At 38.7% G+C, this 56,352-nt stretch carries 63 protein-coding genes and 1 tRNA gene (2 of these 64 only partly in view); 21 read left to right on the forward strand and 43 right to left on the reverse strand.

Annotated elements, in window-relative coordinates:
- Both EHQ70_RS04025 and EHQ70_RS04030 read left to right on the forward strand, forming a co-directional pair.
- Positions 1–720, forward strand: the 3' portion of a protein-coding gene (locus EHQ70_RS04025) for a class I SAM-dependent methyltransferase (protein ID WP_135583719.1). The gene continues 162 nt to the left of window position 1, outside the view; the window shows 720 of its 882 coding nt (coding positions 163–882); its start codon lies beyond the left edge, outside the window; the stop codon is at positions 718–720.
- Positions 721–728: 8 nt separating this feature from the next.
- On the forward strand, positions 729–3,080 hold the full coding sequence (locus tag EHQ70_RS04030; RefSeq protein WP_135583721.1) for a YhjD/YihY/BrkB family envelope integrity protein: 2,352 nt from the start codon (positions 729–731) through the stop codon (positions 3,078–3,080).
- Between the two features lie 75 nt (positions 3,081–3,155).
- Here EHQ70_RS04030 and EHQ70_RS04035 read toward each other — a convergent pair whose 3' ends face one another.
- The 14 genes from EHQ70_RS04035 to rimP form a co-directional block, all read right to left on the reverse strand.
- Positions 3,156–3,638, reverse strand: a complete 483-nt coding sequence (locus EHQ70_RS04035) for a rod-binding protein (RefSeq protein ID WP_135580478.1) — start codon at positions 3,636–3,638, stop codon at positions 3,156–3,158.
- A gap of 35 nt (positions 3,639–3,673) precedes the next feature.
- Positions 3,674–4,819 carry a flagellar basal body P-ring protein FlgI gene (locus EHQ70_RS04040; protein WP_135583723.1) on the reverse strand — a complete coding sequence of 382 codons (1,146 nt, stop codon included), beginning with the start codon at positions 4,817–4,819 and terminating at the stop codon, positions 3,674–3,676.
- A gap of 6 nt (positions 4,820–4,825) precedes the next feature.
- The gene (locus EHQ70_RS04045) at positions 4,826–5,611 is read right to left on the reverse strand and encodes a flagellar basal body L-ring protein FlgH (protein ID WP_135584343.1); all 786 of its coding nucleotides are present in this window, start codon (positions 5,609–5,611) and stop codon (positions 4,826–4,828) included.
- Between the two features lie 13 nt (positions 5,612–5,624).
- A complete protein-coding gene (gene flgA, locus EHQ70_RS04050; protein ID WP_135583725.1) occupies positions 5,625–6,575 on the reverse strand; it encodes a flagellar basal body P-ring formation chaperone FlgA in 951 nt (316 codons plus the stop codon).
- On the reverse strand, positions 6,575–7,372 hold the full coding sequence (gene flgG, locus EHQ70_RS04055) for a flagellar basal-body rod protein FlgG (RefSeq protein WP_004788667.1): 798 nt from the start codon (positions 7,370–7,372) through the stop codon (positions 6,575–6,577). Before flgG ends, flgA begins: the two co-directional genes overlap by 1 nt.
- A 72-nt stretch (positions 7,373–7,444) precedes the next feature.
- On the reverse strand, positions 7,445–7,888 hold the full coding sequence (gene dut / locus EHQ70_RS04060; protein ID WP_135583727.1) for a dUTP diphosphatase: 444 nt from the start codon (positions 7,886–7,888) through the stop codon (positions 7,445–7,447).
- Between the two features lie 114 nt (positions 7,889–8,002).
- Entirely contained in the window at positions 8,003–9,289 is a 1,287-nt protein-coding gene (locus EHQ70_RS04065; RefSeq protein WP_135583729.1) for a M16 family metallopeptidase, read from the reverse strand.
- Positions 9,290–9,326: 37 nt separating this feature from the next.
- Positions 9,327–11,417 carry a polyribonucleotide nucleotidyltransferase gene (gene pnp / locus EHQ70_RS04070; protein ID WP_135583731.1) on the reverse strand — a complete coding sequence of 697 codons (2,091 nt, stop codon included), beginning with the start codon at positions 11,415–11,417 and terminating at the stop codon, positions 9,327–9,329.
- A 5-nt stretch (positions 11,418–11,422) separates the two neighbouring features.
- Entirely contained in the window at positions 11,423–11,689 is a 267-nt protein-coding gene (gene rpsO / locus EHQ70_RS04075) for a 30S ribosomal protein S15 (RefSeq protein WP_100742754.1), read from the reverse strand.
- Positions 11,690–11,715: 26 nt separating this feature from the next.
- Positions 11,716–12,645, reverse strand: a complete 930-nt coding sequence (gene truB / locus EHQ70_RS04080; RefSeq protein WP_135583733.1) for a tRNA pseudouridine(55) synthase TruB — start codon at positions 12,643–12,645, stop codon at positions 11,716–11,718.
- 114 nt (positions 12,646–12,759) lie between these two features.
- Entirely contained in the window at positions 12,760–13,194 is a 435-nt protein-coding gene (gene rbfA, locus EHQ70_RS04085; protein WP_135583735.1) for a 30S ribosome-binding factor RbfA, read from the reverse strand.
- Between the two features lie 10 nt (positions 13,195–13,204).
- Positions 13,205–15,838 carry a translation initiation factor IF-2 gene (infB, locus tag EHQ70_RS04090; protein WP_135583737.1) on the reverse strand — a complete coding sequence of 878 codons (2,634 nt, stop codon included), beginning with the start codon at positions 15,836–15,838 and terminating at the stop codon, positions 13,205–13,207.
- Between the two features lie 15 nt (positions 15,839–15,853).
- Complete coding sequence (gene nusA / locus EHQ70_RS04095; protein ID WP_135583739.1) at positions 15,854–17,251, reverse strand: transcription termination factor NusA; 1,398 nt, start codon at positions 17,249–17,251, stop codon at positions 15,854–15,856.
- A 4-nt stretch (positions 17,252–17,255) separates the two neighbouring features.
- Positions 17,256–17,765: a ribosome maturation factor RimP gene (gene rimP / locus EHQ70_RS04100; RefSeq protein ID WP_135583741.1), complete on the reverse strand. Its 510-nt coding sequence runs from the start codon at positions 17,763–17,765 to the stop codon at positions 17,256–17,258.
- A 111-nt stretch (positions 17,766–17,876) separates the two neighbouring features.
- Between rimP and EHQ70_RS04105 the strand changes: the two genes are divergently transcribed.
- Genes EHQ70_RS04105 through EHQ70_RS04115 form a run of 3 tightly spaced genes read left to right on the forward strand, consistent with a single transcriptional unit; the run spans position 17,877 to position 21,086 of the window.
- Positions 17,877–18,983, forward strand: a complete 1,107-nt coding sequence (locus EHQ70_RS04105; protein WP_135583743.1) for an LIC_12708 family protein — start codon at positions 17,877–17,879, stop codon at positions 18,981–18,983.
- Positions 18,984–20,474, forward strand: coding sequence for an NAD(P)H-hydrate epimerase (locus EHQ70_RS04110; protein WP_135583745.1), 1,491 nt, complete (start codon positions 18,984–18,986; stop codon positions 20,472–20,474). It begins immediately after the preceding gene.
- Positions 20,475–21,086: a hypothetical protein gene (locus EHQ70_RS04115; RefSeq protein ID WP_135583747.1), complete on the forward strand. Its 612-nt coding sequence runs from the start codon at positions 20,475–20,477 to the stop codon at positions 21,084–21,086.
- Positions 21,087–21,095: 9 nt separating this feature from the next.
- On the opposite strand, the gene EHQ70_RS04120 is transcribed toward EHQ70_RS04115, so the two are convergent.
- Positions 21,096–21,515, reverse strand: a complete 420-nt coding sequence (locus EHQ70_RS04120; protein ID WP_135583749.1) for a DUF1398 domain-containing protein — start codon at positions 21,513–21,515, stop codon at positions 21,096–21,098.
- Between the two features lie 10 nt (positions 21,516–21,525).
- On the reverse strand, positions 21,526–21,996 hold the full coding sequence (locus EHQ70_RS04125; RefSeq protein ID WP_135583751.1) for a MarR family winged helix-turn-helix transcriptional regulator: 471 nt from the start codon (positions 21,994–21,996) through the stop codon (positions 21,526–21,528).
- A 138-nt stretch (positions 21,997–22,134) separates the two neighbouring features.
- Here EHQ70_RS04125 and EHQ70_RS04130 point away from each other — a divergent pair, with 138 nt between their 5' ends.
- Positions 22,135–22,569: a hypothetical protein gene (locus tag EHQ70_RS04130; RefSeq protein ID WP_135583753.1), complete on the forward strand. Its 435-nt coding sequence runs from the start codon at positions 22,135–22,137 to the stop codon at positions 22,567–22,569.
- Between the two features lie 562 nt (positions 22,570–23,131).
- On the opposite strand, the gene EHQ70_RS04135 is transcribed toward EHQ70_RS04130, so the two are convergent.
- From EHQ70_RS04135 to EHQ70_RS04150, 4 genes are all read right to left on the reverse strand, one after another.
- Positions 23,132–23,710, reverse strand: coding sequence for an LIC13411 family adhesin (locus tag EHQ70_RS04135; RefSeq protein WP_135736262.1), 579 nt, complete (start codon positions 23,708–23,710; stop codon positions 23,132–23,134).
- A 21-nt stretch (positions 23,711–23,731) separates the two neighbouring features.
- A complete protein-coding gene (locus EHQ70_RS04140) occupies positions 23,732–23,998 on the reverse strand; it encodes a hypothetical protein (RefSeq protein ID WP_135583757.1) in 267 nt (88 codons plus the stop codon).
- A gap of 48 nt (positions 23,999–24,046) precedes the next feature.
- Positions 24,047–24,517, reverse strand: coding sequence for a hypothetical protein (locus EHQ70_RS04145; protein ID WP_135583759.1), 471 nt, complete (start codon positions 24,515–24,517; stop codon positions 24,047–24,049).
- A 630-nt stretch (positions 24,518–25,147) separates the two neighbouring features.
- Entirely contained in the window at positions 25,148–25,612 is a 465-nt protein-coding gene (locus EHQ70_RS04150) for a hypothetical protein (protein WP_135583761.1), read from the reverse strand.
- A 278-nt stretch (positions 25,613–25,890) separates the two neighbouring features.
- Here EHQ70_RS04150 and EHQ70_RS04155 point away from each other — a divergent pair, with 278 nt between their 5' ends.
- Positions 25,891–26,106 (forward strand): hypothetical protein, encoded by a 216-nt coding sequence (locus EHQ70_RS04155; RefSeq protein ID WP_135583763.1) that lies wholly within the window; start codon positions 25,891–25,893, stop codon positions 26,104–26,106.
- Positions 26,107–26,143: 37 nt separating this feature from the next.
- On the opposite strand, the gene EHQ70_RS04160 is transcribed toward EHQ70_RS04155, so the two are convergent.
- From EHQ70_RS04160 to EHQ70_RS04170, 3 genes are read right to left on the reverse strand one after another with little or no spacing between them, the layout of a single operon-like run.
- Positions 26,144–26,884: a UDP-galactose-lipid carrier transferase gene (locus tag EHQ70_RS04160; protein ID WP_135583765.1), complete on the reverse strand. Its 741-nt coding sequence runs from the start codon at positions 26,882–26,884 to the stop codon at positions 26,144–26,146.
- Positions 26,881–27,636 (reverse strand): polyphosphate kinase, encoded by a 756-nt coding sequence (locus tag EHQ70_RS04165; protein WP_135583767.1) that lies wholly within the window; start codon positions 27,634–27,636, stop codon positions 26,881–26,883. The genes EHQ70_RS04160 and EHQ70_RS04165 overlap by 4 nt, the downstream gene beginning before the upstream one ends.
- 60 nt (positions 27,637–27,696) lie before the next feature.
- Complete coding sequence (locus EHQ70_RS04170; protein ID WP_135583769.1) at positions 27,697–28,053, reverse strand: HIT family protein; 357 nt, start codon at positions 28,051–28,053, stop codon at positions 27,697–27,699.
- 32 nt (positions 28,054–28,085) lie between these two features.
- Here EHQ70_RS04170 and EHQ70_RS04175 point away from each other — a divergent pair, with 32 nt between their 5' ends.
- Both EHQ70_RS04175 and EHQ70_RS04180 read left to right on the forward strand, forming a co-directional pair.
- Positions 28,086–28,928: a hypothetical protein gene (locus EHQ70_RS04175; RefSeq protein WP_135583771.1), complete on the forward strand. Its 843-nt coding sequence runs from the start codon at positions 28,086–28,088 to the stop codon at positions 28,926–28,928.
- Positions 28,929–28,946: 18 nt separating this feature from the next.
- Positions 28,947–29,021 (forward strand) — tRNA-Arg (locus EHQ70_RS04180).
- Positions 29,022–29,665: 644 nt separating this feature from the next.
- Here the strand turns inward: EHQ70_RS04180 and EHQ70_RS04185 are convergent.
- From EHQ70_RS04185 to EHQ70_RS04240, 11 genes are all read right to left on the reverse strand, one after another.
- A complete protein-coding gene (locus EHQ70_RS04185; RefSeq protein WP_135583773.1) occupies positions 29,666–29,908 on the reverse strand; it encodes a hypothetical protein in 243 nt (80 codons plus the stop codon).
- A 9-nt stretch (positions 29,909–29,917) separates the two neighbouring features.
- Complete coding sequence (locus EHQ70_RS04190) at positions 29,918–30,184, reverse strand: hypothetical protein (protein WP_135583775.1); 267 nt, start codon at positions 30,182–30,184, stop codon at positions 29,918–29,920.
- 19 nt (positions 30,185–30,203) lie between these two features.
- Positions 30,204–30,467: a hypothetical protein gene (locus EHQ70_RS04195; RefSeq protein ID WP_135583777.1), complete on the reverse strand. Its 264-nt coding sequence runs from the start codon at positions 30,465–30,467 to the stop codon at positions 30,204–30,206.
- Positions 30,468–30,474: 7 nt separating this feature from the next.
- Positions 30,475–30,729 carry a hypothetical protein gene (locus EHQ70_RS04200; RefSeq protein WP_135736263.1) on the reverse strand — a complete coding sequence of 85 codons (255 nt, stop codon included), beginning with the start codon at positions 30,727–30,729 and terminating at the stop codon, positions 30,475–30,477.
- 93 nt (positions 30,730–30,822) lie between these two features.
- Positions 30,823–31,050 carry a hypothetical protein gene (locus EHQ70_RS04205; RefSeq protein WP_135583781.1) on the reverse strand — a complete coding sequence of 76 codons (228 nt, stop codon included), beginning with the start codon at positions 31,048–31,050 and terminating at the stop codon, positions 30,823–30,825.
- Positions 31,051–31,287: 237 nt separating this feature from the next.
- Entirely contained in the window at positions 31,288–31,554 is a 267-nt protein-coding gene (locus EHQ70_RS04210) for a hypothetical protein (protein WP_135583783.1), read from the reverse strand.
- A gap of 174 nt (positions 31,555–31,728) precedes the next feature.
- A complete protein-coding gene (locus EHQ70_RS04215; protein ID WP_135583785.1) occupies positions 31,729–32,115 on the reverse strand; it encodes a hypothetical protein in 387 nt (128 codons plus the stop codon).
- Between the two features lie 116 nt (positions 32,116–32,231).
- The gene (locus EHQ70_RS04220; RefSeq protein WP_135736264.1) at positions 32,232–32,495 is read right to left on the reverse strand and encodes a hypothetical protein; all 264 of its coding nucleotides are present in this window, start codon (positions 32,493–32,495) and stop codon (positions 32,232–32,234) included.
- 470 nt (positions 32,496–32,965) lie between these two features.
- Positions 32,966–33,241 carry a hypothetical protein gene (locus EHQ70_RS04230; RefSeq protein WP_135583791.1) on the reverse strand — a complete coding sequence of 92 codons (276 nt, stop codon included), beginning with the start codon at positions 33,239–33,241 and terminating at the stop codon, positions 32,966–32,968.
- A gap of 102 nt (positions 33,242–33,343) precedes the next feature.
- The gene (locus EHQ70_RS04235) at positions 33,344–33,610 is read right to left on the reverse strand and encodes a hypothetical protein (protein ID WP_135583793.1); all 267 of its coding nucleotides are present in this window, start codon (positions 33,608–33,610) and stop codon (positions 33,344–33,346) included.
- A gap of 363 nt (positions 33,611–33,973) precedes the next feature.
- Entirely contained in the window at positions 33,974–34,624 is a 651-nt protein-coding gene (locus EHQ70_RS04240; protein WP_135583795.1) for a hypothetical protein, read from the reverse strand.
- A gap of 128 nt (positions 34,625–34,752) precedes the next feature.
- Here EHQ70_RS04240 and EHQ70_RS04245 point away from each other — a divergent pair, with 128 nt between their 5' ends.
- Both EHQ70_RS04245 and EHQ70_RS04250 read left to right on the forward strand, forming a co-directional pair.
- Positions 34,753–35,742, forward strand: a complete 990-nt coding sequence (locus EHQ70_RS04245) for a PAS domain S-box protein (protein WP_244288219.1) — start codon at positions 34,753–34,755, stop codon at positions 35,740–35,742.
- 145 nt (positions 35,743–35,887) lie between these two features.
- On the forward strand, positions 35,888–36,700 hold the full coding sequence (locus tag EHQ70_RS04250; RefSeq protein WP_135583797.1) for a PhzF family phenazine biosynthesis protein: 813 nt from the start codon (positions 35,888–35,890) through the stop codon (positions 36,698–36,700).
- 80 nt (positions 36,701–36,780) lie between these two features.
- On the opposite strand, the gene EHQ70_RS04255 is transcribed toward EHQ70_RS04250, so the two are convergent.
- Together EHQ70_RS04255 and EHQ70_RS04260 are read right to left on the reverse strand one after the other, a co-directional pair.
- Positions 36,781–38,949, reverse strand: coding sequence for an adenylate/guanylate cyclase domain-containing protein (locus EHQ70_RS04255; RefSeq protein ID WP_135583799.1), 2,169 nt, complete (start codon positions 38,947–38,949; stop codon positions 36,781–36,783).
- The gene (locus tag EHQ70_RS04260; RefSeq protein WP_135583801.1) at positions 38,946–40,172 is read right to left on the reverse strand and encodes a M48 family metalloprotease; all 1,227 of its coding nucleotides are present in this window, start codon (positions 40,170–40,172) and stop codon (positions 38,946–38,948) included. The genes EHQ70_RS04255 and EHQ70_RS04260 overlap by 4 nt, the downstream gene beginning before the upstream one ends.
- A 99-nt stretch (positions 40,173–40,271) precedes the next feature.
- Here EHQ70_RS04260 and EHQ70_RS04265 point away from each other — a divergent pair, with 99 nt between their 5' ends.
- Complete coding sequence (locus EHQ70_RS04265; protein WP_135583803.1) at positions 40,272–41,837, forward strand: hypothetical protein; 1,566 nt, start codon at positions 40,272–40,274, stop codon at positions 41,835–41,837.
- Between the two features lie 18 nt (positions 41,838–41,855).
- Entirely contained in the window at positions 41,856–43,304 is a 1,449-nt protein-coding gene (locus EHQ70_RS04270; RefSeq protein ID WP_135583805.1) for an OmpP1/FadL family transporter, read from the forward strand.
- Between the two features lie 16 nt (positions 43,305–43,320).
- On the opposite strand, the gene EHQ70_RS04275 is transcribed toward EHQ70_RS04270, so the two are convergent.
- From EHQ70_RS04275 to EHQ70_RS04285, 3 genes are read right to left on the reverse strand one after another with little or no spacing between them, the layout of a single operon-like run.
- Complete coding sequence (locus EHQ70_RS04275) at positions 43,321–44,220, reverse strand: patatin-like phospholipase family protein (RefSeq protein ID WP_135583807.1); 900 nt, start codon at positions 44,218–44,220, stop codon at positions 43,321–43,323.
- Positions 44,221–45,471 (reverse strand): C40 family peptidase, encoded by a 1,251-nt coding sequence (locus EHQ70_RS04280; protein ID WP_208729489.1) that lies wholly within the window; start codon positions 45,469–45,471, stop codon positions 44,221–44,223.
- A gap of 24 nt (positions 45,472–45,495) precedes the next feature.
- Positions 45,496–47,370, reverse strand: coding sequence for a patatin-like phospholipase family protein (locus EHQ70_RS04285; protein WP_167481694.1), 1,875 nt, complete (start codon positions 47,368–47,370; stop codon positions 45,496–45,498).
- Between the two features lie 166 nt (positions 47,371–47,536).
- Between EHQ70_RS04285 and ruvA the strand changes: the two genes are divergently transcribed.
- Positions 47,537–48,136: a Holliday junction branch migration protein RuvA gene (gene ruvA / locus EHQ70_RS04290; RefSeq protein ID WP_135583809.1), complete on the forward strand. Its 600-nt coding sequence runs from the start codon at positions 47,537–47,539 to the stop codon at positions 48,134–48,136.
- A gap of 1 nt (position 48,137) precedes the next feature.
- Here the strand turns inward: ruvA and EHQ70_RS04295 are convergent, their stop codons facing one another.
- Positions 48,138–48,770: a hypothetical protein gene (locus tag EHQ70_RS04295; protein ID WP_135583811.1), complete on the reverse strand. Its 633-nt coding sequence runs from the start codon at positions 48,768–48,770 to the stop codon at positions 48,138–48,140.
- Complete coding sequence (locus tag EHQ70_RS04300) at positions 48,770–50,314, reverse strand: tetratricopeptide repeat protein (RefSeq protein ID WP_135583813.1); 1,545 nt, start codon at positions 50,312–50,314, stop codon at positions 48,770–48,772. Before EHQ70_RS04300 ends, EHQ70_RS04295 begins: the two co-directional genes overlap by 1 nt.
- Here EHQ70_RS04300 and EHQ70_RS04305 point away from each other — a divergent pair.
- From EHQ70_RS04305 to EHQ70_RS04325, 5 genes are read left to right on the forward strand one after another with little or no spacing between them, the layout of a single operon-like run.
- Positions 50,308–50,916, forward strand: a complete 609-nt coding sequence (locus tag EHQ70_RS04305) for an ABC transporter permease (protein ID WP_135583815.1) — start codon at positions 50,308–50,310, stop codon at positions 50,914–50,916. The two genes, EHQ70_RS04300 and EHQ70_RS04305, sit on opposite strands and share 7 nt — an antisense overlap.
- A complete protein-coding gene (locus tag EHQ70_RS04310) occupies positions 50,916–51,587 on the forward strand; it encodes an ABC transporter ATP-binding protein (protein ID WP_135583816.1) in 672 nt (223 codons plus the stop codon). Before EHQ70_RS04305 ends, EHQ70_RS04310 begins: the two co-directional genes overlap by 1 nt.
- A complete protein-coding gene (locus EHQ70_RS04315; protein ID WP_425270010.1) occupies positions 51,584–52,486 on the forward strand; it encodes an ROK family protein in 903 nt (300 codons plus the stop codon). The genes EHQ70_RS04310 and EHQ70_RS04315 overlap by 4 nt, the downstream gene beginning before the upstream one ends.
- A gap of 1 nt (position 52,487) precedes the next feature.
- On the forward strand, positions 52,488–52,832 hold the full coding sequence (locus EHQ70_RS04320) for a histidine triad nucleotide-binding protein (protein ID WP_135583818.1): 345 nt from the start codon (positions 52,488–52,490) through the stop codon (positions 52,830–52,832).
- A gap of 10 nt (positions 52,833–52,842) precedes the next feature.
- Positions 52,843–53,793 carry a lysylphosphatidylglycerol synthase transmembrane domain-containing protein gene (locus tag EHQ70_RS04325; protein ID WP_135583820.1) on the forward strand — a complete coding sequence of 317 codons (951 nt, stop codon included), beginning with the start codon at positions 52,843–52,845 and terminating at the stop codon, positions 53,791–53,793.
- A 153-nt stretch (positions 53,794–53,946) separates the two neighbouring features.
- Here EHQ70_RS04325 and EHQ70_RS04330 read toward each other — a convergent pair whose 3' ends face one another.
- The gene (locus EHQ70_RS04330) at positions 53,947–54,408 is read right to left on the reverse strand and encodes a VOC family protein (RefSeq protein WP_135583822.1); all 462 of its coding nucleotides are present in this window, start codon (positions 54,406–54,408) and stop codon (positions 53,947–53,949) included.
- A gap of 361 nt (positions 54,409–54,769) precedes the next feature.
- Here EHQ70_RS04330 and EHQ70_RS04335 point away from each other — a divergent pair, with 361 nt between their 5' ends.
- Both EHQ70_RS04335 and EHQ70_RS04340 read left to right on the forward strand, forming a co-directional pair.
- Entirely contained in the window at positions 54,770–55,348 is a 579-nt protein-coding gene (locus EHQ70_RS04335; RefSeq protein WP_135583824.1) for a hypothetical protein, read from the forward strand.
- A gap of 94 nt (positions 55,349–55,442) precedes the next feature.
- Positions 55,443–55,763, forward strand: coding sequence for a YkvA family protein (locus EHQ70_RS04340; protein WP_135583826.1), 321 nt, complete (start codon positions 55,443–55,445; stop codon positions 55,761–55,763).
- A 27-nt stretch (positions 55,764–55,790) separates the two neighbouring features.
- Here EHQ70_RS04340 and EHQ70_RS04345 read toward each other — a convergent pair whose 3' ends face one another.
- On the reverse strand, positions 55,791–56,352 hold the 3' portion of the coding sequence (locus EHQ70_RS04345) for a hypothetical protein (protein ID WP_167481686.1). It continues 41 nt past the right edge of the window; 562 of the gene's 603 nt are visible here — the last part of the coding sequence; the start codon falls outside the window, past its right edge; the stop codon is at positions 55,791–55,793.

The following is a 56,352-nucleotide window of genomic DNA, read 5'->3' on the forward strand; positions in this document are numbered from 1 at the left end:
TATACCAAAGACTACTACCAAGGCAAAGCAGACTATACTTACATTGATGAAAGGGATCATAAAAAATTCTTTCAATATGTTTGGAAAGCAAGGATTCGAAATATTAAGAAATTCATTAAAACGGGGAACTTTTTAGACATTGGATCTTCGTTCGGAGGATTTTTAGAATCAGCCAAAGAGGAAGGGTTTTTTGTCCAAGGTGTAGAGATTTCGGAATATGCTTCTCGTTATGCGAATACAATAGGAGTCCCTACATTTAACGGTGATTTGATAGAAGCAAAATTTCCAGACCACCACTTTAACGTGGTCACGATGATAGAAGTGATCGAACATATCGAAAATCCAAATCTTTTTTTTAAAGAACTCGTTCGGATTCTAAAACCAGGTGGCCTACTTCTATTACAAACCGCCAATTTTGATGGATGGCAGGCCAAAACCGAAGGCCCACGTTATCATTACTATATGCCAGGCCATGTCTTTTATTACTCAGACACCATCCTAAAAAAAATATTGACGAACCTTGGATTTAGTCATTTTGTATCGTACTTCGGAGTGGATTTTCCTTTATATGCAAAACTACAAAAATCAAGAGGTTCCTTCCAAAACTGGAAGGACTACTTCCAATGGTTTCGTATTTCGTATTACCATTTTAAATCCAAATGGAAACGAAATGGATTTCCCATCACTTCAAGTTACGTTTTGTACGCTTTTAAAAAATAGGTAACCCAATGACTGATCTCACCAAACCTCCTTTACTTGTCCGACTCACAACGATTCCAGAAGAAAAAGGTTGGAAAAGAAAACTCATTTTAGGTGTTCGGGTATTACTCGTATCTGTCCACCGGTTTATGAAAGATGATTGCCTCATCATTGGATCAAGTTTGGCATATACAACCATTGTCACACTCATCCCCACTCTAACAGTGGCCCTTGCTCTCATTACCGTGGCTTCCGGAATCCAAACAAGACAAGGAGAAATGGTGGATGAGATTAACTCCTATCTCCTCAGAAACAATATCCAATTTGATATCTCTCCATACCTCGAAACTCTTACCGACATTATCTCTACTGCTTCTCAAATTGGAGCTGTAGGATTTGTTGTTTTTATTTTTTCCGCAACGGCAGTATTACGATCTTTAGAAAAAGCATTTCATATCATTTGGAAGATTGACCTTCATCGAAACTTTATCAACAAATTCGTATTTTATTTTTTTCTGATTTCTTTTGGCCCTCTTCTCTTTGTGGTCGGTAAAAATATCACCGATAAAATTTCAGATTCCGTTCGCCCTCCCCATCTTAAGTCCATTGTCTCCACCAAACATGGAGAATTGTGGGTAGCCGGTGAAAAAGGAAATATTGGAAGTATCAAAGAACTTAACAAATCAGTATCCTTCATTCCTAATTCTAGTATTGATTTTGAAAACATGCTTTGTATTGATTTTGATACTGTGGAAACTGGGACTTGTAAAAAACCTGATATCTCAAAAGAAAATTTTTTCCGCATTCGAAGTGTGGGTAACTCTCTATTCACAATTTCTGAAGAAGGAACCTTTCTTTATTCGAATAATTTAGGTAATACATGGAACCTTCATTCTCTCAAAGGGATCGCTGTATCTGACTTTGGAGCCATCGACTATGATACTTTGTTCATCCTCACAAAAGACACTCGCACCCTTCGTTATGAAATTGGAAAAACCTTAAAAGAGATCAAACGTTTCACAGATCCTGCTATCACTCCCATTCGGATTCGATTCTTTTCCGATAAGGATGGTTTTATTTTAGATCGAGAAGGAAGACTTTGGAAAACTAGTGATGGAGGGTTTACATTTTTCCCACAAGAAATATCCCAAAAACCTCTCAATGACATTGCCTTCCTAAATCGTAATGTTGGATTTTTAGTAGGAGATAGTGGTGCCATCTTCAAAACCGTAGATGGCGGTTATACTTGGACAGAGTTAAGTCATAGAAAATATTCTTATGAACGTGTTTGGATTTTTTCTTCTCCGAAAAAACAAGATTATGATGTATTCATTCTCACATCACTCGGCGACATTTTACTTTCCGAAGATGAGGGAGAAAACTGGTCGATTGCATACAAAGGTAAGGCAGGAATGATTTTAGATATGATCCTCCTTTCCAAAACGAACCAGGAACCAGAAGTCCAAGTAGAGGGAGCGGTTCCCCCTACGGAAGAAACTGTGGAAGTAGAAATCCAAGGAGAAAACAATTCCACAAACGAAAGTATGTTAGGTTTGGTAGGTGTTGGTGAATTCAATAAAATCATTCGAGTAGAAGAAGATTCGAAAGGCCAAACCATTTGGAAAAAATATCAAGGAGGAAAACGTTTTTTCTCTCTCTATTCTATTTTCCAAATCCTCCTTCCCCTCCTCGCCCTTTGGCTTTTCTTTTTGTTGATATTTAATATCATCCCCAATACAAAAGTTCCGATCAAAGCGTCCTCCATTGGAGCTGCCATCACAGGAATCATTCTCATCATTTTCTTTTGGGGGTTTATCAATATCTATCTAACTTCCTTTACCGAAAAAACAATGTTAGTGTATAAAGCTCTCGCAGCAATTCCTATTGCCCTACTTGCCATTTACTCCATCTCTCTCATCATTTTGTATGGGGCAGAAGTGACTGCCACCTTACAATTTCCAGACAGATACATTCTCCCAAAAAATCCGTTTGAAGATATAGACAGTACCTTATCTTATGAATTCTACAAAACCATTCAAGTTTTGGCACTTACCTATGACTACCAATCCAAAAAGGGAGAACTCATCAAAAGTTCAGTTTTGCGAAAAACTCTTGTGATGCCAGAAAAGGATTTAAATGATATTTTAGAAAAACTAATCAATGCAAAGTTAGTGGAAGTAACCGAAGACAAACGGATCACACCAGTCAAACTGAAAGAACAAATTGATCTGGTAGCTTTATACGAACAAACTTCTAGTTTTAAAATTGGAGCTCCCAAAGAAACGTCCAATCTTTCCACAAAACTGAATGAAAGTTTAAGCCAGTTGGAAGGAAAGTTTAAAGAGGAACTAAAAAAGATTTCTTTTAAGGATTTGGTTTAGATTTAGAAACTAAGAACGGAAGATTTTTTATCTTTATAGGTAATGACTTATAACCTTTTGTCAAAAGGCTATAATCTAAAAATAAGGATTTTTTTTCACTGGAGGAAGAGAGGCAGACATTTGTTTGTAAATCTCTTCCGCAAGTCCCATCGATTCGTTTTGGGAAATATTTTTAGCATACTCATCATAAAGCATATCTTCAAAAATTTCTTCGGCATATCCGCCATCGATCATTTTCTCTTTGTGGATGGTGTTTTTCATTTCTTTTAACATCATCTTCACAAAAACAGATTCAAATTCCACGGATGCATCATAGAGTTTTTTTCTATAAGGATCTTCTTTAATTTCCTCACGAATGTTTTGTGGAACTCGGAGGGATGAAGAACTCACTTTCCCCATAATTTCTTCATGAGTTTCTAGTAGGTTCTGGAAGTCGGACATACCTTCTTTTTTGGCAGTTTTTGTTTCATCCGAATAGGATTTCATCCGATTCAGGATGGATTCATCCTGGGAACGACTCAGGCGATTCGAATAGTCTTGGATTTTGTGAATGTCCATATTATGTCTACTAAACCTATCGGCAGATTTTCAAATTACTGAATCACAAGTTCTGCTTTTAAGGCCCCTTGTTTTTTTAAGGCCTCCAAAATGGAAATAATGTCCCGTGTGGAAGCTCCGACTTTGTTCAGAGCACCCACCACATCCGAAACTTGTGTGGTTTCTTTTAAAACAAAAACAGATTCACCCTTTCCCTCTTCTTGGATGGGGAAAAAATACCGCGACTTGTCTCGGTTCGCAATTTGGATGGTGAGTCCTTGTTGGGAAATGGCTACTTCATCAATAGCGATACCTGCTCCCATCACTATGGTTCCCGTTCTTTCGTTGATCACCACACGAGCCACAGGTGAAGAATTCACTGTTAGGTTTTCTAACTTAGCAAGGAAAGCCAAATCGAGTTTCGGTTCTCCCGCAGCCATTTCGCTCGCGGGATTTTGGCCTGATGCTTTTAGAGGCAGGGGAACAAGGACTTCAGTAGGAGAAACTACTTCTGGAACCACTGCCAGTTCGGCAGTGATGGCATCTACAATCGCACCCATCGTAGTATAATCTTTTTCGAGAAGTGTGAGTTTGACAGATTTAGTCACAGGGGCATTGGGAACCGATCTTTCTAAAATCGCACCCATAGGAACAAGAGCCGTATTGGATCCTGATTTTTTATCAGCCCCTCCTCGTTTTTTCTCTTTTCCACCAAACGCGAGTACACCGGAAGCAACGGCAATGATTTCTCCATTCCCTGCTTTCAATGGGGATTGTAATAGCACTCCTCCTTCAAGAGAACGTGCGTCACCGAGGGAAGAAACTAACACATCAATTTTATCCCCTTCTTTGAGGTTTACGGGAACATTGGCAGTGATGAGAACAGACGCAGTATTTTTTGCATCTCTTAGGTTCTTTTTGGTATTCACACCAAGACCAGCCAAATAATTCTGTAAGGCTTCTTCGGTGAGTGGATTTTTTGTATCTCCTGTTCCATTCAGACCCACAACAAGACCAAATCCAGTGAGTTGATTTTCGCGAACTGCATCAATTCGCACCAAATCTTTTAGTCTGGTCTCTACAGCAAAACTAGGGAGAGTCGCAAAAAGAAAAATAACAAGTGCTGACAGGGGATTTCCTAAAAAGCGGAAATCTTTTTTTGAGAACTCTAGGTTAGATACATTTTGATTCAAAACAGGCATTGTTACTTACTCACTTTCACCTAAGAGTCGTTTGATATTCTTTAAAATGATTTCTTGTTTTTCTTGTTCCGAAAGTTCTGCTTTTTCGGTTACCGTTCCATCGGGATTGGTAATCCGTTTCATTTGAATATTAGGATTTGTGAGTTCTTTAGGATTTAGAGTTCCTTGGTATTCCACTCTTAGGTTGGCAATCAGATCACTCGAAATAAAACGATTTTTGTCCAAATCTTCTGGAGAAATAGTCCCCGACAAACGAAGGTTAATCCTTTCTTCCGATAAATTGAATACCTTACTCCCTTCCAGTTCCAAGTTTCCTGTTCCAGGATCAATTCCTGTGACAAGGACTGCCATCACCCCCACAACTTTTCCTTGTGATTTGGATTTTCCTACCTTGGATCTCATATACGTGGAATTTGAGTTATAAGCAGGAAGATCAGGTACTAACTTTTTATCGGGAACCGTTTTGATATCATTATCAAAAGTAGCTTTGTATTCAGATTCATATTCCACACGAAGTCCGTTTTTCAAAACAACCTTTACCACAGTTCCTGGTTGGATGGTTTTGGGATAAGAGTAAGGATCTTTGTCTTTCCAAAGAGAATCTGCAAACAAAAGAGAAAAGTTAGAAAAGAAAATAGATACGGCAAATACAAATAGAAAAGGGAGAAAAAACGTAGGAATATTTTTAGCTGTATCTTCCGGCGCACCAAAGGAATTCAAATCCAAAGGCAAACACTCTTCGAGGTTGAAACTGGAACGATCACTTTGTATGGAATTTTGATTCTTCATCATCATTGTATGAACCTTAAATTTCTTCCAGAAGGCAGATCCCTTCGTTTTGAACTCTAGCTTTGATGATTTTTTGAGAAGCTAAGTTGAGGACAGAAATCTCATCTCCACGATTCCCTGATGCCAGTGCTCTTGTTTTAATTTTTAATAAAAGATTTCCGGTAGTATAAACAAGTTGCACTTCTTGTCCCCTTTCAATTGTGTGAAGGGTGCGGACTTGTTTTTTTTCAATGGTCATATCACTCGCGAGAACGCCAAGAGCTGTTTTTCCCACAGGACTTTCTTCCACATACTCACGGTTATGATCTGCTGTGAAAAAAGAGCGGATTTCTACATCTTCCTCAGTTAATACTGTTTTTGCGGGAATTTCTCTTTTGGTAAAATAGGCTTTTTTCTTTTCTTCAATGAGAAAGGGAACCGATTCAGAATGAACCATCTTTCCTTCAAAATAATAATCTAAAGGAAAAAGTCTTTTTCCTCCATGAAGGGTACGGCCCGTATTTCTCCAAACGAGTTTGGTTCCAGAGATAACTTGTAGAGATTCTTTTTCAGAACTGAGTCGAAACAATTCTCCATCTTCACCAATTGCCTGTTCCACGGATTCTTTAAGATTTTGCCAAAGAGACCGTTCTAAATCTTTTTTAGAAACGAGAGTGGTTTTAGGGAGTAAAATTCCCTCTTTTCCCATGACTTCAAAAGAAACTGATTCTCCCGCTTCTGTCATTTCTGACTTGTAACGAGAATTCAAAACATCTACCAATTGTTCGGGAGTCAAAACTTTGGGTGATTGTAAATTTTGAAAAATGACTGGGTTCCAATTTCCTTTCCAGTTGGTAAATTCAGACAGACGGATCTCCCCTGCACCGACAATGGTTTTGGGTTTTAGGTAGAGCCGAAAATCTTTTTCCTTTGCCAAAGCAGGCAAGGAAAGAGCCAAACTAAAAAGGAATAGGAACCAAACTTTCATTAACGTTTCAAACCAATTGCCGTTGAAAGCATGTTATCCGATGTTTGGATGGTTTTGGAATTGGATTCGTAGGCTCTTTGTGCCACAATCATATTCACCATCTCTTCTACGATCTTTACGTTACTCATCTCTAAGAAACCTTGTAAAACACTTCCATATCCTTCTTGTGAAGGCATCCCTGGAATTTCAGGACCGGATGCGACTGTTTCTCGAAACAAGTTTTTACCAACGGCTTGAAGACCGGCTGGGTTCACAAATCGGTAAAGTTCCAATTGACCTATGGTTGTAGGACGGATATCGTTTCCGATTTTTACCGTCACTTCTCCCTCTTCGGAAACCATTAAAGTATTGAGGATGGCATTCTCTGGTAAGATGATGGGTGGTTCGAGTAAGTATCCGTTAGAGGTAACCACTTGTTGGTTGGAATCAATTTTATAGGATCCGTCTCTTGAGTAGGAAAAGGTTCCATCTGGCATTTGGATTTTGAAAAATGCCATCTCGCCAGTAAGGGCAAGGTCTAATTTGTTTCCCGTGGCTTGAAAAGAACCAATTTCGAATAACTTCTGTGTGGCGGCGACTTTCACACCATGACCCACATTCACACCGGTAGGAATTTCGGAAACAGAGGTGGCTGGAGTTCCCGCAAGCACTTGGTGTTGGTATACTAAATCTTCAAAGTCCACACGATTCTTTTTGAAACCAGTGGTGTTTACGTTCGCAAGGTTATTGGCAACCGTATCAATATGGAATTGTTGGGCAATCATCCCGGTAGCACCGGTCCAAAGGGATCGCATCATAAAAAGGCACCTCTACAGCTTTCTATCGGTAGAGTTCAAAAAAAGCTAAGTGTCTTTTTTTCTAATTATGTCTTATTTTCCAGTGCTCCCAAATCCTCCAGCTCCCCTTTCTGTGGCGGAAAGTTCTGTTACCACCTGAACGGGAAGCTGAGCTACTGAATGGAGCACCATTTGAGCCACCCGAGTACCCGGCTCCAAAACAAAGTCCACCCCACTTAAGTTTAGAAGTGGGATGAGAATCTCTCCCCGGTAATCCGAGTCAATAGTACCAGGGGTATTTGGCATGATGATGGAATTCTTTGTGGAAAATCCGCTTCTTGGTCGAATTTGGCCTTCATACCCTTCGGGAATGGCCATCGCAAGACCTGTGGGAACAAATACCACTTTGCCATTCGGCAGGATGAGGTTTTCAGTGAGGCAAGCAGACAAATCCATCCCCGCCGAACCAGAAGTTTTGTATTCTGGAAGAACGGCTCCCTCTCTTAAAATTTGAATGTGTAAATTCGGTTGGTTCATTTTAGTCCTTAAAAACAGATTCTATGCAGCTATGGTATCGTTCGATCCAATGATTTGGATTCTGCAAAATGGGAATTCAGCATCTATAAATTTCAAATGTTTGTATTGGTCTCTTTAAACACCAAACTGGACGGGAATTTTGGAGAATTGACTTTCTGACATATCTCCCACACAAGACAAATGGACTTTCTTTAAATCAAACAACTGTTTTGCGGTTTCATTGATTTCATCCAAGGTCACTGATTTGATGGATTTCATTCTGTCTTCCAAAGAAAAATACTTACCGTAATAGATTTCTTGGAGGCCAATGTTATTCATTCGGTTTTCAGGAAGTTCATATCCAATTGCAATTGAACCCATTTGGTTGGATTTTGCATCAGCTAGTTCCGTTTTAGAAAAACCATTTTTAGAAATACTTTCCAATTCTTTTAGGATGAGTTCCACACAACGTGCTGCCTTTTCTTTGGAGGTGGCAGAGGAGATAGAAAATAGCCCGGTTGTTTTGTAATAGGAAGGGAAACTATAAATGCTATAACACAGTCCTTCTTTTTCTCGAATGTTTTGAAAAAGCCGCGAAGCCATTCCCCCACCAAGAATTGTGGAGATGAGCTGGGTCACAGTCACCGTTCGGTAGTCCCTCCTGTTCCCATTCACACCAAGCATAATATGGAACTGTTCAATTTTACGGCGTTCCAAATGCTTCGAATAACTTTTTTTAGGTGCCGGAATGATGAGTTCTGTTGGATTTTTACCCTTTGGATTTTCAAAGGAAAAGTATTTGTTGGTTAGATCTAAAATTTTTTCCCAAGTGAAATTTCCAGAAACAGAAATCACCATATTTTTTGGGAAATAATGTTTTTCGAAAAAAGTGCGGATGGATTTTTCCGTTACGCCAGTGACAGATTTTTTCGTTCCAATAATATCACGGCCGTAAGGTGACTTACCAAAGATATTACGAAAATAATAGTCGTATACAAAGTCATCGGGGGCATCTTCATAAGAACGCATCTCTTCCATAATGACACCCTTTTCAATTGTGATGTCTTCTTTACGAAAAAGAGGACGAAATAACATATCGGAAAGAATATCAAAAGCAAGTTCCGCTTGGTCTTTGATTGCCACTACATAGTACTGAGTGTATTCTCGCCCAGTAGAACCATTTAAAATCCCACCCACACGTTCAATGGATTCAGCGATTTCTTTACTAGTTCTTGTTACCGTATCTTTAAAGAGCATATGCTCTAAAAAGTGAAAGTATCCGTGTTCAGAATTAGTTTCGGCAAGGCTGCCCTGTTTCAAAAAAACACCCACCCCCATAGAGGATGCGTGTTTCATAGGTTGGAAGAGAACCGTTAACCCATTGGGTAAAACGGTTCGTTTGCATTCGATGACGGATGCCATTGGTTTCACTCCCCCCAAACAGTCGTTTGGGGACTGTTTAGTTGTCTAAAAGAACATCCTTTCTTGAAAGGTCGATTTTTCCCATTTTATCAACGGAAATCACCTTCACTTGGATTTTGTCCCCTTCAGAAACAATATCACGAACCGATTGCACTCGTTTCACATCTAGTTTAGAGATGTGGCAAAGGCCCTCTTTTCCTGGAAGAATTTCAACAAAGGCACCAAAGTCAGCAATTCGTTTGATCACACCGTCGTAGATTTTTCCTACTTCGATTTCTTCAAAAATTCCATCGATCATAGCAATGGCTTTGTCTTTTGCTTCTTCACTTGGAGAAGCAATGGTTACTTTACCAGTATCATCTACGGAAATTTCAGAACCAGATTGTTCGATGATCGCACGAATCATTTTACCACCAGGGCCAATGAGTTCACCAATTCGATCTTTTGGAATTTGTTTGAGAGTGATGCGTGGCGCATTGTTACTCAAATTTCCTTTTACGGAAGAAATGGATTTGTTCATTTCGCCAAGGATGTGGTCACGACCCACTTCTGCTTGTTCAATGGCTTTTTGTAAAACTTCCAAACCAAGTCCGTTGACTTTTAGATCCATTTGGAAAGCAGTGATCCCTTTTTTAGTTCCTGCGAGTTTGAAATCCATATCACCAAAATGGTCTTCGATTCCAGCAATGTCAGAAAGAACTGCAAAACGACCCTTTTCATCACTGAAAAGACCCATAGCAATTCCTGAAACGGGACCAGAAATCGGAACTCCGCCGGCCATAAGAGCCAAGGTTCCCGAACAAACGGAAGCCATAGAGGAAGATCCATTGGATTCTAAAATTTCAGATACAATTCGAATCACATAAGGAAAGTCAGTTTGTGATGGAAGGACTTTTTTGATCGCACGTTCCGCTAAGTTTCCGTGACCAATTTCACGTCTTCCAGGGCCAGAGTTACGACGCACTTCCCCAACAGAGAATGCAGGGAAATTGTAGTGCAACATAAAGTTCTTTTCTTTGGAACCTTCCAAAGTTTCGTATCTTTGGTTGTCGGAAGTAGTTCCTAAAGTCACAACACCAAGTGATTGGGTTTGTCCACGAGTGAAAACTGCCGATCCATGAGGACCAGGAAGAACATCCACTTCGCAAGAAATTTGACGAATTTCATTGGTTTTACGACCGTCAAAACGAATTCCTTCGCCGAGCACAAGTTCGCGGACCACTTCATATTCTAATTCATGTAGGAAATGTTTGATATCTTTTGATTTGTCTTCTGGAGCCAGTAGAGTTTTAAAATGTTCTACTGTTTCTTTGTTAATGGCTTTGATGTCATCATTACGTTTTGCTTTGTCTGCATTTTTGTTCGCAGCAGTCAAACGGTCGAACGCGAACTCACGGATTTTTGCGTGAAGTTCTTTGTCAGGAGCTTTTAAAACTACTTCCTTTTTTACGGTTCCGTTTTTCTTAGCTAATTCTTCTTGCATCGCCACAGCAACTTTCAATTGCTCCTGTGCAAAACGAAGGGCTGCCATCATATCTTCTTTGGAGATTTCATTTGCTTCCCCTTCGATCATGACGATAGCATCTTTGGTTCCCGCAACTACCAAATCTAAATCAGATTTTGTAATTTCTTCGTTTGTAGGGTTTAGAACAAATTCTCCACCGATACGACCGATACGAGCACCAGCGATAGGGCCAGCGAAAGGAATGGAAGAAACGGAAAGTGCCGCCGAAGCTGCGTTAATCGCATGGCCTTGGACAGATACTTGTTTGTCTGCTGATAAAACTTGAACGAGAAGTTGTACTTCAGAGAAGTATCCTTCTGGGAACATAGGGCGAATCGGACGATCCAGAATTCTGGAAAGTAACACTTCGTGTTCTGCTGGTTTTGCTTCGCGTTTGAAGTAACCACCAGGAAAACGACCTACCGAGTAGGCTTTCTCTGTGTATTCGCAAGTAAGTGGGAAAAAATCTTGTCCTTCTTTTGGTTCGTCAGCAGCACAAACTGTGGCGAGAAGAACCAAATTTCCGGTTTTGTATACAACCGACCCGTGCGCTTGTTTTGCCCACTTGCCGGTCTCAATGGTGATAGAGTCTCTACCCCAAGAACCAGTGAACTCTGTAGCCATAGGAATTACTTCCTAAGGCCGAGTTTTTCAATCAGCTTTTTATAACTTTCTACGTTGGACTTTTTAAGGTATTCCAACAAACTCTTTCTCTGGTTCACCATTGCGATAAGACCGCGGCGAGAGTGAAAGTCCTTCTTGTTCGCTTTGAAATGCTCAGTAAGGTCTTTGATTCGAGAGTCGAGAAGAGCGATTTGTACTTCTGCAGAACCTGTGTCGTTTGGTTTGCTACCGAATGTAGCAATGATCTGCTGTTTTTGTTCTTTTGTGATCATACTAGTGTCCAGATTTTAAGAAGGACTCATTTAGAAAACATAATTTTTGCAGAAGGGTCAAAAAATACTTTTCTGTACCGGTAGGGAATGTGCTCCGGTTTCCCTTCGTAATCGCACCAGGCAAGGATGGTGGTTTCGTCCGCGTCCACGATATAAAACCCGTTTTCTACAGGCGTCGGGAGTTTGTCCCAAATGTATCCCCCGTGGATGACTGCCTTTTTTTCTTGGGCGTCCACGATCCGGACAGGAAGTGGGAAAACTTCTTTCCAATTTCGTAAATCTTTCGGAGAAATTTGGTCTAGGGTTTTCACTCCGTCCAAATGGAATTCACCAATGGATTCCCGCACGAGCCTGCCAAGGGAAAGTGGAATCCCCCATTTTTCAGAAAGATCTAAAACGATTTTGCGAATGTACGTTCCCGAACTCACATGGATCCGAAACGAAAATCCAAGTTCTGTCTGCAAAACATCTTCTACTTTGTAGATCGAAATGGGTCTTTCCTTTTCCTCTACGACCAATCCCTCTCGAACCAGATCCGACTGGCGTTTCCCACCAACTTTTAGAGCCGAAATTTTGGGTGCTTTCTGGGACGTGAGTGTCGTGAGTTGTGTAAGTTCCGCAAGCAATCGTTCTCTTGGAAATTCGGAGACAAAGCGGGGAAGGAAGTTTTCCCTATCGTCTACTTCCACTAGCCCATCAGGATCACCAGAATCGGTTTTGAATCCGACAACCACTTCCGCAAAGTAAGACTTGTCTTTTCCAAGAAATACTTGGGAAAAAGCAGTATAATCCCCACAGGGCAAAATGAGTAAGCCTTCCGCAAACCGGTCAAGAGTTCCGGTATGGCCCACTGACTTTTGACCTAAGATCCGTTTGGTTTTTAGAACCAAATCGGAACTTGTGATCCCTGGTGGTTTGTAGACAAATAAAAATCCAGAATGGTAGGGTTTAGACATAGGATAGTGTCACCTAATCAAAGCAAGTTGTAGTCAGTGAAAGATCACTCGAAGGCAAATTTCCCTTCGTTTATTTGATTACTCTTCGTTCTAATCACAACCATCCATTTCTCTTTAGGGTGGTGATTTTGGATCCGAATCGGAATCATCATCCTCTGCTTCTTCGGTTTCGGATTCTTCTGGATGGAGTTCTTCGAATAAAGTTTTTGGTTTGGATTCATCAATCAAACGATTCACTTCCAAACTTTTGATGTAGTTATTGTCCCAGACAAATGTAAATCTTGGATTGGTATGAAGGTGGAGATTTTTTCCCACAAAAGAGGAAAGAAAACCGGCACAAGAAACAAGTCCTTGTGTGAGTTTTTTTCTTTCATTGTTATTACAAAGAGCCGTGAAATAAACCTTTGCATATTGAAGGTCTTCACTGATCTCAATCCGATGGAAACTTGGTAAAAAGACCCGGGGGTCTTTTACCTTGCCTTCCAAAATCGCAGTGGAGATTTGGCGAATGATCTCCGATTCGAGTTTTTTCATTCGAATGGGATTCATTTAAGCCGCCTTACAGTTTACGAGCAATCTCGCGAATCTCATATGCTTCGATTTCATCACCCACAACAAAGTCGTTAAAACCATCGAGTAAGATACCGCACTCGAATCCAGTGAGAACATCTGCCACATCGTCTTTCATACGTTTGAGGTTTTTGATCTTACCTTCCCAAGTGATTTCACCAGACTCGCTCGAGATGACTCGAACATAAGCTTGTTTAGTGACCTTACCGGATTTCACCATACAACCTGCAATGTTACCAACTTTAGAAATTTTGAATACGTCTCGGATTTCTACCTTACCGATTACGTTTTCTACTTTTTCAGGTTCGAGCATTCCTTCCATGGAAGCTTTCACTTCATTGACCACATCGTAGATGATACTATAGTATTTGATTTCTACTTTTTCTTTCTCTGCAAGAGAGACTGTTTTTGGGTTCGCACGTGTGTGGAAACCAATCACAATTGCATTAGATGCCGATGCCAAAATGATATCGGAATCTACAATGGCTCCCGTTCCTGCATGGATTACGTTGAGGCGAACATCGGCAGTAGAGAGTTTTTCTAATGCTTCTTTTACCGCTTCTGTAGATCCGCGAACGTCCGCTTTAATGATGACTTTGAGTTCTTTGAGAGCACCTTGTTTGATGATCTCACTCATGTTGTCGAGAGTGACACGAGTGGCCGCATTTTTCGATTGGCCAAGTCTTTCATAATCTTGACGGCTATGAGAGATAGAACGTGCTTCTTTGTCATCGATCACCACATCAAATGGTGCTCCTGCATCTGGAACTCCATCAAGTCCTGTCACAAGGGCAGGGAAAGATGGACCAGCTTCACGGATGGAATGACCAAGATCATCATACATGGCTCGCACACGACCAGCGTGAACTCCCGCAACAAAAGCATCTCCGACACGAAGAGTTCCGTTTTGGATGAGAACCGTTGCCACAGCACCACGACCTGGATCGAGTTTTGCTTCCACAATGGTTCCTTTTGCTTTACGTTTTGGATTGGCTTTGTGATCCAGAAGTTCTGCTTGGATGAGAAGCATCTCGAGAAGTTTATCAATACCAATATTATTTTTAGCAGAGATTTCACAGAAGATGGTAGTTCCACCCCACTCTTCTGGTTGTAATCCGTAGTTGGAAAGTTCTTGTCTCACCTTTTCCGGATTAGCTGCTGGTAAATCAATTTTGTTTACAGCAACAATGATCGGTACTTCTGCTTCTTTTGCGTGGTTGATGGCTTCGATCGTTTGAGGCATCACCCCATCGTCTGCAGCAACAACAAGCACAACAATATCAGTTACCGAGGCACCACGTGCTCTCATGGAAGTAAAGGCTTCGTGACCAGGAGTATCAAGGAAGGCAATTTTTCCACGGTTGGTTTCTACTTGGTAGGCACCAATGTGCTGAGTGATTCCACCCGATTCCCCTTCTGCCACTCGCGAAGAACGAATGGTATCAAGAAGTTTTGTTTTACCATGGTCAACGTGACCCATAATGGTAACCACTGGAGGACGAGTGATATAGTCTTCCGGAGCATCCTTCTCTTCTTCGATGACAGTTTCATCGTAAAGAGAAACAATCTTCACCTTACAGCCGTAATCGTCTGCGAGGATGGACGCTGTTTCTGCATCGATCACATTATTGATGGTAACCATCATACCCATTTTCATGAGTTTACTGATGACTTCACCAGGTTTTAAATTCAGTTTTTTGGCAATCTCTCCCACTTGGATATTTTCCAAAATGGAGATTTCTTTAGGAACAGCAGCAAGAGCTGCAGCCTGTGCTTTTTGTTTGCGGAAAGATTGTTTGAAAAACTTGGTGTTCTCGTTTTCTACGCGACCACCCTTTTCTTTATCGAATACTTTCTTTTTTGCTCCGCCGGGTCCACCTGCTCCAGGTCCGCCCGCTCCAGGAATTCCACCAGGATTACCGAATGGAGAATCTCCCATTGGTCGACCAGTTCCAGGACCACCTTGACCAATCGGTCTAGCACCACGATTCCCTTGGTATCCACCAGGACCACCTTGTCCAGGTCCGCGATTCCCTTGGTATCCACCGCCACCTTGTCCAGGTCCGCGATTTCCTTGGTATCCGCCACCACCTTGTCCAGGTCCGCGATTTCCTTGGTATCCGCCACCTTGACCTTCTGGTCTTGGAGGACGAGGAGTTGTGGGTCTCGAAACAATCGGGTTACGATCTTCTTTTCTAAAATAACCTTGGTTTCCTCCTCCTTGTTGGCCGCCTTGGCCACCACCACCGGAACGGTAGTTAGGAGAAGAAGTATCACCAGAAAGGATGGATTCGGGTTTACGATCCATCGGAGGTCTCTCTCGTTCTGGTTGTGGCTCTGGTTTTCTATCCGGACGAGACACAATTGGTGATGCTTGGGAAGGAGCTTGTGGACCGGAACCGAGTCCCTGTCTTTTGGCTTCCTCACGAATGAGTTCATTCAAATCCTTTTTTTTGTCCGAAGCAGGAGAAGTTGTTTTCGCTTCTGCGCTTTGAGGACTTGCACCGGATTCTTTTTTCTCATCTGCAGGTGCCGCTTTTTTCTTGATGACAAGTTTTTTCTTGGTTTTGTCACCACTGGCTCCCTGCTGGAGGGTTTCTTTAATCGATTTTTGCTCTTCCATAGTATGCCTTAAAACTTAACCCTCTTCTACCCATTCGATAGATTCACGAAGCAGACGCAAAATTTGTTCTGCTGTTGTTTTCCCGATTCCGGAAATTTTCGAAAGTTCCTCTTGGCTGAACTCGAGAAGGGTTTCCACGTTTTTGATCCCGCCGGCTTCGAGAAGACCAACGATCCTTGGAGTGAGTCCAGGAACTTCGGATAACGGAGTGTATCCGGAATCCTCTTCTTCCTCGTCTGCACTTTCACCATATTGGTCATCTGACTCTTCCATTGCTTCTTGTTGTGCATTGAAGAGCCGATCCAGTTTTTCACGAGCTTCTGGAGAAGCGAGTTCTTGGTTGTATTGGGATACAGTTTTGATATCGATTTTGAAACCGGAAAGTTGAGATACCAATTTTACATTGGATCCGTTGATTCCGATGGCAAGAGAAAGAGATTCATCTGGAACGATGACAAGAGCATCTCCTCTTTTTCTATCCACATGCACTTCCACTGGTTTAGCAGGAGAAATGGCATTGGCAATGAATACACTTGGTTCATCTGAGTGAAGGACAATATCGATCCTTTCGTTTCCAAGTTCGCGAACGATGGCTTGGATTCGAACCCCTTTCATTCCCACACAAGCTCCCACAGGATCTACATCAGACTTACTAGTGGTAACAACCACCTTAGTTCTGTAAGATGGAATGCGGGCTACATCTCGGATTTCAACGATGCCATCATACACTTCGGGAATTTCCATCTCGAAGAGTTTTTTGACAAAGTCACCAGAAGCACGAGAGAGTGTGATGACAGGCATTGGTTCGCGAGGGCGAAGTTCAACCCTTGAAATGATTGCTTTGAGACGATCCCCTTGGCGGTATTTTTCGCCTGGGTTCTGGTCTTTTTTCAACATGATCCCTTCTACCTTACCGAGGTCGATGGACATGATGTCTTTTTTCCAACGTTGGAAATAACCGTGTGTGAGTTCGCCTTCTTTGGATTTATACTCTTGGTAGAGTAATTCTTTTTCCATATCACGAAGACGTTGGAAAACCATTTGTTTGGCTTGGCTAGAAAGAACCCGAGATAAGTCTTGAGGTTTTTCAAACACACGCATTTGGGTTCCCACTTGTGCAGAAGGATCCAATTTGATAGCCTCTTCTAGAGAAACCTCTAGAGGGTTTGTTGTTTTATCTTCTACCACGTCACGAAGGACGGAGATGATGATTTCGTTTTTATTGTCGGAACCGAAGTCTACTTGGCAACGGTCATCTGTCTCCGCTTCCAAACCGACTTTTTTGCGATAGGCGGCGAGAAGTGAGTCTCGGATGACACCGAGTACGAGTTCTCTATCAAGAGATTTATCCTGACAGAATTGTTGGATGGCTTCGAATAGCCCAGTTTCTTTCGTTGCTTGTTTTGTCGCCATAGTCTTAAATTTCTAAATACAAATTTCCCTTTCGTATTTCTGCGATGGGCATAGATACCGATTTTTGGTTCTTTTTGTGTCGAGTTTTACGATCGTAAAGCGTAAGCTCAACTGAATCCCCAGAAACCGGTCCCAAACGATACAATCGTTTGTCCCATTTCCCTGCTTCCAGCGGCACTTCTAGTTTTACTAAAAGTCCTTGGAAACGACTTAAATCCTCCGGCAGACGCAAAACACGTTCTGCTCCCGCGGAGGAGACTTGGAGAGTGAAATCAAATTCCTCTCCCCATAAATCCAGCTCCTCTTTGAGTCTCCTAGACACAGTCTCACAGTCTTCTAAACTAGCGGAGCCAGTTTTGTCTGAGAGATGATCCAGTTCAATCTCAATGAGGGCGTGGTTTTTCCGATTCTGTACTTGGAGCGAAAAAAGCGCTAGAGGTGGAGCGAGAACACGTAAAATAAGTTCTCTGATGTTTTCCTCGGTATATACCAAACCATTTCCAAAAGATTCCAAAAGGAATCCGTATAAGAGACCCAGCTCATGCTAAAATTTAACATGTCTACTGTCAAGCTAGGAAAAGCGAGTTGTCCTGTAAATAAAAAATTAGGGAATGGATGTTGCACCATGCGAACCCTTTATCTTTTCCTCACCCTCATCTTTTCCGTATCCTGCCTTCGTTTCCGAGTGGAAAACTTAAAAGAAGAAATCCTATTCCGCATCCCATTGGGACAAACAAATGAGAGTTTTGAGGGTGTTGTGGTGAACCAAGTACTCACCAACGTTCCATTGACCATCCCCAACTCCTCCAATATTAGCGCAATGGCGGATAATAAACAAGCCGTAATCAAACTTTTTGACAGAAATGGAAGGCTTGATGCCACACTAGGAAACCCTGATTTTAAACCCAATTCAGGAATTCCTCATTATCCATTTCGATTTGGCGGGATTGGAATCGTAGCCATGAACGAAGATGGAGACTTAATCGTACAAAATCGGATTTCATCTAAGGGAATGGAACTTCCCCAAGGCCAAGAAAACCTATACAAAACGTATAGTGGTGCCTTTTCTACTCAAGGAACGACAGTTCTTCCATCATTCCTTGTACAAATTTCACAAAAAGGTGTCGTGAAATTTATGTTAGGGGCTTCTGGAAAAAATTCAGAACCCTTTCGTTATATTGAATTCATCCTCCCCGGGGAAGGCGAAAAATTATTTGTCTACCACCGCATTGCAGAAGAAATGCGACTTTCTTATTTTGAAGAAGGAGAACTCAAAGGGAACTTAAAAGAATCAGGGCTTGATGTATTTGCAAGTAACGATTCCAAAGAATATGACATCACTCTAGACAAACTCCTCCCACATCCAGAAGGTGAGTATGTTCTCGGATCGTTTAGTTATTATTCCAAAAAAGACAAACGGTTTAAGTTCAGAAGGATATTTCGTTTTGTTTTTGATTCCAAAAGTTCTGAATTTTTAAAAGAAATCCAAGACCCATCAGAGATTTTATTTTCCATTCGTAACAACGGTGAATTTTATATTTGGGAAACGGAAGACGGTGGGAATGCAGCAAGGCTCCAAGTCCACGATAAAGAAGGAAACCATATCAATAACAAAAGGATTCCTTTTTCAAGTCCCCGTGGCCAATGGCGAGAAACCTATACAGATGCTTTCGATAATATTTATTCAGTTCGAATTCGTGCAGGTGCCCTCGAAGTGTATCGTTGGATCTAAATGAAACAAAAACCCTTATTCACCAACCAAGAATCTAAGGCAATTGATTCTCTTACCACAAAAGAATTAGGGTTTAGTGAAGGGACTCTGATGGGAATGGCTGCCCTTTCTGTTTTTCATGCCAATGAAGATTTATGGAAAACAGCCGAATCCATTTGGATTCTTTGCGGAACAGGAGGCAATGGTGGAGATGGGTATGCCCTCGCTCACACTCTTTTCCAAGAAGGATATTCTGTTCGATGTTTTGCCACTTCACCAAACAAATCAGAGGCGGGGAAGTTCTATGAAACCTTGGTTTCTAAAACTCTGGGTGTCATTGGGAACTTAGATGATTTTTATAAGGAATGGGAAGAGGCAAAAGAAGACTCTGTTTTACTTGTAGATGCCCTTCTAGGAACAGGATTCCAAAACGAACTTTCGGAAGAACTCACAGAACTGATAGAAACCATCAATGATTCCGATGTCTTTTTTTACCGGTTGTCACTCGACAGTCCCAGTGGCTGGAATCCTTACGCTATTGGAAAATCCGAAGAACCAAACACCTTTGTTTATGCCGATTCCATTGAAGAACTGGGAACAAGGAAATGGGAAAACGTAGGGTTTATATATGAAAAAGATGCTATCATTCCTAGATACTATGAATCAATCGGATTTCCCATCCGCACCCACCTAAGTAAGGTTACCTTTTCCAATCGTTATTATTTAGAAGCGGATCCGGAATCTGCCATCCAGATCCTTAAAAGAAAAAACAAAGACCATAAATACAGTGCCGGTTCTGCTTTATTTTATGGAGGTTCTGATGGAATGGAAGGAGCCATCCTCCTTTCGGAACAGGCCTTCTCTAGACTCGGTGGAGGGATTAGTAAAATATTCTCTCCATCTTTAAAAATCAGTTCCTTTGTTTTAAAAGAAGATCTTTCCAAAATGACAAAAACGAGTTCTCTCGCAGAAACTTTAGAAGATCCGTTTTTAAAAAAAACAAAGACCATTGTTGTGGGTCCAGGCCTTACCCAATACCCAAACGATCTAGGTGGATGGAAAGTTCCCGAGGAACTTCGTTTGATTTTAGATGCAGGTGCCATTCCAACAAAAGGCAGTTCCCTTCCGAAGGGAGATCAAATCCTACTCACACCCCATGTCGGAGAACTAAACCGAATGACGGGAAAAACTCATAACTCTGTACAGGCCGCCTACGATACATTAATCGAATACTGCCCACAAAACAATGTTTATGTGCTGCTCAAATCCTTTGTGAGTTTACTCGTTTGTCCTGATGGTTCTTCTTATGTTTGGGAATCACCCAATCCAAAACTAGCCACAATGGGAACTGGAGATTTATTATCAGGAATTTTGGCACGTTACTTAAGTTTGGATTTAACGATCCCAGAATCAGTTCAGTTAGCCTTATCATTACTCGACCATTCTAAACAATTGGAAGAACCATACCCTTCTGCTCACCAAATCCTCAAATCTCTTTTGGAGTTACTTTAGATGCGAAAAGGATACCACTCGCGTTCACCAGAAGAATTCCGTGATTACCTAAAACAGATTGGTGATAAAAACAAAAAAACAAGATGGAGGCAAATTGTCCTCCTCATCGATTTGGTTTTGGTTGTTTTGATTTTTTACATTGGGTTTCGAGCTTTAAATCCCGGAAGTTTTCAAAACAGAACTCAATCCGACAAACAGATCGTAGACGGATATCCTACTTATTTAAGTTTATCCAGAGAGGAAGATGAAAAGTTCCAAGGTTATTTTTTATTTATAGAAAATAATACAAAAAATCCACTTCAAGTTCCAAATCCTAACTGGAAATCCGAATTTCGTATCAAAACAAGGCAAGGGGTTTTGTGTTTCCAGGAAGAAATTTTTTGGGAAAGTAGAAACATTCCACCAAATGCAAATGGATTTTTATACCATTCTGTTTCCAAAGAAAAATGGAAGTCCTTGGTCGCAGATTGCCGGAAGGAAATTTTTGACGAAGAAGCCTCTATCTTTCGTTCCAAGTTTCGGTCTTTGGATTTAGGTTTTTATTCACAAGTGCTCATCCATTCCGAGGACAGAACGTACACTTTTCAAATCAAACAAAAACCCTATAAATGATAATGATTATTATCTTTCGACAGTCACCGCAGGATATTCTTCTAAATAACTTTCACCATTCACGCCGTAATAAATTACTTTTCTATTAGTAAAATCGGCATCGTATCCTACTACACCCGCTTCCCAAGTTGCCTTTAAAAATTCAGGGAATGTACTTTTTCCTTCTTGGTCAGTCCGGATTGCCTTAATTAAATCTTCTCTGTGAAACTTCGGAATTTCATGGACTCCTAACACAAGTGGATTTCCTTGTTGGACAACTGAGCCTTCTTTCATTATGTAGATGGCTTGGCAAGAAGGAAGATACCATCGATTCATAAGAACGCCGGCTTCTCTTAGAACTTCCGCTAAGATTGGGAACCCGCCTACTTTCGGACGAATGGACATCGCAAATTTTTGTGCTTCAGTTAGTTTTGTTGTTAGGTTGGTCATTGTGTTATCCTCATTCAATTGGGTTTAAGTTTAGTTTGTTTAATTTCGTTAGTTTGATAAGAGTCTTTCGGAGTTGGTCTTTCTCTTGTTCCGAGAGATGGGAAAAAAAAATAAAATCGTTTTCATCTGCGATCTCTGAGAGTTTGGGAACCAGTTTTGTTCCTTTATTGGTTAATTTGATATCTTGGTAACGACGATCTTCACTTGCTTCTTCGCGACTTACAAGTCCTTTGTTGAGTAGTCTGTCGATGAGTTTGGATACAGCTCCCCGACTGAGTCCTGTGATTTCAGCCACAACACTAGGTGAAGTGTTGGTTTCATAAGAATACATTTCCCGAAGGATCACCCATTCGGCCACAGTCACATCCAAAGCAGCAAGTTTCCCCGCAAAAGAATGCGAAACAGCATTGGAGACAACCCGTAAATGGTAGCCCAGATGGGATTTCAGGTGGCTTGGTTCTAGATTTTGTTTTTTGGGCATAATCAATATATAGTTTCCATGGAAACTGTTGTCAAGGAAATTAAATAGGGAAATAATAGTTTGCAGAAGTTTTTTAGACTTTAGATTTGAGTAGGCTACCAAATACTGTGGTTAGAAAATATATTTAGAGAGAAAGAAATGAACCATCCATTTACCAAAAAACAAACAGTTATTTTTTCCATTTCCCTTGTGATCTCTATGATCGGATTCAAACTATTATTTGCGAATTTTTGGAATAAAAATTCCTCTTTTGAAGATTTACTTCGATCGACGGCCAATGATATCAATCGAAATTGCCCGCAAACAATAGACAAGGATACTAGACTGGATAACGTCGCGGTTTTTTCAAACAAACGTTTCCAATACAACTATAGCATCATTGCCTATTCTGCTTCCGAAATTGACATTCAGATTTTAGAAAAAAATTTATATCCAGTCATTCTAAATACAATCAAATCAAGTCCAGATATGAAACTCTTTCGTGAGAATGAAGTGACACTTGTATATTCCTATCGAGATCGAATGGGAAATTATATTTTTTCTATGGAATTCAAACCAAGCGATTATAAATAATTTCAGAATATTTCTCTTTGGGTTTAACAGTAAGATACTGGAAACTAAAGTTTGTTTGGGCGAGTCCCGAAGATTAAACTTTTCTTACAGCTTATCTACCGTTTGGCGACCAATTTTCTCTTGTTTGTCGGGAACAGGATGCTCCGGGGTGCGCGTTCGCTCCCGTCTGACATTCGTCAGACCAAGCCCGACGCATCCTTCTCGCGGGGGATTGGGTTTTTGTAGAAGAATTTATGCAGTTTTACTAGCACATCTGAATTCATTTCACACTTAGCAAAGAAATCTCGATTACGTCAGATATCCTACTCAAACAGAAAAATAAAAACTACATATTCGAATCCAATTCAGTATTAGGTGACCATTCTTTACTAAAATGGGAAAACACTTTAACTTGATTTACAAATCAATGAATCGAGGATTTATTCAAAAAAACTTTGTTCTGAAATAGAATTCAAAGACTATAATATTACGTGGGGCTAAAAACGCTCAGCTACAAGCAAATAAAATCCAACTTAACGAACGATCCATTCATCTTATGGTTTTTGGAATATGATGAATAGAATTATTTATTTATATCATCTTCTTGAATGTCAATTGTCGTAACTCCAACCAAAAAATCAAAAGCTTCTGAAAAATTAAAACCAACCCGAATTCCATAATATATCCCGAAGGACATCTCTACTGATATCGGAGAATCACACCATTTTCCGATAATTTCTCCAGTAGAAGATTGAGTAGCTCCCAATGGAAAAATGATATTGGTATTGAATTTAGAAAACGCTTTTTTTTTAGTTCTGGGTTCATCAACTTTTGGAAGATGCGAATTCGAATTCAATACAACAAACGAATTTCCTTGGTTGAGAGATAAATCAGAATTTTCATAGGTAGAAACATATATACGGCTCCCCCTTCCCCCAGTTTTATAATATCCAATTACGCCGCTCCTGATACCAACACCCAACCCGTTCTTTCCATACTGCATACCACCCCCAAAGCACCAAGCCCATGCCGATACACCGAAAACATTTTCCTCAATTCCTATCACAGGAATATCCGCAAGGTCATCTTTTCGATTTTGAAAATAATTACCGAATGAAGCACAATTAAAAATCGAAAAAAGCACTATGATTATAAGTCTCATCTTACGGAAATCCAATTTCCATTAATTTACAATCGAGTATAAATCAACGTTTCCCTTCTTTTTGCGACATTGAGTTAATTTATATGTGTGTTGCATACATGATAATATAACTAAATCGTAACTTGAATTATCCGTATCAATAATTGGATTAGTGATCAAACCACGAAAACAAGAATCTCTTAATGCAATTTTCGCATCATCTTTACATTTTTCTTCACTATTGTTTCCGCAGCCAACCATTGCAACTAACAGTAAAAATAATTTCAATTTCGCTTTGTTTTTATTCATTTCTATACCATCAAAATTTTCTTAATATAAAACTTAGAACATTCCCCATCATCTAAATTCACAAAGATTAATTTCCCCACCCCATGATGAGTTTTCAAACATAATGATCTTTTTTAAATCACAAACGGAATCAAGGTAGTAGCGGAATTCAACACTCAATTCTAATGAATTTTTCGATCTAAACGGATTTAGAGCCAAATTAGATAAGCATCTTCTAAAATCACTTTTATCATAATATATATCCCTTTTGCATCCAACGCCATTTGAAAGATTCAATTCAGTTACAATTGTCGTGTCTGGAAAATACTCTAGTTGTTTTGCAATAAATAAAATACTAAGATCTTTTTCAGCATCTTTAAGTGTGATTAAGCGATTGTCATAAATTCCCGAGTTGTAATTACAAGAAATTAGCAATAGGAAAGAAAATGTATATAGAATTCGAAATTTATTTCTCATATGGATTACAAATTGTATTTTGTTGGCAAGTCCTAATACATTCGGTTCGGATTGTGTTTTCATATTCGTCACCACCCCAATGCCCTTGAAATACCTTCATATCCACACATTTTTTTACACATTCCTTTCTTTCTTTACAATCAATAATCCAGGCCGTCGGACGACGAGGATTCTCTTCTTTCTTTTTTTGTCAGCAGCAACACTAGAAAAATAAGTAAAACATAAAATTAGTAATAGTATTTTTTTTATCATCAACTTACCGAAAACCTATTCAAATCCGCGAACGATTTAAAAAGAAACTTTTAATGTTCATCTATACAGATACTGACATAAGGCAAGATATTGTGCAGGAGTAACAGTCACTGAATCAGAAGTGATAGGCACCGAATTCAATTCGGAGTCCACGGCAATTAAGCCACATAAGGCTAGTTTTCTCTTTGGATCGCCTTGGTCTGTTTTAGCTCGACAGCAAAGAAAACAAGATATGATCAATAGGAAGACTAAATTTTTGTATAACATGTATTTTCCTCCAGAGTGCCTATCCAAAAACTCTATGTTTCATCATTCAGTGCTCTAGATAATTCGCTTTGAAATTGCAAAAATGTTTCCAAATAATCTTCTCGAAAATCACCGTTTACGAAATTGATCCCAAAAAAAAGCAAAAGTGAAATCTCAAACTCATAGATTTCATTCCTAATACACCAAAATTGTGCCTTTCGCTTCATTGATGCATAAATTTTTCGCGTTTGTTATACCCATGTATGCAGGTAAAATAAACTCATTCACATAAATGATACTTGAAGATACACATTTAAAATCCATAGGATCATTTAAGATACATTTAGCCGGGTTTTTAGTTAAAGATTGCCATTCCGTGATGATTTTATTTGGATCTAATCCGACTAAAGTATATACATTCACACAATAGTTACTCAAACTTAAGGTTTTGTTTTGGGTATCAATTACCGAATAACGGAAAAACATGTTGTTCACAGGTAATCCGGAAATATAATTTCCCAAATATTCGGTTGTAATCAGAAGTGAAACAGTGGCCTGTTTTAGACTTTTATTTTCCCACTTTTGACCATTGAGATTTCCTAAGTTGATACAATGAATTAGAAGTGATATTTGAATGATTAACAAAACCAGTTTTTTCATTTATTTATAAATTATATTTTCATCGGATAACTTAAGATATACTAAAGATAAAAACAACTGCCACAACTAGCAACTAACTTTTTATTCACTACCCACTCGCTCGATGCCATCTGGTTCAGTAAAATCACATCCTCTCGACTACACTCGACAACCATATCCCCTTCCGCTCCCGATATAAAGAAAATTTGCATCGCCAAACGAACATCAGTTTTTATTTTTTGTATTAGTTCGGAACTCGCCCAAATATTAATAAAATGTAGCTCTTAAAAAGATACTTTATGAAAAATCGATCGTTTATTTTATTCATTTCATTCATATTCTCTCTGAATTGTGATCCAAAGCAAAACCAAGGGGATCCAAAAGAAAATCTAAAACTTTGTATCTTAACGGCCATCGAATTGGAAAACAATCCACCAAAGCAAGATGATCTTTCTATAAAACAGGTATCGGCAGCTGCGTATTTAGCTTTATGTTATCATGATTACAAAAGATGAATTGACCATTGCAGAAACTTTAAAGTTTTCGATTTCTTTAGTCCAATTCTTCTTCTAATCTTCTAACAACTGTTTCTAAAACCATCACACGGGCGAAGTATTTATCATTGGCTGGAACAAGAATCCAAGGTGCTTTTGGGGCATCGGTTTTGGCAAACATTTGGTTTGCTGCTTCTTCGTAGAGTGCCCATTTGTCGCGATTCCGCCAATCTTCCTCAGTGAGTTTCCAACGTTTGAGAGGATCGTTTTTCCTAGATTCAAAACGTAATAATTGTTCATCGGAGTCGATATGGAGCCAAAATTTAACAATGATGGTTCCAAAACTAACCAGTTGTTCTTCGAATAGTAAAATTTCTTCGTAAGCACGCGACCATTCGGATTCGGAGGCAAATCCTTCCACTCTTTCCACAAGGACACGACCATAGTGAGAGCGATCAAAAATTCCGATATGTCCTCTCTGTGGAATTCGGTTCCAAAATCTCCAGAGGTAATGGTGTTGGATTTCTTCCGAATTTGGGGCAGAAATATTATGAACTTCAAAAAGTCTTGGATCAATCTCTTGTGTTAGGCGGCGAATCGCTCCACCTTTTCCAGCAGCATCCCAACCTTCGAAAACAAACAGAACGGACCTTCCCTTGGCTTTGGCGAGAAATGTTAGATCACGAATTTTATTTTTCAGAACCTTCATCTTCGCCTGGTATTCGTCAGGTGGTAAAACCTGGTTTTTATCCAGTTGGTTTAAATTAAGGATTCTAGATTGTAATGGATAGTATTTCATGGGATAAGCTCCGTTCCATGGTTAATCGAGTGGAGGGCGGCTTGCGAATCAAACTGTAAAATTCTTTCTAAACGTTCGATGATGGCTTCAAAAACCAAAAGTTTTGTTTCTTCTTTTTTGGAATTATAGATGATCTGCCAAGGTGAGTCGATGGTACGGGATGCACTCAAAATAGAATCAAAAATTTCAAAGTATCGGTTGTAATGTTCCCCTTGGTCTTTGTCAAAATGGGAAAGTTCCCATTCTTTCTTTTTCTTTTTAGAATCTTCTAGGCGTTTCTTCTGATCTTTTTTGGATATATGCAAAAAGAATTTATGAACGATGACTTTGTCTTTGGAAAGAATTCTTTCTGTACCTAGGATAGAAAGTAACCTTTGGTCATATTCGGCGAGGTTTATCTTTTTTTCAGAGCGAAGGTAGGCTAATCGACTGTAATAAGTATTTAGATAAAATAGTAACTCACCATAACGAGGAACCACTCGCCAAAAATTCCAAAGAAAGGGGTAACCCCTCTCCTCTGACTGGTCTACATAAGGTGAATAGACCTTAAACTTTCTTGGATCGAGCCTGATGGTTAACGATTGTAAAATGGACCCTTTGCCGGTTGATGCAAACCCTTCTATAAGAAAAATATGAGCAATCTTTTGGTTAACACTTTCTCTTTGTAAAAGAAAAAATCGTTCTTGTAAGTCCGTTAGATCACTGGCCGCATACCTTGGAACTTGGTCTGTTGGATGTCTTTCTAAAATCACAAGAAAAAATACTAGAACCCATTTAAAAAAAACCTAGCCTTTTTTTATGAATCTTATGAATTACATTGGCTTTGGAAAACCAGGTCCTGTGGCTTTTGCGATATGATCAATTCCTTTCTCTTGGTTTTCATACCTAGGGATCAAATGTACATGTAAGTGGGGAACTCGCTCGGCAATCGCAGCAATGTACATTTTTTCTGGATGGAATGATTTTAAAATTTCAGTCGCTTTGTGAAACGCTCGTCCATAATTTTCAAACTCACTTAGATTGAGAGAAAACCAAGATTCGACATGCCCTTTGTGTTCCATGTACAAATACCCATTTAGGTTTTGGTCTGCCTTTCTTAGGATCCAGTTTTCGTTTTGAAATACAATTTCTGATTCATTTTTATGGGCTTCGCAGATAGGACAGTTCATCATTCTTCCCAATTTAGCCGATAGGTAAAGAGATGAGAATCTATTTTTTGTTACCCCTATTCTTGTTCGGTTTTGGCATGGAACGGGTTTTTGCTCAAACGAAAGTTGATTCTTCCGATCCTTTTACTGAATTCATTTATGCCATTTCCGAAGTCGTATTTGCCAATCCCTTCCGCAAGGAAGAAACCGAAATTCGCAAACGGATCCTTGAATCCAATGTCGCAGAAGTCCGTGACCTTCGCATTCAATTAAAAAATGCTCTCCGTTCATTATCTCTTGCTAGATCAGATGTAAAATCCAGAAATCAAAAGTTACTTTCTTTTGAATCGCAATTGGAAACGATTCCAAGCCTTGGGGGTTTCCTTTGGAAAGACGAATCAGGAACCATTTACCAATGGGGAGATTGGTCCGATTTTTACGAAGATGGATTTAGCAAAGAAAAACTACGACTCGAAGGACAAATTCCCTCTTTTTCTTATGAAGGCGGATCCTTATATTTTTTCTTAAGAAACCCTCCTGGTGCTTTGCCTGTTGAGTTTAGTTTCCTAGGTTGGGAGTCTCACTTTTATGCCTTTGGTGACGAAGGTTCCTTACGTTATACCAATGACTTCCGTTTGGATCCCTCCGAACGACTCGCTGACTTTCGCAAAGTTTTCGATACAATTCGTAAAAAAATTCCAGGTTCTCAAATCATCACAGCAAACGATCTAACCATCTTTATGGTGCCAGGCCTACCCAAACCCATTTATTATATTTTCTTATTTCTTCGTTTTTTTCTGATTGGTTGGACCATCCTCCTTTCCCTCTATATCATCCGCACAAGCCTCACCTATCCAAAAAATCATTTGCCCGAAGACAAGCTCCCCCTATCCTGACATTACATCTATCTCTATGCCCTGGTAGTTCAACGGATAGAACATCGGTCTTCGGAACCGACAGTGGGGGTTCGATTCCCTCCTGGGGCACCAGAAATTTTCCATCTCCAAAAATAAAATCCATATAACATAACTAAGTTGGGAATCGAACAGTTTTGTGAGCCAAATCATTGCGACCCATAGGGAGCAATTATTTGGACAAGCCGACCCGGATGGGAGGCGACGAACAAAACCGTGCCTCGGAGCGTTGGTGAGACATGAAGGCGAACCAGCAGAGAGGGCGATTCCCTCCTGGGGCACCAGAAATTTTCCATCACCAAAAATAAAATCCATATAACATAACTAAGTTGGGAATCGAACAGTTTTGTGATCAGAAATGAGAACGACCCATAGGGAGCAATTATTTGGACAAGCCGACCCGGATGGGAGGCGACGAACAAAACCGCGCCTCGGAGCGTTGGTGAGCCATGACGGCGAACCAGCAGAGAGGGCGATTCCCGAAACGCTTCCTTCCCAATGATCTATTCATTATTTATTAGCATTTCTTCCTAATTTTGGGAACGGGCTACTCTGGGGTGCGCGTTCGCTCCCGTCTGACATTCGTCAGACCAAGCCCGTCGTATCCCTATCGCGGACACTTATTTGGTAATTCATAATATTCAATTTATTTAAAAAAACTAAAAGATTCATCCGAAACTAGACTAGCCAGGTTACATAAGTTTCTTTCTAATAAAATCCTAATTTTCCAAAAACATAAAGGAACGTATCCCGGCTGTTGTTGTATTCCGATTAGCAACAAATGTTTGGTATTGACTTTCCGTAATTTTCCCAGCTTCCAAATCTCTTTTGTCACGTTCGTTTAAAGAATTGATACTAACCACCGTGAGAAGACAAACTTCTTTCGAGTTCGGTTTGTCCTCAGTGCAATGGGTTAAAGACAGCATACAAACTAAATAGAATATAAGTACTATGGACTTCATAGATTTGGTTTAAAAATTTCCATTTTGCTCACGTTTTACAAAAGAAGTCAAACATATAGTAGTCGTCCCATTTTCTCTCAGCCTAATTTTTTCATCATACACAGCTTGAGTAATTCTTCCTTCATTCAAATCTTGCAAGTCTTTGGCTAAGTTTTGCTGAAGTTGAGCGAGCGCAATTACACAAAGACCCGATGAATTTGCGTATTCATTCTTACAATTCAATTGGAAAGATATTAAAAAGATCACTATTGCCGTATTAAATTTATAGTTCAACATATCTATAAATACCTCTATGCTAAAAATTTCTATTTTGCTTTCTTTTGATTAAAGAAACAAGACAAATGCCTAAGGCGCCCTCTTCTCTCATTCTCTGAAGTTCTAAATATTTCTGTTCTGTAATTTTTCCTGAATTAAAATCAGCTAGATCTTTTGCATTTAGGGATTGTATGTCTGCCTGAATTAACAAACAAGCCTCCGGAGAATTTATATATTCAGGCTGGCAATTTATAAAATAAACACCACTAACATATAGAAATATTATGAAACTATAGTTTTTCATCTTATTATTAAAAATTTCCATCCACATTGGTTTTACGGAGAGAAAGCGCACAAATAAGTAATACTGCATTTGGAGATCTACGAATTCTGCTTTGGTATTCATCTTCGGTGATCAAACCTTGTTCCAACCTACGTTTATCTTCTAAATCTATCGAATTCAATAGAACCGCTCCAAACAAACAACCTTCTGGAGTTGTGATTGTCTTTGGTTTGCAAGAGAGCAATAAAAATAGTAGGAATAAATAATAAATTAAGTGAACCAAGTAAAACCCCAACAAATAAGAGCCTATATTTACAAAGAAAACTATTCCGCCTAACAAAAAATACAATTATTTTTTATGGTCAGTTTTCTCTTTTTAAAAATTCTGGTTTTCTTTCGTCTTTAAAATTGACAATGCGCAAATAGTTAATGTTGAATTTTCCCTTAATCTAACTAAACGCTCATACTCTTCGCTTGCGATTAGTCCAGCATTCAATTTAGCCAAATCTTCCGCTTTTAAAGATTCTCCATCTGCAATCATAAGAGCACAAAAATCTGGATTACTCAGATATCTCTGTTCACATCCAAATGATAAAAAAAACATTAATAAACTGCAAAACCTTGACTTTGACAATAAACCAGACATTATCAATAACAATAGAATCCTTAATTAAAAATAGTATTCCTTTCTACGGGAACTAACGAGAGAAGACATACTTCTTTAGAGTTCGGCTTGTCTTCTATACAGTGGGTAAAGGAAAATATTAGAATTATATTCAAAATTTCTTAATAATTCATTTTTCGGTAATTCGATTTTTTTAAAAACGCACAGACTTTAAAACTAAAAATTTTTGTTTTCTTCCCGATCCACAAAAGAAGCCAAACACAAAGTATACGCACCATTCTCTCTTAGTTTGACCCCCGCATTGTATTCTGCTTGAGTTATTTTTCCTTCATTCAACTCTTGCATGTCTTTAGCTAAGTTCTGATGAAGTTCAGCCAACGCGATGGCGCAAAGTGGCGCTGAATTAACGTATTCTTTTTTACATTCCGTCTGGAGCATCAAACTAAAAGTAAGCACGGTTAATAAAATAGCATTCTTTTTCATTTTTCCCTTATTTTATATTTATTATCAGAATAAACCATACTTGTTAGTTCCGATAATAAATTTCACTTTATAATATTTTTTTTAGACAGCATCTAGAAATAAGTATGCTTTATCTTGAACTGATTCATTTTAAACCTTCCACTTCTCACAAAGAATGCTGTTTTGAAATTTTTATCAGCCATAAATGCACAGCCAATACCTGTCGGACCCATATCCAATTTTTCCAACAAAGGCAGCAGCATCGCCGATTTTCCATTTATTTGCACGACTTAAATCATAGCCCATACCCCTAAGATTGCCATAGAAAGAGTACAAAGGAACCCCTATAGCAAATGTTAAAACATCTCCCATGGTCAATTTACTTTGTCGACTAATTGCTTTAAAACTATCCTTCACAAATTCATTTGCTCCTCTAACATGGCAGCGGTCGTCACCAGGGCCTTTGAATTCTAACAAACCAGTAGAAGCCGAATCATCATGTTTTTGTGACACTTTATCCATTGGGCTCTTTGGAATAGTCCGCATTAGTCTAGCAATACATAAATCTAAAACAGTAGGCATATTAATGAATTCTACAAATAATCACTCATTTTAAAATTGATATGCACCAATAACAAAAAGAAAAAACAAAATTAAGTAAGACGAACATACCTTTTTTCTAAAAAAAAGTTATAAACTTAATTAATCTTTAGCTTTCCATCTACATTAGTTTTTCGTAGACCTAAAGCACATCCAGCTAAAACACCTGATTGTCTTTGACCAAATCGTCTCTGGTAATCAGCTTCAGAGATTTCCCCTGATTCCAACTTTCTCTTGTCTTCCAGATTTGCAGAATTCGTTACAAGGAGTGAGAATAAACAAATTTCCGGTGAGGTAACAGCCTTTGGTTCACAAGTTAACATTGTCAAAATTGCTAAAAATACTATTACGAATTTCATCATTTTAAATTTACCACTTCTGACAAAAAATCTGGTTTATTTTTTTTCTGTAAGCATTGAATTTCCTCCAATCCCCGTCTGACATTCGTGAGACCAAGCCAGACGTATCCCTCTTACAAAGATTTGTTAGGCGTTTCCTAACCTTATATTCATTTAAAAAACGAAACGATTCGCCAGAAACCAAACTATTACGGTTATATAGGTTTATCATTCTAATAAAAAACACTAATCCTCCAAAAACATAAAGGAACAAATCATCGGTATAGTTGTATTCCGGTTCGCCACAAATGTTTGGTATTGGCTTTCTGTAATCCTTCCAGCTTCTAAGTCTCTTTTGTCACGTTCGTTTAAAGAATTGATACTAACTGCCGTGAGAAGGCAAACCTCTTTGGCGTTCGGCTTGTCTGAGGTGCAATTGCTGAACAATAGGAAAATAAGTGTAAAAATGATAAGATTATATTTCATATAATTAATTAAAAATTAGAATTTTCCTTAGTTTTGATTAATGCGATTAGACAAATACCTAGTGAACCATTTTCCCTATTCCTTTTCCTAAGCTCAAACTGTTCTTGCGTAATATCTCCCCTATTTAAGGAATCCAGATCCTTCTGCAGGAGCGATTGATCATCAGCAACTAATAATGCACAAATTTCTGGCGCATTTGTATATTCCGTATGGCAATTCCATAGTGTCATCAACACCACAAAAGAAAGAATCGTTAAAATTAAATTCCTACTAGTTTGATTCATCTTCACTTCCATTTGTGACTCTTAAAAAAAATCAGAATTATATTCAATATTCTTTAATTAGCGAATTATTTCCTTATACGGTTTTTCCATAAAACACAAATCTTAGAAATTGCCATTTTGCTCTCTTTTTATGAATGACATTAGACACAGTCCATATGCACCAGATTCTCTAAGTCTCACTCCCTCATTGTATTCAGCCTGTGAAATTTTTCCGTCGTTTAAATCTTGTAAATCTTTCGCTAAATTTTGTTGAAGTCTTGCAAGTGCAACAACACAAAGTGGTGCTGAATTTTCATACTCATTCTTACAGCTCCATTGGAAAGATATTGAAATGATCACCATTGCTGCATAAAATTTATAGTTCAACATATCTATAATTATCACTATGCTAAAAGTTTCTACTTTTCTTTCTCTTTAATAAAGAGACAAGGCCAATTTATCGTCTAACAAATTGAAATGGTCAACAAAAAAAGCATTCTATAGCTTTTAATTTGTCAAAAACAGAAAACCGATTCTATAATGCTAGTGGATTCCTTGTTTGGTGGGTAAAATTTGCAGAATTTTTATCAATTCTAAAAATTTGAGTTTTCTTATATTTTGAAAACTAATAAAACACATGCTGTTAATTTCGAATTTTCTCTCAATTTAACCAATGTTGATTTCAAAAAAAATGTTTCCATAAAAACTAAGTTACAAAAGAAAATTAGAATGTTTATTGATATCCCAATCTACCTATTCATACCGTTTCACTTTCACATCGATAAAATCAATAGAATCGAAAACTAAACCACAATAAGTTAATCCAAATATAAGTCCAAAAGCATAGGGCCCTTCAAATAAATGCCGAATCGAAATATTGTTATTTCGAATTTGACCCTTGCTCAGTTCAAACTCAAGAATTCCTTTTTTCGTGATATCCATTCGCGGACAAACAAGGGAATTTTCAGAAATCACCTCACATTGGTCTTTATCATAAAATTCCAATGGTTTAAAGGGGTCAAAAGGAGATTTAAATTGAAACCCATGATATATTTTTAATTCACTTACTTTACAGTCATAAAACTGAGTTTCAATATAATGAATCCTAGAAATTGCATAGTAAGAACCAATCGTCAGTTCAAGCGGAAAATTAGGATTTTTTCCATTGATGGCTCCTGATTCAACCCAAAAGGATTTTGGCGAACAATCATAATCGCTATAACAGCCAACAGTGTCTTGGAAAATCTTGGAACGGATGGATACATTCCCATCAAAAAGAGATGTTTTGAATTTAAAATATCCGTAATCAGAATTGATAAGATTGTATCCTTCTTGATTTACTTTAGAATTTCCAACACAATTAATTAGGAAAACAAAAGTTATAGGCCAAAGGATTCGAAACATAAAAAATATTTTTTCTATTTCTACCCAAATTCCAACCAAAATAATAATGAAAATTAGGATCTTCCTTCCTAAAAAATCCGTCTTATATTCTGATTTCCTGCGATCATATAGAAGACAGTTTAGACAAAATGGACACAAACGTATCCCCTGATTATGCACAAATGGTTTTGGATAATTCCACAGATGCCATTGTACTCATCGGTCTAGATTATTCCGTTTTAGCATTTAACCAAAGTTTACTAGACACACTCAAAGCCTATTCTGGAAGGATTATAAAAAATGGCGAGGACTACAGAAGTTTTGTCACAGACCAAGACAAAGAAGTTTTCCATATTTTATTCCAGAAAGCAATCCACGGAGAAACAACCCTACTAGAAAGGCATTCAGACCACAAAGATATTTCCCTTTGGTTTGAATACAGGATGAGTCCCACTTATGATCACGAAAAAAATCTTTTAGGTGTTTGCCTTCGTGCAAAAAATATTGATACAAGAAAAAAAATGGAAATTGCATTAGTCGAAAGTGAACAAAAATTCAGGAACCTAATCGAATCAGCACCTAACGCAATATTAATCATTGATACTTTTGGAAAAATAGTCCATTGCAATTTAGAAACAGAAAATACATTTGGATTTAAAAAAGAAGAACTCATCAATCAATCTGTAGAACGCCTAGTTCCCTTTCGTTTTCGATCGGGGCATGATTTATTAGTTGGAGGATACATATCCAATCCCATACCAATGCGTATTGGAAAAGACCAAGTTACATCGGCTGTCAAAAAAGATGGAACAGAAATCCTTGTGGAAATTAGTCTTAATGGATTTGAAGTCAATCAAACGAATTATGTTTCTGCAATCATCGTAGACATTACAGAAAAAATTCAAATCGAAACTAGAATCAAAGAACAACTTCGCGAGTTGAAAGAAATCGCAAGAATTCAATCTCACGAAATCAGAAGACCTCTTGCCAATATATTGGGGTTATTAGAACTCTTAGAATCCGAAATATCGGAAGAAAAAACCAAAGAAATTCATTCTTATTTGCGTAAGTCTGCCAATGATTTGGATTTACTAGTTTGCGATATTGTAAAACGAACTAATATCGCAAACATCCTTTAACGAAAAAAGATTTCCCCAAAAAGATCTACGACAAAAGATAACTTTTGTATCCAATAATACAAATTATCAATTCATCACAACTGTATACTTTTTATTTTTCAAACTGTATACTTACAATTCAATCCAAATCTATTAGAATGAATTTATGTTCGAAACAATTTATATAATAGATGCTTTTACAAATAAATTATTTTCAGGGAATCCAGCTGCAGTGCTCGTCCTAACCCACTGGCCAAAAGAGGAATGGATGCAAAAAATTGCTATGGAAAATAATCTTTCAGAAACAGCTTTTGTTGTCAAAGAAGGAAATAGATATAGAATTCGCTGGTTCACTCCGACTGTGGAAGTGGATCTCTGTGGTCATGCCACTCTTGCATCTGCATTTGTTCTAAAAAACTATTACGGCGAATCTAGAACAACATTCGAATTCATCTCAAAGTCTGGAGTTTTACCAATATCGATAGAAGGAAATACGATTTACTTAAACTTTCCCACCTATCCGGAATTCAGCCAAAACAAAGGTGTCCCTCCAAACATGATGATTCCCATCTTAGGTAGAGAACCAAAGGAAATCTGGAAAGGAAAGGATACAATCTTTTTATATTCATCTCTATCTGACTTGGAGACATTAACTCCTGATTTTCAGAAACTAAGTGAGATACCAACAAATCGAGGTTATATTGCTTTATGGATCAATCACTTTGGGAATGGAAACGCGGATTATGAATTTCGATTTTTTGGACCAGGGATGGGAATTCCAGAAGATCCAGCCACAGGATCTGCTCATTGTAGTCTGGCTCCATTTGTTTCCGAAAGATTAAAAAAACAAAATTTCAAAAGCATTCAAAAATCCCAAAGAGGTGCTGAATTTTATATCGAATGCCAAGGAGACCGAGTTTCGATAGGAGGGAGTTCTGTATTGTATCTACGCGGAGAAGTGGCAAAGGCACCCAGTTAAATCGAGTCTTCTCCTTGTGTCATATGTTTTTAACTTTTAGAATATTTTAAAAATGATAAAAAAGATTCTAAATTTTTCTGTTATTTTGTAGTTCTTGTGAAAACTCCATCCCAACCTTCTGCAGGAGGATTTTTGAACAATGCTTGGCATCTTTTGATAAGAAGATGACTTGCGACATCTTTATATCCGTAAATTTTTGATACATTTTCAAAACAACTAATAGCCTTTTCCCATTCTCTATTAGAATAAAATCGAAATCCTTCTTCATATTTTTGTTCTGCTTCTAAAACTTCTGGTCTGAGTTCTGAAACATAAGAAACCAAACTATAAATTTTGACAGGAGCTTCTTTTCCTTTCACACGAATCCAATCTAAAAATCGAAAATGAAATTCATCTTTACAAACTGATTCAATACTTTCAGAGACAAGGATGGAGGTTCCATAATCTTTTGCAGCAGCTTCCAAACGTGCTGCCAAATTGACTGTATCCCCCATCATCGTATAAGATGCCAAACTATCTGTTCCCATAAATCCAACCTTAGCTGGTCCACAGTTTAGTCCGATACGAAAAATCATTTCTCGAGCCGTTTTAGTATAATCCATTTTTTCATTCCAGACCGATCGTAATACTTCAAGTTCGTTTACCATCTCGAGAGCCGTTTTACAAGCAAGCCTTGGATGTTCTTTGTTTTGAATGGGAGCTCCAAAAATTCCGACAATAGCATCTCCAATGTATTTATCCAAAGTTCCAGAGTTTACTTTTAAAATTTTAGTCATGGCAGAAAGGTATTCATTCAGCAACCTTGCTAAATCGCTGGCACTGAGTTCTTCACTGATACTAGAAAATCCAGCAACATCAGAAAAAAAGGCAGTGATTTCCCATTCCCCTCCCTTTTTCAGAGATTCCATATTTTCGAGAGCTTCACTCACAACACCCGGATCCACTAAATTTCGTAAAACATTGTTAAACTTTCTTTTTTCTTTTCCTTCTGTATAGGTTAGATAAGCAAATCCCATCAAATAGGAAAGAGGAAAGGCAATGATAAAAGGAGAACTAGCCAAAACTAAATCCATTCGATATAAAAAATAGAATAAACCAACAAACATAGATATGGCGAGGATTGGATAAATGTTTCTTAAAAAATGCCATTGGTTGACAAAAAGAATCAAAACACCTATCAATAGTATAAACAAAGTAAAACCAATTCCCCAAATTTCAGGGAGTTCTTTCAACATATGCCCTTCGATTAAGTTCGAAGCAAATACCGCCTGTCCAATCACACCAGGAAAAAGTCCGTAGGGAGTGACCACATCATCATGAGTAGAAGCTGCAGAGGTTCCAATCAAAACGATTTTGTCTTCAAAAAGTGTTGGGGGAACTAAAAGTTTTTCTGGGTCGTCCACTTCGCTAGAATTCAATTGATTTAAAGATTCTATAATTCCAGCAGCAGAGTAACGAGGGATGTTTCTAATTTCTTCTTCGGTATAAAAATAGGCACGAACAAGGCCATCTTTTCCTAAGGGAACTTCCCTTTTGATTCCATCTTTCTGGATTGTAAAAACTCCATTTTCCCATTCTGTTTCGTATGGTTTCCCAGAAACAAATGCCTGCAAGGCGAGCGTTGGGAAATGGTTATTTTTCCAACGAATGAAAGGAGTAAACCTTCGAAGGATTCCATCACTATCAGGAATCACATTCACCACATGTAACATTGGGGCGGTAATTCCAACTTCACCAATTGGAAACGATGCATTTTCATAACTCGGAAATGGAGAATTTTCCGGTAAGGGAACATTGAATCTTTCAGAGAGAATCTCGTCTCCCTTTCTCGGAATCACAATCCCTCCATCTCGAAAATTAGCGGCATGGGAAATCTCGCCTAAACTTAAGTTTGCGGCAACCAATGCTTCATCATAGTCTGATCTTTCCGTAAACATAATGTCAATGATGGTGATTTTCGGCGGAGTGATGAGTTTGGTATAACCAATGATTGTTGGATATATATTTCTTTTCCAAGGCCACTGCCCCAGTTCAGGATGATCGGCATACTTTGCAATACTTTGTTCATCAATATCAATGATAACAATGTCTTTTGTAAACTTATGATGAGATGGAAGTAAATGAAATAAAGAATCCGATAATTTTCGATTTAAAGTATTAGAAAAACCGAATAAAGAAATAAGCCCAAGAATGGTTCCCGGAACTAGAACCATTAGAAAAAAGGGGAATAGATATTTTTTTTGTTTCATGGTTTAAGTTTAGATTTGAATTCGCTCCAACGGTCTTTAACAAAAGGCGTATTTTCTGCGGATGATGTTGATTCGAAATACACTAATTTGGCGATGCGAATGGTTGTATCAGGATGTGTTTTTTTTAAAGATTCAGTGCCTTCTGATTTTGAAATTGTGTTTAAAAAACTGGAAAGTCCAATGGGCGAATATCCCACTTGGCTCGTTAGACCAACAGCGGCTTCATCCGCTTCCAATTCCAATTTCATATCTCTTCCTGTTTCAAAAAGTTGTTTTTCCATTTCATCTAGTAGAGTGGAAGTAGCCGCATTCACTACTTCTCCACCTGGCGGCGACAATAGCCCGGACAGAATGTCCAAAAATAAATTTGATTGTTTGAACTCTCCATTATGAAACAAAACAATATGCCCCATTTCATGACCAATCACTCCTGCAAGTTCTGACTCCGTTTGGATTTTTTTTAATGTTCCCGTTGTTAAAAATACAAAACCACCGGGGCAAGCGAAGGCGTTAACCTCTGGAGATTCAATCACACCAACACGAAAACTTAAATCTTTTCGGGAAGATACAGAAGCCAAACGAGAAGTTATAGTGTTTAAATAACCGGTCAGTTCAGCGTCTTTCACTAATGGGTATTTTTTTAACAAACGAGCCGCGAGCGATCGGCCTACTTTTACTTCTGCTTTGGTTTCTCGAAGAACCTCTAAATTTTCATTCGAATACGCGACTTCCTTAATATTTAAACTTTCATCTTTGGAAGAAGTTTTCACCGTTTGAGTTTCTGCACTTACAAAAGAAACAGACTCCATCCAACGTAAAGATTCAAAATCGTAAAGATCTCCCTCTCCTCGAACTCTCATCTTTTGCGTTTCCGAAAGGCCTCGAGCCGCTGCCGTTTTTGTAAAGTCAGAGGCTCTTTGTCTTGCGACCACTGCCTCAGAAGAATTGGAAGTTACACCTAATTTGATTTGGTTTCCCGGCGGAAGAGGTGAAACAAACAGTTTGGACACCCAACCCGATCGATTCTCAGCTCTTACCTGAACAAAAAGTCCTTGTTCACTGACAGGTGATAGAACGTCTCCCAGTTGCAATGGATACCCATCGGCACTGAGTTTTGGTTGGGAAAGTAGTTTCGCCTTTGTGCTTTGTACGTATACATTGCCCTTGGCTATCAGTGTTTGTGCTAATAAAAGAAACAAAAAGGTGTGAGATAGTGCTCTCATGCAATAAATTATGTTTTCCACTCACAACTTGAATACTCTTTTTTTATATAAAGACTTTAGAATTGACATTTCCTTTCGCATTCTTGAAATGAACGCGTGATGCATCACCTTCTTCTAATATTTGTTTTATGTTTCTTTACCTTTACCAGCTGTAAAAAAGAAAAAGATGAAAGTAATTCACTCTCTGCATTGGTGACTCGTTTTCTTGTCAGAAATCTATTCAATTCTAATATCAATTCGGAACTCCCTTCCAATCTAAGTGTTGCGGTTCCTCGTTCCATTCGCAAACCTTCTTCGGGTCTTGGATCCTCCTTCGGTAAATCCTTTCAAAAAGAATCCAAAACCAAAAAAAGCCATTCGGTTTCCAAAGGAATTGCCCAGGACACATTTGATTATGGGTTCACAGGACAAGCTTTCCTAACAGAAGGAACTTCCATTGTTTCTGAAATTCTTCGAGATTCTAAAAGAGATTTAGTTCTCATCAGCGGTGCTTATGGAATTGCTAAAGCAAGTCCAGGTGTTTGTATTCCCGGTGGAAACTCGACAGTTCGAATCACACAATCTATGGAGGACGAGTTTCTTCAAGGAATAGAACGACTAGGACTCAGTGCAAATGAAGCGAGAGGAGAACTTGTTAGCTTACAAAATGAAGGAATCTTGCCCACTATTGGACAATCTGTACCAACCCCAGCCATGGTGTACAAAACACTTTCTAATAACGAATATGACGCAGAAATTTCCTATTCGTTTGCAGAATCCATAGGAACTCCTCAACCCTGCCCCGCTAATAACAAATTTCAAAAAAGTTTAAAATTTAAAACGGATAAATCAAAAATTTTCAGCTCCATCACTCGTTCCTTAAAGGTGTTTGGGATCTCTCTTAGTGTAGAAGCATCTATCACTTACATCACCCAAGCAGGTAAAAAAGACAAAGCCATTCTCAATATCAAACAAGTCACAACGGCTTCTGGCAGCACAGACAAATCCACAACAAGGTTTACCTTTGAAGAATGTGATAATGATACAAATGCCAACACAAACAATTGTGTAACTCTAAGTTATAGTAATGTTTACGATAGTTCTGGCGATAAGGTGACAACCTCAGTCAAAGGAAAAACCAATGATTTTGGTGGATATGTAACCACAGAATACATAGACAACAACATAGGATACGAATATTACTTAGAAGAAACCTATGATGAAAATGGAGACACTGGATATTTTGCAGTAGATTATTATGATTTGAATGATAACTCGAATGATGAATACGAGGAACTCGGTTACTTTGATTATGATATCTATGGCGAGTTTTATGAAACAGGAGCCAATGCCTACAAATTCGAATGGGATGTATTCGTAGATTTTACGACTTCGCCTTTACCTTCTGGTGGTGGTGGGATTGGAGTTGCCATCGGATTTACTGAATACGATGCTTATGTGATTATGCCAGCTGGAGTGGATCCAAATGATTTTCCTGACGAATATATCGGATGGGGGGAGTTTTTTAATAATGTCAATAGTGGTGGCCCTGTATATTACGTAGATTTTTACGGAGATGCAGACCAAGTAGCCACATCTGTTATTTGGCGTTATACAATCAATGCTAGCGGCAATGAAGTCTACATACTAATACCATCTGGAACCAATACCATTTACCAACTTTAATCATAATAAAAATACCAAATGAAAACATACAAAATACTACTTACCTCATTACTCCTGACTCCAAGTTTCCTTTTTTCTTCGGAACCTTTTCATAACATCCAAGGATTTTATGGAGAAAGAGCCGCAGGTCTCGGTGGTGCCTTTACCGCCATCGCCGATGACCCGTCAGGTGCTTATTACAATCCGGCAGGTCTTGGTTTTACTTATAATGATGGAATTTCTATTTCTGCGAGCAATTTCAAAGATATTAAGCGAAGTTATATCAATATTGATACACCAGGCCAAGTGTATAACCAAACCCACCAAGGTTTTGACCCAAACTTCATTGGATTGTTAAAGAATTTTGATCGTTGGAAATTTGCGTTTTCCATTGTCAATACTTACAATTATTCTTACAATCGAGTGGACCAAGTCAACTACCCACTGGTTTCTCCTTCGATCAATTCCACAAGAAACTATACAAAAGAAAGATACAACCAACTGCTAGTCGGTCCGAGTGCTGCATATCTTCTTTCCGATAAACTTTCCGTAGGTGCAACACTTTACTATATAAATGATACAAAAGAAGTATCAAGGACTCAGTTCCAACAATTTTCAGATCTTAGTTATGTAATGCGTTCCTATGTGGACAACCGTAGAACATCTGGGATTATGCCAGTGATCGGAATCCAATACCAACCCATCCAAAAAGTATCTCTTGGAATGAGTTACCGTCGAACCTTCGTTACTGGAGGGAGCAGGTTGTACAATGAAGTATATGCTGATTCTACTAGAAGGCCAGGATCCTCAGCCATTGATTTTATTGAAGGAACAGGCGATGGGGCTTCCTCCATCGAAGCGGGAGTCCTCACACAAAAACCAAAACTCACAACCTCAATCCCACAAACCTCAGAATTACGATTGGGAATCGCTTTTTTTCCTACCTCACGTTTTCTCGCATCTTTTGACATGATCCATACGACTGGATACAAATCCAGAAAGAACCAGGATGAAATTAGCACCTTTGGTAGAAGGGTAACTTATACCATCAACGATACAGAAATCCGTGAACTGACAAGAGTATCAACTACCAACTTTGCGGCGGGTATGGAATATTATTTAGCAGACACATTCTCCGTGTTAGCTGGTATTTACACAAATGAACCGAATACAAAACCAATTTCCTGGACAGAGTCTGCTGTTGATTTGTACTTACAAAATGCACATGGAAATCAAGTGCAGGTAAATTCTGGTGACAACAGTTTGATTTACAAAGCTGCCAGATCGGGAACCAATCCCAGAAACGAATACTCGCGAAACAAAGGACTTAGTTTAGGATTTTCCTGGGTGACTTCCAAATCTTCTGTTTCTGTTACGTATATCCGTGAACTCGGATATGGAAATTCTAGGATCGATCCAAACTCTCTTTCTCAATCCTTTGAATACAGTGCCCATTCCGTTTACATCATGGTGAGTTCCAGAAACTAACCATGATAGTAGTATTTTACTTTGAACTTTGATTCGAAGTAAAATGCTCTTTAGCATCTTCGTAACCATGCCGAAGAAGGATTTCCGCTTGTTCCTTTTTAAAATTAAGAATGCTCACGAGACCTAACATTCGTTTGGGAGCAATGACAGAAACCTTTGCATTTTTAAATTGTGTGCGTAGTCCCAGTAAAAAATTTTCAATTGGTGTGAGGCCTTGCATCACAGCCTTTCGGTATTCAAATCCTTGTTCGACACTTCTGTAAGAACCTAGTAAATACAATTCAAATAACCTTTCTAAGGCTTCGTCTTTAGTTTCTGGTGTCTCCATCATTTGCACTCCTCCCACAGGAGAAAGAAGAACCACAACAATTTCAGAAGCTTCATGCGTAAGCGCAGGTAAGATGGGAGTATTGGCCATCACTCCTCCATCCCAATACGGTTCCCCATCAATCATTTGCCAAGGAAAGATCATAGGAATGGCAGACGACGCTAAAATATGTTCGATTCTCAAACCAGGATTTTCAAAAAACTTTAATTCAGAAGTGAGGATATTCACCGCTGAAATGATGACTTTGGTTTTGGATTCATTGAGAGCTGTAAAATCCATATGTTCATGGATGAACTTTTTTAAAGGGTAAGTCTCAACAAGGGGATAGTATTTTCTTCGAAATAAACCCTTTAACATATTCCAGACCGAATAACGCATAATATTTTTTTGATTTAATTTCAGCCATAATTCAGAGAGGCGGCTGGAATTCATTCCTGAACCAATGGCACAAGCATTGATAGCACCAACCGATGTCCCACAAATGATATCTGGTTTCCAATGGATCTCTTCCAAATACTTTAGAACACCTGCTTGGTAGGCACCTCTCGCTCCACCACCTGACAATACCAAGGCTCTTTTTTTAGCCATCTATTTAGCTCCTGTAAAAACGTCTCGACCTGTGATATATCTTTCCTTCCACCACTTTTCGTTTAAGGATTGGATGACCACACCACGACTCGTAGATGCATGGATAAAATTTCCATTTTCTAATACCATTCCGACATGAGTGATTTTACTTGTGTTTGGTGATGCAGAGAAAAATACTAAATTTCCAATTTGTTGTTTGTCGCGTGAAACTGACTTACCGATTTGAGCTTGGTCTCTGGCGGATCTGGGAATTGACTTTTCATTCATTCCAATTTTTGAATCGGTTAATATCGATTTGGTAAGTCCAGAACAATCCACTCCTCTTTTGGAATACCCACCGTACAAATAAGGAGTTCCGATCCAATTTCGACCGATAGGATCCACTAACTTACGTTTATCCTTTTCATTGTTAGTTGTTTGGACAGTTGGGGTATTTTGTTCTTCTAAAAATAGAATGTTTGGATCAAGTCTTGGACGTTCTTTCGTGACCCACTCTCCTTGTTCATTCCAAACAATTTCTGTGCGTCTTTCTGATTTTTGAAAATGATCTTTGGAAGAATTTGCACTGAGAACTTGGATGGTATCGGTTTTTACAATTTCCCAATCCTTAGGTTCTATATTTTGTCCTTCCTTCTGAAACCAATCATTTAGAAATTTTGTTTTTTTCTCATCGCTGAGTGTTTGGATTTGTTTGGGAAGGACGGACTCCAAACTTTTGATGGTGAGGTTTGTATTTTCTCGTTTTTTACGAGACAAAACCACCAAACGACCAGCCACAAAAACAGATGCCCCACTCCATTGTTTGGCTCTCGCGGCGCGTAGAATTTCAAGAACAGTTTCTTCGGGAAGTTTGGATATAGTAGTTTCTTTAAAAAATTTTCCAAGATAAGGGATGTCTTTTTTGTTAGGTTTCGTTGTGATAAAATAAGGAATCAACTCTTCTGTTTCTTCCCATGTGTATCCATAGTCTTTTAAGATAACAAACCTTTCGACCCCTTCGGCAAATTCAGGAGCGGGCATAGATTCAAAAGCTGCCCAAACCCGTAATGATTGGACAATTTCTTTTACGGAAGGATCGTTTGCTCGGTTCCCCAATCGTTTTCTAATTTCATTACGGATGAGTAAGGTCTCTTGTTTATTATAAACAGATGCAACTAACGAATCTAAGTTTTGAGAGGAAAGTGAACTTATCCCGAAAAAAAGAAAAATAAACCCAACCAAAATCACACGATAATTTGAAATCACAAACATACTTTGTATGATAAGGTTTAGAATTTATTGTAAAGAAGGATTTAGAAATTTCTCTTTACTCCTTTTGATTTTATCGATGGAAGAAACATATCCAAGTTCCATCAAACGTTCATAGGCAAACCAATCCAAAAGTCCAAAATTGTTCGTAGGAATTTGTAAGAATAAATCGGAGATTTTTTCTGTTTGTCGGATCCGATCCCGACTCGAAGCCAAAATCGAACGAATGATGATATCTCCAATGGGAGGAAACTTTGGTCTTAAAATTTCATTGAAGTTGATAAGGTTTGTAATTTGAACCAGAGGATTTGTCATCACCCCTGGATTTGTTTTATCAAAATAAGTGCAGAGTTCTTTGTCTTGGTCCGGATAAATGTCCCCGAACACATCGACCGAAATGATTTTTCCCGCACCGCGTTCTTTCAGAGTGATCCCAGGAACATTATCCAAAACCCCTCCATCCACATACACCACTCCATCATCAATGAAGGGAGGAACCACTCCGGGAATGGATGTACTCGCACGAATGGCTTTCCATAAATCTCCTCTATCGTGAACATGAATTTCCGAATGGGAAAGATCAGTGGAGATGGCATAATAAGGAATCCACAAATCTTCGATTTGAATGGATCCAAAAAATTGACGAATGGCCTCAGTGTATTTTTTTCCTGTTGTGAGAGATAAAACAGGAACCGTATATTCGTTTAACAGGTCTTTGGAGATCCAAAATGCTTTTGCTTTTTCTTTACTACCAGCGCTTGTTTCTCCCATAGCAATGAGGGCTGCAAAAATAGATCCAGCACTGGTTCCTGAAACCATATCGATAGGAATTTGGTGTTCCTCAATGGCAGAAAGAACTCCCAAATGAGCAAAACCTTTGGCACCCCCACCACCCAGAGAAAGCCCAATGGATTTTCCAAGGAGTCCCCGACCCAACCGTTCCCAAGTGTCGAGTCTATCCAAATGCACATGATAATGATGGTTAAACTTTCTTTTGTGTAAATGTCTAATGGTTCCTGGAATCACTACCACTGGGTCAGGTTGGAGGAGAATTAAAACATGATTGATCTCTTTGAATTGTTTGGGATCTAAAATAGATTCTAAATGGATACAATCTGGATTAGAGTTTGCATCCTTAATGTATAAAATGGTATCGGATTGGCGAAGGGCTCTCCTCATCCAAGCGGAAACATCTTTTTTATCTTCTAATAAATAGAAAACATAATCAAACTCCGCCTCCAGTTGGGAAAAAAAACGAATGATCCATGGTTCGCGGTCTTTTTCCTCTAACGTCTGTAACTCGCTCGTTCGTTCCAGAAAAAATGTTTCATCCACCACACAAAACGATCCATACCGCAAAAACACGAGGCCCAATTTATGAATGATTTCATCCAAACTATCTTTGGTTAAGGCCGAAAGAACTGAAAACGTTCGAGAAATAGGAACAAATCCTTTGTTTTCTGTTTTGGCATGTGCCAGCCGTTCGGCGATGATTTTGGTAATTTGTAAAAGGCTTTCTGGGTATTTGAGAAGGATGGAAAGAGCAATGTCCCTAGGAACACGAATGAGTTCCGAATCGCGGATGGCTTTGACGGTTGCGGAACGTTTTTCCCCAGTGATGAGACTTAGTTCCCCAATGATATCAAGGCGTTTGAATTCTCCCACATCACGAACAGAACCATCTGACCTGCGTTTTTCATAACGTAGTTTTCCAGCAGCTAGAATGTACAAATCATTTCCATCGGAATTTTCCTCAAATAATACTTCCCCACCCACTAAAAATTCCCTAACTGTATTTTCCTTCAGTTCACGAAGGACCGTATGCGGTAAATTTTTAAAGAGATCTGCCAGAGTTAGATACTGAGCCAGATGAGGATGTTTTGAGATCCGAATTCGTTTCACCACAAAGGTTTTACTAAATTTTTTTAAAAAACTCAACCTCCTTTTCTTTTTTTAAGATCAGAGTTTCAAAGTTTCGAATGAACGGATTTACGCATTGTGATCCGAGGATAAAAAGATTGGTGGTCAAACCGGTGGGATTTTAGATTCTGGAAGTGGAACCAAAGGGATGATTGCAAGTTTACGCGGAAAATTAATTCAACTGGAAATGGACCATCTTGTCCTGGATGTGGCTGGTGTTGGGTATGAAGTTCATATTCCTTTTCCTTTGCATTTAGAATGCAAAGACAAAATGAAAGAAGAAATCTTTTTACATATCTTTCATTCCATCACCGATCGCGGGGAACGTCTGTTTGGATTTTCCACAAGGAAAGACCGAGAACTTTTCCAACTCATCAAATCACTTCACGGAATTGGTGAACTCACCGCACTCAAAATTTTATCTTTTTTTCATGCCGATGATTTGTATAAAATTGCGAAAGAAGATGATCGAAAAACTTTGGAAAAAATTCCAAAAGTCAAAGGCAAAACCTCAGAAAAAATTCTTTTTGAAATCAAACAAAATTTAAAAAAGTTAGAAACCTTTTTAAATGATGAATCCACAAAAACAGAATCGGAAGATAGGGAAACAGATTTAGCAACCCTTGCACTAATTCAACTTGGGTTTGATGAAAAAACTGCTACCAAACAAGTTGCAGATGCAAAAAAACTAAATCCACTTGCTACCGCTTCGGAAATCGTCAAACAAGTAATCACAGGAACTAGATAAATTAAAACATACGGAGGAGATACCATTTCCCCTCCGCTTTGACAAAACTAGGATTGATCAAATACCTTTCTAGTTTTGGGTTTTCTAAAAATCGAAACTTCACTTCCACTTCTTCACTGGAACCTACATAAAAATCAACTGACACTTGTTTTGCTGCTAAAAACACATCGCGGACAGTTAAATTTCCAGAACTTCCTTTTTTGATATCCAATTTCTCTAAATCAAAATAATAAACCTGGAAATAACCATTGGGATCTTTCAAATCCGCTTTTACTTCCTCCACCGTCCAGTAACCTTTGGCATCCACATACAAACCTTTCACGGGATGGACAAGGGTCAGGAGATGGACAAACTCACCCAAACAAAGATCCGCTAGTAAAATTTTAAGTTCCGATAGAATGACAGTTTGGTCAAATTTAGAAATGGAGGTTCCATAAACCTTTCCTAAGGTCAAGGGGATGGGGCAATGAAATTCTTTGGAATCTCGGGCCTTCGAGAGAGTTCCTTCCTTAGTTTCCAATTGTGTTGTTACTTTAGAATCCCTCGATCCGGAACCAGGTGTTTGGATTTGGCAATGATACGAAAAGCTAAAAACCAGGAGAAAAAAACAAATTTGTTTTAAGTATGATTTCATTACATTGTTTTGTTGAGAAGGTCTTCAAACAAATCCCCACTATACATCTCAAGAGCGCCGTTACTAGCTGCGATGATTTTTTTACCTGCTTCGGTGACATCAAAGTTTCCAATCACATAACCTTTGGAGGCACCTAACTCTTCCATTTGGTTTGTCATTTCGCGTAAGAATACATCAGATACTTTTGCATCCTTCCATTTACGAACTCGGAAGAGTGCTCTTTTATTTACATCTTCCTTGGAAGAAGCAAGTAAATTCACCCCGTCGGCTTCTGGATTAGACATTTCTTTTGTAACACGATAACCCATACTCATCACCATACGAGTGGCTTGGTTTTTGAAATTAGTTCCAGGAAGGCTAATAAACTTTTCAAATTTATCAAGACCCAACATATCCAATTTGGATGTTAGTTTTTTTCCCGCATCATCCACCATTCCTTTGATATTAAATGGTTTGGAAGAACGCATCCCACTCAGTTCAAAGTATCTTGAGTTAGGAAATAAGTTCACTGAAAGTAAATTGAGTTCCCGTGATAGATCATACTCATGTGTGAGTGACTCGACAGTCCCTGTCCCTCGTTCCAATCTATATTTTAAATTTGCAAGAGCCACCACATCAGGATCATCCAATCTTTCCGCTTCCGCTTCGATCAAATATTCAGAAGCATCATCAAGCCTACCCATATACACAGTAATCATTGCAAAGTGGATGCTTGTTTCAATGATTTCACTCGGCCAGGCATTGAGCCTTGCCATTTCCATACACAACCTTCCATACTTCAAGGCTTCTGGAAAATTTTGCATAAGGATGGCTTCTGTCATTAAAAACTGAAACAAAGTAAAACGAACAAACTCGTCTTCTATCTGTTCGCTGATGGCCACCGCGGTTTTCACAGCATCCTTGTGTTTGTTTTCACGGGAAAGAGAAAGCGCATATAAAAATCCAGAGACGGGAGACTTTTCTAGTTTGTATGCCTTTTCAAAATATTCTCTTTCCTTTCCCCCACCGGTCACTCCAGAGATCACACCGCGAGCAATGAAGTAAGAAGAAAGGTTGATTTTTTCTTCTGGAACACGTGAGAAAAAATGTTCCGCTATTTTAAATTCTTTTTGGCCAAGGGCCATAAATCCCAGACGAAGGCAAGCAATGGGATTGGAACGATCGGCTTGGAGGGTGTCCAAATAATGAAAGAAGGCTTCCTCAAAAAAATCTTTGTTATAATAGATATCAGCAATGCGGTTGGAAACCGTTACAGAATCGATTTCTTTCGTATACCGGTTGTTCTTTTTAATGATTTCGAGGTGTTTGGCTTCGTTTAAGGGGTCATTCTCCATGGCATAAATCTTTGCCATCACATAGTGACCATAGGGGTTTTGGTGGTCTTCTTCGAGTTTTTCCCGAACAAGGGCCCTTGCATCCAGAAAATTCCCGAGAGTGGCGAGACTCAAAGCCTTGGCATAACTATCCCTTCTTTGCCCCACGATGAAGGTCAAAAGAAACCCGAGCATAATCACTGCTGCTCCCACAAAGATAAAAAATGCCAAATTCGATTACTTCCTATTTTCCTATTTTAGTTGGTAAAAAAGAGTCTTACGTCAATTCTGTCCTGGAAGTGATACAACTCACCTACATTTCGTTTGCTCTTCGCCTTCTCTTCCGAGATCGACTCTATTCGATGGCCTATGGCCTCGCCGGAGCCCTGGTTTTTACATTCTTTTTACTCGCTATCAGGATTCACTTCCATTTGTACGGAGGTGTGTCCCTTACTAGTATCGTTTCCTTTGACCAATCTCCGCAGATTCTTTTTTATTCTACAAGTTTTGCTCTGATGACTTTATTTTTCTTCCATTGCCTTCATGGTCTGGGTGACATTGGAGTGATGATGGCCATTGGTGGGAACCGACTCGGTTGTATTTGGCTACACTCCTTGTCCTTATTTTTCCTATTTCTTCCCAGTTTCCTACTGGCAATCATCATCAATCTAGGGGTTTTGAATCCACCACCCGACTTCGGAATCTTTAGTGAACTCAAATCCGTTTTTTCTTGTTTGGTTCTCTTTATCGCACTTGGTTTTTTAGTTTCTGTTCCCACAATTGGAATCAGTTCTTATATTGATCCTTATAAATCCATTCGGAGACAAAAATAATGTTACTCCGTGTCCACAGCCTAACCAAACGATTTGGCAAAGACGAAGCAGTCAGTTCCGTAAGTTTCGATGTGAACCAAGGTGACTATGTTGCCATCATTGGGCCATCTGGATCTGGCAAAACCACTTTACTTTCTATGCTGACAGGAATGCTCTCACCCTCTGAAGGAGACATTCTTTATGACCAAATCAAACTTTCCCAAATTTCCAAACAAGAACTAGCAGAAATTCGAGCCCGCGACCTAGGACTCGTTTTCCAATTTTCAGAACTTGTGGGAAATCTAACCATCAAAGAAAACATTCTCTTACCTGCTCTTTTTACCCGTAAGTTCTCAAATGATGACTACATTCGTAAATGCGATTATTTGATCGAACATTTAAAGTTAGGTGATATACAAAATTCCCTTCCTCGCACATTATCCGGTGGGCAAATTCAAAAAGCTGCCATTGCACGTTCCCTTATCAATGATCCAGCCATTTTATTTGCAGATGAACCATCTGGAGACTTAGATCCGGAAAATAGTTATTTAGTCCAACTCCTCCTAAATGAATACAACAAACGAAACCATTCCATCATTCTTGTAACTCATGATATGAAACTTGCCTTCGATGCCCAAACCGTTTATGAAATGAAAAACGGGAAATTCGACCAGGTCATTAAGGGAGAATGAGTTTGGGTTTGGCCATCGGAGTGGATATCGGCGGAGGAAGCATTCGAGCTAACCTTTTCGATGAATCGGGAAAGGAATTAAAATCCATAGTTTCCCCCACTCCTGAAAATCTAAACAATGAAAGTTTTTTAAAAATCTTAAAAGATACCATCCGTCCATTGGTTCCAAACGCAAATGGGATTGGGGTTGGATCTCCAGGTCCCTTGGACAATGAAAAAGGAATTCTGATTTCTAGTGCCAATATGAAAGGCCTAAAAAACCTCTCACTCAAAGAAGAATTAAAAACTGAATTTTCCCTTCCCGTTTGGTATGAAAATGATGCCAACTGTGCTGCGCTTGGTGAAGCCTACTTCGGATCTTATAAAAATACAGAATCGCAACTCATCATTACCTTAGGAACCGGAGTTGGTGGTGGATTTGTCGACAAAGGAATTCTATATTCCGGTTATCTTGGCAATGGAATCGAAATTGGCCATACCACTGCGGTCATTGGTGGAGCGCTTTGTGGTTGTGGAGTCCGTGGTTGTGTAGAAAGTTATTTTTCGACAAAAGGATTTATCAATCGTTATGCGGAAAAAACAAAAATCAAATTGAATAGTGGTAAAGATTTTTTCCAATTGATCCAAAACAAAGATCCAATTGCCGAAGAAGTTTTACATTTTGGAACCTTGGCCTTAGCGCATTCAGTTAGGAATGCAATCCAATTACTAAATCCGGAAGCCGTTGTATTCGTAGGTGGAATCACAAAATCCTATGGTTTATTTGGAAAAACCTTAGAGGCGGAAATTCGATCTACAATCTTTCCCGTGTTAAATGAGAGATTAAAAATCGGACCGGGCGGAAGTTTATCCGGAGCCTTAGGTGCTGCATCACTTGTATTTTCTAAGGAGAAAGTTTAATATGGAAAATTGTCTTTTCTGTAAAATTGTCAGCGGAGAAATTCCAAGTAAAAAGGAATATGAATCAGAAAACATTTTAGTGTTTCATGATATTACTCCTCAAGCCCCTTTTCACGTCCTCGTCATTCCCAAAGTCCATATTTCGAATATGAACGAAATTGGAGATTTGGATCCAGAAATCTTAAAAGAAATCTTTCATATCATTCCTAAAGTGGCGAAACAAAATGGAATCGCTGAAAAGGGATATCGACTGGTCAATAACTGTGGAAATTTTGGCGGACAAACCGTACACCACATCCACTTTCATCTGCTAGGTGGTCGCCATATGAACTGGCCACCAGGTTAAAAAGGAAAACATGAGAAAATTGATATTTGGAATTTTAGTTTCAGGGATTGCTGTTTATTTTCTTTCGAAAAACTTTGATCTTGCTGAATTTGAACGTTTAGAAGGAAAAATCAATTGGTGGATTTTCCCATTACTTTTTCTTTCCAACTTATGGGCTTTTATTCCTTTTTCAATTCGATGGTATCATCTTTTAGAAAAGAAAATTAGTTTTTCGGGGAGTTTCACAACTTCTATCATTGGAGTTGGTCTCAATATGGTTCTTCCTGCCAGAGGTGGGGACCTTGTTCGCCTCATTATGAACAAACGAGACACAGAGCTCCCACTCACCCATCTCTTCAGTCGTATTTTTTTAGAAAAGGTGATGGATCTTGGTTCCGTTGTAATCATTGGTGCTGCTGCCCTATTTTATATGGGACTAGGACAATCCAAAAACTTAAATCTACTTCTCCTCTCAACCCTTGTCATTTTTGGAATGATTGTAGGTTTGATTCTAGTTCGTTATTATTTAGATCCCTTACGTGGGCTTGCAAAAAAGTTATTTGGATTTATCGGCAAACTTGGGTTATATGAAGATAAATTAGACCACCATCTGGTAGAATTTTCTTCCTTTCTCAAAGGTGACAAACTAGCTAAACCAGTCCTCTATTCCATACCCACCTGGGTTTTCGGATATGCGATTTCTTATTATCTTGCAGGTTTACTGATTGGAATGCCTATTCAGTTTCCGGAAGCTTTACTCTTTATGTTTCTTGGTGGGATGGGAGTGGCCATTCCTTCAGCGCCGTCCGGAATTGGTGTGTTTCATGCAGCAATCATTTCTGGATTTATCATTGTAGGACGTGATCCTGGCGAAGGACTTGTGTATGCCACGGTTGTCCACCTAACACAATTCATCATCACTACCAGTTTGGCTTTAGTCGCTTATTTATACTGGCGATGGACTCACGGGAATAAAAACTAACAAAATGATTAAGACAGAAGGTTAAAAGAGATAAAAATCTAAGGTAACTAGCTGTTTGTTTGGAAAGCCCGAGTTTGCCTCGAAAAAGTTTTACTTTGTTTGGCGAAGGCAACCTACGGCAATCAACCGACCAGTTGCCTTTCTTTATGTTACTTAACCTAAAGCTTTAATTACATCTTCTGGTGCTTGGACTAACTCCACTAGCACTCCTTCACTACAAAGAGGAAATTCCTCATTTCCTTTTGGATGAATGAAACAAACGTTATATCCGGCTGCTCCTTTTCTGATCCCACCAGGAGTGAATCTGACTCCTTGCTTTGTCAAATACTCCACGCACTCTTCCAATTTATCAATCCAAAGACCAATATGGTTTAATTTTGGGTCGTGAACTTTTGGGCTTTTGTTTGGATCAATAGGTTGCATTAGATCGATCTCAACCTTAAAAGGTCCATTCCCCATGGACAAAATGTCCTCATCCACGTTTTCTTTTTCACTTTTATAATCAGAAACTTTAGTAAGCCCCATAACATCTACCCAAAACTTGGATAATTTTTCTTTCGACTCACCACCAATTGCAACTTGTTGGATTCCTAATACTTTGAAGGGACGGGACATGATCTACCTCGTTTGCTGTAATTTGCAAAAATAATTTCTACCTCACCACATTCTTTGAATGACCTTCTCGCGAAAATTATTTTTCTCATTCGTTTTTCTGATTTCTTCACAAGTTCCCAAAATTCCGTTCCGAACCAAATTAAATTTTTTCGTTGATCTTTAGATTTCGCCATCAGAGGAAAACTTATGCAGGGGTACAAATATACACCCATCTGCTCAAGAAAAATTAACCAGAGAGTATACCTTCGAAAAATAATTTCATTTTAATCCTTTCCATAAATCGATTATCAATATTAAGATTCGAATTTGATTTGACGACCACCTACTATAGTGTTACATAAAAGAAAAAAGAAGGTATTCAATGAAAAAAATCCTAATATTAGTTATCTTAAGCGTTGTTGGTCTAGGCCTAACCAATTGTACCAGTTTAAACATTGTTGATCCAAAAAAAGAAATTGCCCCACAAATTCCAAATGAAAAACCAATTTACTTTATCAAAGCAAACTTTAATGCGGGAACCGAAACCATCTATAATGTAACTTTAGAGAATTTTGATTTAATCAATAGTGAAATCTCTGGCCACTCCCTTGATTTAGGTGCAGGAAACAAAGACAACCCGAACATTCTTACCGGATGTTTTTTATTTACCGGCATTAACACAGTTTATGCTCTCTATGAAGCACAAATTCGGACAACTGGAGGAAAAACTAGAAGTGTTAAGTTAGCCGATAAAAAAAGTTGGAACCTATCCACTGAAGGTTCGAAGGTTCCTATTTTTGCAGGAACACTCAGTTATCTGGATGGGAGATTGGATGTTTCTGATCTTGGATTCAAAGAATGTACGACAGAACTCTCAGCAAAATATCCAACAATAGATTTTTCAAAGGCTGAGGAAATGCTAAAAAGAAAACCAAAACAAGAATTTAAAAATAAGAAATAAGAAACACTAAAAAAATCAAGGTTTTGAAATTTACAATGTTTTTCCAAGACCTTGATTCCGTCTAATACCGTAAGTACTAGAAAATAAAGAACTTATGGATGAAAAAGAAAAACTCCAATTTATCAAAACGAATTTTTGGAAAAAAATCAAAGAAACAGGAAAGAAAATTCCTTTTTTAAAAGATGTCATTGCGATGTATTATTGTTTGTTAGATGAAAACACTTCTCTCACAGCCAAAACATCCATTGCTTTGGCACTTCTGTATTTTATCTCACCAGTGGATGCAATCCCAGATATCATTTTGGGATTGGGATTTACCGATGATGCGGGAGTGATTGCTACCACCCTACTCATCATCAAATCTCAATTGAAACCAGAACATTATACTAAGGCGAACGAGTCATTATCGAACTAACCTATAGGTAAGTTTCTGGCTATTATTTTAATCGGTATCAGTTTTCTTTTTCCAAAACAACCTGATTACAAACAAAACCAAGAATAAAATTACGATCCAATATATCAATTTAACGAGAAATTGCCCCAACTCAAAAGGTGGTGGTGCCCAGGCTGGCCAATGCCCAATTGCAAAATGTGCAGACCTTATCATTGATTGAACTTCAGCACTAAGAAGTGGATCTTTCAGAGAGATGAAATAAATTGAATGATATTTCCATTGATCCACAAATATATAGGAAACTACCTGTTGCCCAGAAGGTGCATTGTATCTTACAATTACAGCTTCTCTTTCCATAAAAATAGCTGAGTTGTCGAAAAATATATCAGATGCGTTTTCTTTTATAAGAGTTTTACGAATCCCATTTTGAAATTCCTGTGAACGTGCACTGATAAAAGGTCCGCCGTACAACGAATTCACGAAAAATATAATTTCACCATCTGGAGATTTATAAACGTCCGGACCTTTTTCATTTTGGTCTTTTTGCCATCCGTCTGGTAATTCAATTACAAAACCTAAATCCAAAGGAGTCGCGATCAAACTGTTTTGG

It is taken from the genome of Leptospira congkakensis, assembly GCF_004770265.1.
Lineage (GTDB): Bacteria > Spirochaetota > Leptospiria > Leptospirales > Leptospiraceae > Leptospira_A > Leptospira_A congkakensis.

What these genes read in the sequence shown, in the direction of transcription:
- EHQ70_RS04120 (WP_135583749.1), bottom strand. Translation starts at nt 21,515, where the DNA reads ATGACCAACCTAACAACAAAACTAACTGAAGCACAAAAATTTGCGATG.
- EHQ70_RS04035 (WP_135580478.1), bottom strand. Translation starts at nt 3,638, where the DNA reads ATGGACATTCACAAAATCCAAGACTATTCGAATCGCCTGAGTCGTTCC.
- EHQ70_RS04280 (WP_208729489.1), bottom strand. Translation starts at nt 45,471, where the DNA reads ATGTTTGTGATTTCAAATTATCGTGTGATTTTGGTTGGGTTTATTTTT.
- EHQ70_RS04310 (WP_135583816.1), top strand. Translation starts at nt 50,916, where the DNA reads ATGTTACTCCGTGTCCACAGCCTAACCAAACGATTTGGCAAAGACGAA.
- EHQ70_RS04335 (WP_135583824.1), top strand. Translation starts at nt 54,770, where the DNA reads ATGAAAAAAATCCTAATATTAGTTATCTTAAGCGTTGTTGGTCTAGGC.
- flgA (WP_135583725.1), bottom strand. Translation starts at nt 6,575, where the DNA reads ATGAAAGTTTGGTTCCTATTCCTTTTTAGTTTGGCTCTTTCCTTGCCT.
- EHQ70_RS04205 (WP_135583781.1), bottom strand. Translation starts at nt 31,050, where the DNA reads ATGTTTTTTTTATCATTTGGATGTGAACAGAGATATCTGAGTAATCCA.
- pnp (WP_135583731.1), bottom strand. Translation starts at nt 11,417, where the DNA reads ATGGCTACAGAGTTCACTGGTTCTTGGGGTAGAGACTCTATCACCATT.
- EHQ70_RS04330 (WP_135583822.1), bottom strand. Translation starts at nt 54,408, where the DNA reads ATGTCCCGTCCCTTCAAAGTATTAGGAATCCAACAAGTTGCAATTGGT.
- EHQ70_RS04125 (WP_135583751.1), bottom strand. Translation starts at nt 21,996, where the DNA reads ATGCCCAAAAAACAAAATCTAGAACCAAGCCACCTGAAATCCCATCTG.
- EHQ70_RS04305 (WP_135583815.1), top strand. Translation starts at nt 50,308, where the DNA reads ATGCCAAATTCGATTACTTCCTATTTTCCTATTTTAGTTGGTAAAAAA.
- EHQ70_RS04215 (WP_135583785.1), bottom strand. Translation starts at nt 32,115, where the DNA reads ATGCCTACTGTTTTAGATTTATGTATTGCTAGACTAATGCGGACTATT.
- EHQ70_RS04260 (WP_135583801.1), bottom strand. Translation starts at nt 40,172, where the DNA reads ATGAGAGCACTATCTCACACCTTTTTGTTTCTTTTATTAGCACAAACA.
- EHQ70_RS04275 (WP_135583807.1), bottom strand. Translation starts at nt 44,220, where the DNA reads ATGGCTAAAAAAAGAGCCTTGGTATTGTCAGGTGGTGGAGCGAGAGGT.
- EHQ70_RS04250 (WP_135583797.1), top strand. Translation starts at nt 35,888, where the DNA reads ATGTTCGAAACAATTTATATAATAGATGCTTTTACAAATAAATTATTT.
- ruvA (WP_135583809.1), top strand. Translation starts at nt 47,537, where the DNA reads ATGATTGCAAGTTTACGCGGAAAATTAATTCAACTGGAAATGGACCAT.
- truB (WP_135583733.1), bottom strand. Translation starts at nt 12,645, where the DNA reads ATGTCTAAACCCTACCATTCTGGATTTTTATTTGTCTACAAACCACCA.
- EHQ70_RS04255 (WP_135583799.1), bottom strand. Translation starts at nt 38,949, where the DNA reads ATGAAACAAAAAAAATATCTATTCCCCTTTTTTCTAATGGTTCTAGTT.
- EHQ70_RS04210 (WP_135583783.1), bottom strand. Translation starts at nt 31,554, where the DNA reads ATGAAAAAGAATGCTATTTTATTAACCGTGCTTACTTTTAGTTTGATG.
- EHQ70_RS04340 (WP_135583826.1), top strand. Translation starts at nt 55,443, where the DNA reads ATGGATGAAAAAGAAAAACTCCAATTTATCAAAACGAATTTTTGGAAA.
- EHQ70_RS04325 (WP_135583820.1), top strand. Translation starts at nt 52,843, where the DNA reads ATGAGAAAATTGATATTTGGAATTTTAGTTTCAGGGATTGCTGTTTAT.
- EHQ70_RS04030 (WP_135583721.1), top strand. Translation starts at nt 729, where the DNA reads ATGACTGATCTCACCAAACCTCCTTTACTTGTCCGACTCACAACGATT.
- EHQ70_RS04230 (WP_135583791.1), bottom strand. Translation starts at nt 33,241, where the DNA reads ATGAATCAAACTAGTAGGAATTTAATTTTAACGATTCTTTCTTTTGTG.
- EHQ70_RS04170 (WP_135583769.1), bottom strand. Translation starts at nt 28,053, where the DNA reads ATGAACTGTCCTATCTGCGAAGCCCATAAAAATGAATCAGAAATTGTA.
- EHQ70_RS04130 (WP_135583753.1), top strand. Translation starts at nt 22,135, where the DNA reads ATGAACCATCCATTTACCAAAAAACAAACAGTTATTTTTTCCATTTCC.
- flgG (WP_004788667.1), bottom strand. Translation starts at nt 7,372, where the DNA reads ATGATGCGATCCCTTTGGACCGGTGCTACCGGGATGATTGCCCAACAA.
- EHQ70_RS04265 (WP_135583803.1), top strand. Translation starts at nt 40,272, where the DNA reads ATGCATCACCTTCTTCTAATATTTGTTTTATGTTTCTTTACCTTTACC.
- EHQ70_RS04185 (WP_135583773.1), bottom strand. Translation starts at nt 29,908, where the DNA reads ATGAAGTCCATAGTACTTATATTCTATTTAGTTTGTATGCTGTCTTTA.
- rbfA (WP_135583735.1), bottom strand. Translation starts at nt 13,194, where the DNA reads ATGAATCCCATTCGAATGAAAAAACTCGAATCGGAGATCATTCGCCAA.
- EHQ70_RS04110 (WP_135583745.1), top strand. Translation starts at nt 18,984, where the DNA reads ATGAAACAAAAACCCTTATTCACCAACCAAGAATCTAAGGCAATTGAT.
- EHQ70_RS04245 (WP_244288219.1), top strand. Translation starts at nt 34,753, where the DNA reads ATGGACACAAACGTATCCCCTGATTATGCACAAATGGTTTTGGATAAT.
- EHQ70_RS04240 (WP_135583795.1), bottom strand. Translation starts at nt 34,624, where the DNA reads ATGTTTCGAATCCTTTGGCCTATAACTTTTGTTTTCCTAATTAATTGT.
- EHQ70_RS04270 (WP_135583805.1), top strand. Translation starts at nt 41,856, where the DNA reads ATGAAAACATACAAAATACTACTTACCTCATTACTCCTGACTCCAAGT.
- EHQ70_RS04045 (WP_135584343.1), bottom strand. Translation starts at nt 5,611, where the DNA reads ATGATGAAGAATCAAAATTCCATACAAAGTGATCGTTCCAGTTTCAAC.
- EHQ70_RS04150 (WP_135583761.1), bottom strand. Translation starts at nt 25,612, where the DNA reads ATGAAAAAACTGGTTTTGTTAATCATTCAAATATCACTTCTAATTCAT.
- EHQ70_RS04190 (WP_135583775.1), bottom strand. Translation starts at nt 30,184, where the DNA reads ATGTTGAACTATAAATTTAATACGGCAATAGTGATCTTTTTAATATCT.
- EHQ70_RS04295 (WP_135583811.1), bottom strand. Translation starts at nt 48,770, where the DNA reads ATGAAATCATACTTAAAACAAATTTGTTTTTTTCTCCTGGTTTTTAGC.
- EHQ70_RS04145 (WP_135583759.1), bottom strand. Translation starts at nt 24,517, where the DNA reads ATGAAAACACAATCCGAACCGAATGTATTAGGACTTGCCAACAAAATA.
- EHQ70_RS04175 (WP_135583771.1), top strand. Translation starts at nt 28,086, where the DNA reads ATGAGAATCTATTTTTTGTTACCCCTATTCTTGTTCGGTTTTGGCATG.
- EHQ70_RS04140 (WP_135583757.1), bottom strand. Translation starts at nt 23,998, where the DNA reads ATGAATAAAAACAAAGCGAAATTGAAATTATTTTTACTGTTAGTTGCA.
- EHQ70_RS04155 (WP_135583763.1), top strand. Translation starts at nt 25,891, where the DNA reads ATGAAAAATCGATCGTTTATTTTATTCATTTCATTCATATTCTCTCTG.
- EHQ70_RS04315 (WP_425270010.1), top strand. Translation starts at nt 51,584, where the DNA reads ATGAGTTTGGGTTTGGCCATCGGAGTGGATATCGGCGGAGGAAGCATT.
- EHQ70_RS04065 (WP_135583729.1), bottom strand. Translation starts at nt 9,289, where the DNA reads ATGGCATCCGTCATCGAATGCAAACGAACCGTTTTACCCAATGGGTTA.
- EHQ70_RS04115 (WP_135583747.1), top strand. Translation starts at nt 20,475, where the DNA reads ATGCGAAAAGGATACCACTCGCGTTCACCAGAAGAATTCCGTGATTAC.
- EHQ70_RS04195 (WP_135583777.1), bottom strand. Translation starts at nt 30,467, where the DNA reads ATGAAAAACTATAGTTTCATAATATTTCTATATGTTAGTGGTGTTTAT.
- EHQ70_RS04220 (WP_135736264.1), bottom strand. Translation starts at nt 32,495, where the DNA reads ATGATGAAATTCGTAATAGTATTTTTAGCAATTTTGACAATGTTAACT.
- EHQ70_RS04320 (WP_135583818.1), top strand. Translation starts at nt 52,488, where the DNA reads ATGGAAAATTGTCTTTTCTGTAAAATTGTCAGCGGAGAAATTCCAAGT.
- EHQ70_RS04040 (WP_135583723.1), bottom strand. Translation starts at nt 4,819, where the DNA reads ATGCCTGTTTTGAATCAAAATGTATCTAACCTAGAGTTCTCAAAAAAA.
- EHQ70_RS04235 (WP_135583793.1), bottom strand. Translation starts at nt 33,610, where the DNA reads ATGTTGAACTATAAATTTTATGCAGCAATGGTGATCATTTCAATATCT.
- EHQ70_RS04105 (WP_135583743.1), top strand. Translation starts at nt 17,877, where the DNA reads ATGCGAACCCTTTATCTTTTCCTCACCCTCATCTTTTCCGTATCCTGC.
- EHQ70_RS04160 (WP_135583765.1), bottom strand. Translation starts at nt 26,884, where the DNA reads ATGAAATACTATCCATTACAATCTAGAATCCTTAATTTAAACCAACTG.
- infB (WP_135583737.1), bottom strand. Translation starts at nt 15,838, where the DNA reads ATGGAAGAGCAAAAATCGATTAAAGAAACCCTCCAGCAGGGAGCCAGT.
- EHQ70_RS04135 (WP_135736262.1), bottom strand. Translation starts at nt 23,710, where the DNA reads ATGAGACTTATAATCATAGTGCTTTTTTCGATTTTTAATTGTGCTTCA.
- rpsO (WP_100742754.1), bottom strand. Translation starts at nt 11,689, where the DNA reads ATGATCACAAAAGAACAAAAACAGCAGATCATTGCTACATTCGGTAGC.
- nusA (WP_135583739.1), bottom strand. Translation starts at nt 17,251, where the DNA reads ATGGCGACAAAACAAGCAACGAAAGAAACTGGGCTATTCGAAGCCATC.
- dut (WP_135583727.1), bottom strand. Translation starts at nt 7,888, where the DNA reads ATGAACCAACCGAATTTACACATTCAAATTTTAAGAGAGGGAGCCGTT.